Origin of the sequence: Frankia canadensis, from assembly GCF_900197875.1 — a bacterium.
GTDB classification, from domain to species: domain Bacteria; phylum Actinomycetota; class Actinomycetes; order Frankiales; family Frankiaceae; genus Frankia; species Frankia canadensis.
Genome location: NZ_FZMO01000179.1, coordinates 1 through 51,072, shown reverse-complemented (window position 1 = coordinate 51,072; position 51,072 = coordinate 1). Strand labels below are relative to the sequence as shown.

Below are 51,072 nucleotides of genomic sequence, written 5' to 3'. Positions count from 1 at the left end.
GCGTCCCCCTCACCCCCGTCCGTCCCCACCAGCACCGACATCCCGTCATGCGTCCGTACGAACGTCTCCCCGTCTCCGCTCACCGCGTCCGTCACCCGCACCGCGAACGCGGGCACGAACCTGGCCCGCACCTCGTCCAAGGACAGCCACCGGACTTCGGCCGACTCCTCGGTGCTGGTCATGGTCGTGTCCTCGACGAGCTCGCAGAGGAACACCATCGCCACGACTCCGAGCGGGAGGTTGAGGTACACCCCTGTCAACCGGGCCGGCCGCACCAAGGCGCCGGTCTCCTCGAAGACCTCCCGGCACAGCCCGTCTTGTCGTCTCGCCGCGTTCGAGAACGCCGCCAGGAATCTGCCAGTCTCCCGAGTCCCGACGACGGATACAGAGGATCGCATCGTTTCGGAGGGTTACGGCGGCTACGCTCACGGAATGCACGTGGTGAACGTACCGTTTTCTCCACGGCACCTCGGGTGATCGGGGCGCTGGCGGAGCGTCTGGGCGGGCTGCCGGCCGCGACCGATCCAGGGTTCGGGGCGGCCGCCCGCGAGCTGCTCGCCGCGCCGGATGCCACGGACGAGGCGCTCGGCGCGGCCATCGAGGACGGCGACCTGCCCGAGCAGACCCGGTTCAACGCGTTCTACTGCCTGCAGGCCCGCGCCTGGCGGCGCAAGGACCACCGGCTCCACCGCGCGAACACCGATCGCTATCAGGCCCGCTTCGGCGAGCACCCGATGTTCTTCTTCCTCCAGGCGGAGTACTACGCGACGCTCGACGGCGATCCCGCGAACCTGGACGCCGCGCTGACCTACGCGCTCGAGGCGGCGCGGCGGCTGCGTGGCGTGCCGGGCGTGCTCCACCTCGCCGCCGAGATCATCGTCGACCGGCACGAGCGGGAACCCGAACCAGACCAGCCGATGCTGCTCGAGGCGGAGCGGTACGTCCGGCAGGCGATCGCGCTCAGCGACGGCAGGTACGCCCGCTATCACGCCACCCACGCGCGCATCGCGACGTCCCGCGGCGCGTTCGCCACCGCTCGGGCGAGCATCGCCCGGGCGATCGAGGACGAGGACAGCGCCGGCGCGGAGTATCCCCTGCGCATCGGTGACTACCAGCTCATCCGGGCCCGGATCCAGTACGCCCAGGAGGCCGAGCGGCTCGCCGCCCGGCAGGCGGAGGCCACCCGCGAGCTGCGCCAGGTCCGCGGCCAGGTCCTGGAGATCATGGGTCTGCTCGCGGCGGTCATCGCGTTCATCACCACGTCGGCGAACATCGCCGCCGGCCAGCCCGCCCGGCCCGCCGCGGGGCTGCTGACCCTGGCAGGGGGTGTGACGCTGCTGGTGTTCTGGGGCTTCCACGTCCTGCTCGTCCCGGCGGCCGGCGACGGGTCCGCCCGCCGGCGGCTGGTGCCCGCGGTGGTGGGGGCGATACTCGTGGCGGCGGGATGTCTGTGGACGGGGTGGGGGCCGACGGGTGCGGGTGTTGCGGTCCATCAGTCGCTCGGACAAGCCGCGTTCTGAGGACGCGGCCGGAGCCCGCCCCGACGGGCTCTGGGTGATCGACGGCGCGACCCCGCTCGGTGGCGAGGCACTGGTCGGCGACCAGTCCCCCGCCGCCTGGCTCGCGGCCACCGCCAGCGCCCATCTGAGCCGGGCCGCCTGGGCCGGACGGCCGATCCGCGCGGTGCTGCGCGAGCTCGTCGAGCACGTCCGCGACGAGGGACGGCGCCTCGGCCTCGGTTCGGAGGGCGGCGCTGGGGACGGGGACGACGGCTGCGTCGGAAGTCGGGACGGCACCGATGGGGCAGGTGCGGCGGCCGGAGCCGAGGGGAGGCGAAGCGAGTTCCCCACGGCGACGCTGAGCCTGGTCCGGCAGGTCGGTGACAGACTCGAGCTCTGTCTGCTCGGCGACAGTCCCGTCGTGCTGCGCGCCCCCGGCGCCGCAGCGCGGACCTTCACCGACCCACAGTTCGATGGGGTCGAGGAGGCGCTGCTCGCCCGGATCCACGCCGAGCTCGACCGGGGCGTGGACGCCGCCGAGGCCTATGCCCGCGAGCGCGCCGCCAGCCGCGAACGACGGGCGCGGCGCAACACCCCGGCCGGCCTGTGGGTGCTCGCCGACGAGCCGGCCGCCGCCGGGCACGCGTTCGTGATCAGCATCGCGGCGCCGCCGGGCACCGAGATCGCTGTCATGTCGGACGGTTACGCCCGCTGCGTCCATCCCTTCGGGCTTGTCGCAGACGAGGACGCGCTGCTCGACGAGCTCGCCGCCGGCCGCGGCGACGACCTGCTCGACCGCCTCCGCGCCGCCGAGAACGCCGACCCCACCCGCACCCGCGTCCCCCGCTTCAGCCGTAGCGACGACGCCACCCTCCTCTACGCCCGCCTCTGACGGACACATCGGGCCGACGGACGTGAGTCTCGCAGTCCCACCGGACGGCCGAGGAGTAGGCGGGCGCGCCAGGGCCGCCGGTGGACAAAGCTGTCGGTAGGCAGGGACTCCGGGGGCTGTGGACCACGGTCGCGACCTAGAGTGGTGGCATGGCGGTGCATCTGACCCGGATCTACACGCGGACCGGCGACGACGGGACGACGGCGCTCGGCGACATGTCGCGGGTGGCGAAGACGGATCCGCGCCTGGCCGCCTACGCCGACGTCGACGAGGCGAACGCCGCCATCGGTGTCGCGCTCGCCCTCGGCGACCTGGCCGACGAGGTGCGGGAGGTGCTCGGGCAGGTGCAGAACGACCTGTTCGACGTCGGCGCCGACCTGTGCACCCCGGTGGTGGCCGAGCCCGCCTACCCGCCGCTGCGGATCACCGAGGCGTACGTGCAGCGGCTGGAGGAGGCGTGCGACCGGTTCAACGCCGACCTGCCGAAGCTCGCCTCGTTCATCCTGCCCGGCGGCACGCCCGGGGCCGCGTTGCTCCATACGGCGCGCACCGTCGCCCGCCGGGCCGAGCGAGCCACCTGGGCGCTGCTCGACGCCGAGCCCGAGCGGACCGGGCCACTGCCGGCCCAGTACCTCAACCGGCTCTCCGACCTGCTGTTCATCCTCGCCCGGGTGGCCAATCCCGACGGCGACGTCCTGTGGCGCCCGGGCGCACACGCCTGAGGCCGTCCCCGGGCGCTGACAGCGCGAGGCGAGAAACGCGGCAAGGCGAGAACGCCCGGGACGAGCCGCGCGCGGCGCGGATCGAGGGATGGCCGCGTTACGCCCACTACCCGAGGGTCGACAGCACAGTCAACCCAATTGTAGACTGGCGATCATGAGTACCACGGTGCGCGTGAGCGACAGGACGCGGCAGCGGGTCGCGGCCATGGCCGCGACCACCGGCCAGCAGATGCAGACCATCATCGACGAGGCCGTCGAGGCGTACGAGCGCGAGCTGTTCTGGCGCGGCTTCGAGGCCGGCTATGAACGCCTCGCCGACGACGAGGGCGCTTGGGACGAGGTCGAGGCCGAGCGATCGGCGCAGGCACCGGCCCTGAGAGACGGCCTGCTACCCGACGGGATGCCACGGGACGGCCTGCTGCCCGACGGCTCGTCGCGGGGTGGCGTGGAGTGATCTCCCCTCGCCGCGGCGAGGTGTGGATGGTCGACTTCGGCGAACCGGTGGGTCACGAACAGGGGCTGCGTCGGCCGGCGGTGGTCGTGTCCGCGGATCGGCTCAACCGGAGCCGCGCGGGCCTGTCCATCGTCGTACCGGTCACCCGGACCAACCGCGGGCTACCCTCCCACGTCGAGCTCGCTCCCGGCGGCAGCGGGCTGCGCGAGACGAGCTACGCCAAGGTCGAGGACGTCAAGTCGGTGTCCCAGCGGCGCTTCACCCGCCGGCTCGGCGTCGTGGGCCCGGACCATCTGCTGCGGATGACCGAGGCCCTGAAGTTCCTGCTGGAGCTGTAGACCACCGGCGGCACGACCCGCGACACAGAACGACCGGAGATACAGAACGGCCGCGCCCCCGGATGCTCGGGGAACGCGGCCGTCGTCGTTCTCGGCTCGGGGAGCCGGCGCGCCGGGCGTCAGCCCAGGGTCGCCGTCTCCGCGAGGATGCTCACGCCCTGCTTGGTGACGGAGATGAAGCCGCCGTCGACCTCGGCCGTGACCTCGCGGCCGCCGGTCTTGACCCGCACGGTGCCGCCAGGGGCGAGCACCCCGAGCAGCGAGACGTGGCCGGGCAGCACACCGAGATCACCATCGGTGGTCCGGGCGACGACCATGTCGGCCTCGCCGGACCACACCTCCTGCTCGGGCGAGACGATCGCCACGCGCATCGGCATCAGAGGTTCTCCGCGTTCTTCTCCGCGTCCTCGATGCCACCGCACATGAAGAACGCCTGCTCGGGCAGGTGGTCGAAGTCGCCCTGGGTGAGCCGTTTGAACGAGTCGATCGTCTCGTCCAGGGGCACGAACTTGCCGGGGATGTTGGTGAACTGCTCCGCGACGAAGAACGGCTGCGACAGGAACCGCTGGATCCGCCGGGCCCGGTTGACGAGGATCTTGTCCTCTTCGGAGAGCTCGTCGATGCCGAGGATGGCGATGATGTCCTGCAGGTCCTTGTATCGCTGCAGGATCCGCTGCACCTCGCGGGCGGTGTCGTAGTGCTCCTGCCCGATGTGGCGCGGGTCGAGGATCCGGGAGTTCGAGTCGAGCGGGCTGACCGCGGGGTAGATGCCGAGGTCGGAGATCGCCCGGTCGAGCACCGTCTGGGCGTCGAGGTGGGTGAACGTCGTCGCCGGCGCCGGGTCGGTCAGGTCGTCCGCGGGGACGTAGATCGCCTGCAGCGAGGTGATCGAACGACCGCGGGTCGAGGTGATCCGCTCCTGCAGCACGCCCATCTCGTCGGCCAGCGTGGGCTGGTAACCCACGGCGGAGGGCATCCGGCCGAGCAGCGTCGACACCTCGGAACCGGCCTGGGTGAACCGGAAGATGTTGTCGATGAACAGCAGCACGTCCTGCTTCTGGACGTCCCGGAAGTACTCGGCCATGGTCAGCGCGCCCAGCGCCACCCGCAGCCGGGTGCCCGGCGGCTCGTCCATCTGGCCGAAGACGAGCGCCGTGTCCTCGATGACGCCGGCCTCGGTCATCTCCAGGAACAGGTCGTTGCCCTCACGGGTGCGCTCGCCGACGCCGGCGAACACCGACACGCCACCGAACTCCTTGGCGACCCGGCGGATCATCTCCTGGATGATGACGGTCTTGCCGACGCCGGCACCGCCGAACAGGCCGATCTTCCCACCGCGCACGTACGGCGCGAGCAGGTCGATGACCTTGATGCCGGTGGTGAACATCTCGGTCTTGGACTCGAGCTCGGCGAACGGCGGGGCCGTCCGGTGGATCGGCCAGTAGGTCTCGGCATCGATCTTGTCGACGTCCAGGGGTGTGCCGAGCACGTTGAACACGTGCCCCTTGGTGGCGTCGCCGACCGGTACGGAGATCGGCGCGCCGGTGTCGCGCACCGCCGCGCCGCGGACCAGGCCGTCGGTCTGCTGCATCGAGATGGCCCGCACGGTGTTGTCACCGATGTGCTGGGCGACCTCGAGGGTCAGCGTGGCGGTCTGGTCGCCGATCGTACGGTCGACCTGCAGCGCGTGATAGATCTCGGGGAGTTCGTCGGGAGCGAACTCCACGTCGACGACCGGTCCGATGACTCGGGCGACCCGGCCGACTCCCGGGGCCCGGCCCTCCGCCGTGGCCGGCGAGCTGGTGGTGACGGTCATGGCGTCCTCAGTTTCCCATCGTTGCCCGTCGCCGCAGCCTCGGGCTAGCCGTTCTCTGGCACCTCCGGCGCCACCGGTGCGGTGGGGCTCGTCCCCGCCCGCCGTCACCGCCGGCGCCACACTTCTACGTTCTGATCGACGTCGTTCTGGTCGACGTCCGCGGGGTGGTCGGTCGCCGCGCGTCCCCCCGCGCGAGGACGCCTGTACCCCGGCGGGGCCCGTCGGTCCGACGGGCCCCCACCCTCAGTGTCACCTAATGTGTCCGAAAAGGCGACGGCATGGCGGGCGGCCTCGCCGCCCGACCACGCGTCGCCGTCTCGTCACCGCGTGCTCCCGCTGACCTCAGGATGCCGAGGCCAGGGCGTTCGCACCACCGACGATCTCGGAGATCTCCTGGGTGATGGCGTCCTGGCGGGCCCGGTTCGCCTGACGGGTGTAGGTGCGGACGAGTTCCTCGGCGTTGTCCGTCGCCGACTTCATCGCCCGCTGCCTCGCCGCCGACTCCGACGCCGCCGACTCCAGCATCGCCGCGTACAGACGGCTCTCGACATACCGGGGCAGGAGCGCGTCGAGCACCGCCTCCGCGGACGGTTCGAACTCGTACTGGGGCAGCGGGCCGTGCACCGGGGGCTCGTCGGTCTCGGTGAGCACCATCGGCAGCAGCCGCCGGGCGACCGGCGACTGGGTGAGCGCCGAGAGGTACTCGGTGTGCACGACGTGGATCTCGTCCACCCCGCCGTCCGCGGCGTCCGCGACGAACGACGCGATCAGCGCGTCCGCCACCGACTTCGCGTCGGCGTAGGTCGGCTGCTCGGAGAAGCCGGTGTACTCGCCGTCGATCGCCCGGCCGCGGAAGCGGAAGTAGCCCACTCCCTTGCGCCCGACGACGTGCAGCGTGATCTCCTTGCCCTCCGAGCGCAGCAGCTCGACCAGCTCGTTGGTGCGCTTGAGCGCGTTCGAGCTGTAGCCGCCGGCCAGGCCGCGGTCGCTGGTGATCACCACGACCGCCGCCCGAACCGCCTGCGGGTGCTCGGTGGTGAGCGGATGGCTGACCGTGGTCTGCGACGCCACCGCCTCGATGACCCGGGTGATCTCCTCGGCGTAGGGCCGCGACGCGGCGACGCGGGCCCGTGCCTTGGCGATGCGCGAAGCCGCGATCAGCTCCATCGCCTTGGTGATCTTCTTCGTCGACTGTACCGACTTGATCCGCCGCCGGTACTCACGAAGCTGCCCCGCCATGGATCAGCCCTCGTCGCTGGAGCGCGCGGGCCGGTGCACCGGGATGGACTCCTGCCGCACCGCTCCGGCCGCGAGCGGGCTGACGGCCGGCTCGTTGACCAGCGGCTGACCGTCGGAGAGGGTGAACTGCTTCTTGTACTCCCCGATGGCCCGCGTGAGCTCCGCGATCGTGTCGTCGCTGAGCTTGCCGGACGTGACGATCGCGTCGTAGACCGCCGCGAACGACCGGCCGACGTAGTCCAGGAACTCCGCCTCGAAGCGCCGGATGTCGGCGACCGGCACGTCGTCGAGCTTGCCGGTGGTGCCGGCCCAGATCGACACGACCTGCCGCTCGGTGGCGTACGGCTGGTTCTGCGGCTGCTTGAGCAGCTCGACCAGCCGCGCACCGCGGGCCAGCTGGTCGCGCGAGGCCTTGTCCAGGTCGGAGCCGAACGCGGAGAACGCCTCCAGCTCGCGGTACTGGGCCAGGTCCAGACGCAGACGGCCGGCGACCGACTTCATCGCCTTGGTCTGGGCGCTGCCGCCGACGCGCGACACCGAGGTGCCGACGTTGATGGCGGGCCGCACACCCTGGTTGAACAGGTCCGCCTCGAGGAAGATCTGCCCGTCGGTGATCGAGATGACGTTCGTCGGGATGTAGGCCGAGATGTCGCTGGCCTTCGTCTCGATGATCGGCAGTCCGGTCAGCGACCCGCCGCCGAGCTCGTCGGACAGCTTCGCGCAGCGCTCCAGCAGGCGGGAGTGCAGGTAGAACACGTCGCCGGGGTACGCCTCGCGGCCCGGCGGACGGCGCAGCAGCAGCGAGATCGCCCGGTACGCCTCGGCCTGCTTGGACAGGTCGTCGAAGACGATCAGCGAGTGCTGGCCGTTGTACATCCAGTGCTGGGCGATCGCGGAACCGGAGTACGGCGCGATGTACTTGAAGCCGGCCGGCTCGTCCGCGGGGGCGGCGACGATCGTGGTGTAGGCCAGCGCGCCGGCCTCCTCGAGGGTGTTCACCACCTCGCGGATGGTCGTCTTCTTCTGGCCGACGGCCACGTAGACGCACTTGACCTGACGCTTGGGATCACCGGAAGCCCAGTTGTCCCGCTGGTTGATGATCGCGTCGATGGCCACCGTGGTCTTGCCGGTCTGCCGGTCGCCGATGATCAGCTGGCGCTGGCCGCGGCCGATGGCGGTCATGGCGTCGATCGCCTTGATGCCCGTCTGCAGCGGCTCCTTGACCGGCTGGCGCTGGACGACGGTCGGCGCCTGAAGTTCCAGGGCCCGCGTCCCGGCGGCCTGGATCTCGCCGAGGCCGTCGATCGGGCGGCCCAGCGGGTCGACGACCCGGCCGAGGAAGCCGTCACCGACCGGGACCGAGAGGATCTCGCCGGTGCGGCGGACCTCCTGGCCCTCCTCGATGTGTTCGGACTCGCCGAGGATGACGGTGCCGATCTCGCCGACCTCGAGGTTGAGCGCGAGGCCGAGCACGCCGCCGTGGAACTCCAGCAGCTCGTTGGTCATCGTGTGCGGGAGACCCTCGACGCGGGCGATGCCGTCACCGGTGACGACGACCCGGCCGACCTCCTCCCGGCCGGCGGAGGTGGCCTGGAACGAGTCGACGTACTCCCGTAGGGCGTCGCGGATCTCCTCCGGCCGGATGGAGAGTTCAGTCATCGCTTACGTCCTTCGTCGTTCATCGCTGGGCGGGCAGGTCGCCTGGGTGCCGCCGACGCCGCGGCGGTGGTCGGGGGAACTGTCACGATCACGACCGCACCCGACTACCGGAGCATCGTCCGGCGCGCGGCGTTCAGACGGCGCAGCACGCTGCCGTCGACCACCTCGTCGCCGACCTGTACCACGACGCCGCCCAGCAGGGCGGGATCGAGGTCGACCTGGATCTGGATCTGGCGGCCGAAGTACCGGCTGACTGCGGCACCGAGACGGGCGACGACCTCGTCGCCCAACGGCACCGCCGTGCGTACGATCGCCACGACCCGACCCCGTCGGGCGGCGGCGATCCGACTGAAGTCGGCCAGGCGACGCTCGACGTCACCGTGGATCCGGTCGGCGGCGGCCTGCTGGGACAGCCGCAGGGTGACCGGGTGGGCCTTCCCCGACAGCAGCCGGGTCAGCAGCCCGTCCTTCACCGACGCCGGCGCCGCCGGGTCGGTGAGGGCCAGGGCGAGCTCGGGGAACTGGGCGAGGATCCGGCCGAACCGGAACAGCTCGTCCTCGACCTCCTCCAGCGCCCCGTCCCGCTCGGCCGCGACCAGCAGCGCCTCGACGCCCAGTTCGACCAGCGCGAACCGCAGGTCGGACGGCCGCGACCAGCGGGCGCCGACCGCGGTCTGGGTGATCGCCAGGCTCGCCGGATCGATCTGCGTGCCCAGCAGCCGGGCGACCAGCTCGGTGCGTGCCGCGACCGGCGCACCCGGGTCGGTCAGTGCCCGCCGGATGGTCGGCTCGCCGGCGAGCAGCTCGGCGACGGCCCGCAGGTCGTCGGCCACCCGTCCGGCGTCCGCAGCGGCCGTCCCGCCGGGTGCGGTCGCCAGGACCTGGTCGAGGGTCGCCCGCGCGGCGGCGAGCCCATGCCTTGAGGCTCCCTCCACCGTCAGCCTCCCGGACCCACCGGCGCGGGAGCGCTGCCCGCGCCCTCGGCCGAGTTGTCCAGCGCGGCGATGAAGTCCTCGACGAGCCTGGACTGGGTGGCGCTGCTCTCCACCTGGTATCCGACGATCTTCGAGGCCAGGTCGATCGCGAGATCGCCGACCTCACGGCGGATCTGCGCCACGATCTGGGCGCGGTCGGCCGCGAGCTGCGCGTCGGCGCGGTCCTTCAGCTCGGCGACCTCGCGGGCCGCGGTCGCCCGCAGCTCCTCGACGATCTGCCGGCCCTCGGAGTGCGCCTCCTCGCGGATGCGCCCCGCCTCGGCCCGGGCGTCGGCCAGCTGCGCGCGGTACTGCTCGAGCAGGGCCTGGGCCTCGTTCTGTGCCGCCTCGGCGCGGGCGAGCCCGCCCTCGATGCGGTCGGTGCGCTCGGCGTAGACCCGGCTGATCTGCGGCCGGACCTTCCAGAAGAAGAAGGCCACGAGCAGACCGAACGCCACGGTGCCAATGATCAGTTCGCTCAGCGGCGGGATCAGGACGTTCTCGTCGTGTCCGCCGCTCTCGCTCGCGGCGAGAAGAATGCTGGCTGTCGCGCTCATGGTCCCCTCCGCGGTTTACGGGAAGACGAAGGGAACGACGAAGCCGATGAGCGCGAGGGCCTCGGCGAGCGCGAACCCGATCAGCATGTACCGGAAGGCGACCTGCTCCGCCTCGGGCTGACGGGCGATCGCCTGCACGCCGAGACCGAAGATGAGGCCGATACCGATGCCGGGGCCGATGGCCGCGAGGCCGTAGGCCACGGCCCCGAGGCTCCCGGAGACGGAGTCCTTGGCGGCGAGGATGAGGGTGGGGTCGGGCACGGTGCTTTCCTCTTCAGTCGGGCACCGGGCTCGCCGGTGCTCTTGGGGAGTGGCGGGAAACTAGGCGTGGGCCGCGACCGGCACGCCTGTCGGGGCGTGCTCGGCGAGATCCTCGGACGGAGCTACCTCGTGCTCTCCTCCGTGCGCCATCGCTCCGCCGATGTAGGCGGCGGTCAGGATGGTGATGATGTACGCCTGGAGAACATCGATGACGAGCTCGAACGCCGTGAGGATGATCGCCACGAGCAGCGACGCGACACCGAAGACAAACGGCGGCTTGGGCAGCAGGTAGTCCGCGCCCAGCGAGAAGACCAGCAGCAGGAGGTGACCGGCGAACATGTTCGCGAACAACCGGATCGCCAGCGTGAAGGGCCGCACGATCAGCGTCGACAGGATCTCGATCGGGGCCAGCAGCAGCCGGATGGCGAACGGCGCCGTCGGTGCCGGGTCGATCAGCTCCTTGAAGTACGCGCCGGCGCCGTTGGCCCTGATGCCGGCGTAGTTGAACATCACCCAGGTGATCACCGCGAGGACCATCGGCACCGCGATGCGCGAGGTCGCCGGGAACTGGGCCGCCGGGATCACCGCGAGGACGTTGCAGACCAGCACGAAGCTGAAAAGGATCAGCAGGTACGGCGTGTACCGCGCGCCCTTCTCCCCGATGACGCCGCGGGCGATCTGCAGATCCACGAAGTCGTACACCGACTCGCACAGGTTCTGGAGACCGCGGGGTATGATTCTAGCTTGACGGAAGCCCAGCCAGAAGATCACACCGACGAACAGGGCGGCGAAGAGCGTGAGACCAGTGGCCTTGTTGAGGTAGAAGTGGGCCGAGCCGACCTCGACGTCAAACCAGTGCGGGGTCTGGAAGACCTCCTTCGTGGGGCCCTGGAAGCCCTCATCAGCGAGGACTGGCACGACCAACACCTCCATGATCACATAGGTTAGGCACCCACGGCTGAGCGAGCTTGCCGTGCTGGCGGCAGATTGCCCCCACCCTACCGGGTTCGCACGACACGCCCACACCGAAGAACGACCTGTCGCCAACCGGTGGCAGCGCTACGAAGGACGGCCCGACAAGCCCAACCCCTGATGGGTGTCGGCAGGCCGACGTCCTGTTGCCCGCGATACTATCCACACCGGCGCGCCACAGGCACCAACTCGCTTCGAGGTTCATCGTGGTTCATGCGCGCGTTGTCCGCGGGTTTCGCTCCGTTGATGGTGTTTCCACACTGCGTGACCACCTTATGACGTCAAGTTCAGGTCGGCGGCTGCCTTCCCGACCCCGGTCGACCCGGTGCCCGGATGCGCACGGGGTGCGGCCGTCGCGCCGCTCCCCGCCCGCCGCCGCCGCTGTTGCCTGTGCCCACTCTCGCCGATGCCGTCCGCGCCGTCGATGACCTGGGAGGTCATGACGAATCCGAACGACAGGGCGAGGCGGGCGTCATCGCGATTGCCCCGGTGACCGGGACAATCGGGATGAATCGGACCGGCCGCAACCCATCGAACAGCCGGAAGGGCGCGCGAGCCAGGTCCAGCGGGTGGGAACAACCCAGTCCATTCGGAACATCTCCGCCGGGACCATCGGCGCAACCCGCCGGGAACGACCGCGGCGAACACAACCGCCCGCGCCGACGGGCGGGACGAACGACCCTGAATCGACCGGGCTATCGCCGGGTCAGCCGGTAGATCACCAGATACATCGACAGGGCGATGCCGAGCCCCAGACCAATGGGCAGGAACAGCGCCCGAAAGCCGCACAACCGATCCAGGCCGAAACCCACCAACCCCCAGAACGCCATCCCGGCGATGAGGGTTCCGAAGATGTTCCACGCCTCGCCCGGGTGCTGCTCCCCCTGCCGGGTACCGGGCTGGCGCACCGCCGGGCGTCCGCCCTCCCGGCCGACACCTTTGCGCCTGGCCAGCCGCGGCGCGGGCCGGTCGTCCTTCGCCGGGGGCCGGTCGCCGCCGGGGCTCATCGGGCCGGGGGCCGGCGGGCCGGATCCCACGCCCCTGGGCGTTCGGGGTCGTAGAACGGCACCCTGGTGTGGGTCGCGACCCACAGCTCCGCGCCCATCCAGACGAAGACGCCGCCGAAGATCGACCAGGCGAAGGCCGGCAGGTCGAGGGCCGAGCTGTCCTGGATCGCCACCAGCAGCGCGCCCAGCAGCACGATCTTCACCGCGTAGGTGCCGAGCGCCGCCGCCAGCAGGTGGTGCGGCGCCCGCCGGGCGACCGCGCCGACGGCCAGCTTGCTGATGGTGAAGAACGCCACCACGATCACGATCCCCAGCCCGGCGCTGAGCACGCCCTTCCCGCCGCGCAGCCCGACGGCGACCGCCAGCGCGGGAACCGCGAGCGCGACGGTGAGCAGCAGCCCGAGCCGGATCACCCGGGCCGCGGGCACGATCATGCCCGCACCGACTTCTGCGTGCGGACCAGCAGCGCCAGCAGGGCCGCGAGACCCACCCCGACGGTGGCGACGAGAATCGGCAGCGGGGACGCGGAGAATGACGCCGCGACCCCGCCGAAACCGACGAGAGCCGCCCAGAAGTACATGAACAGAACCGCCCTCACGTGCGAGTTGCCGATCTCCAGCATGCGGTGGTGGAGATGCATCTTGTCGGCCGCGAACGGCGACCGTCCCGCCCGCGTCCGCCGCACGACCGCGAGCCCGAGATCCAGGAAGGGAACCGCGAGGACGGCCAGCGGGATCGCCAGCGGGATCAGCGACGGATACGACCGCGAGGGTCCAGCGTAACCTCCGTAGGCCACCTGGCCGGTGACGGAGATCATCGAGGCGGCGGACAGCAGCCCGATGAGCATCGAGCCCGAGTCCCCCATGAACAGGCGCGCCGGATTGAAGTTGTGCGGCAGGAAGCCGATGCACACCCCCGCGGTGACCGCGGCGAGCAGCGCCGCCGGCGACGCCCGGTAGAACCCGTCGATCACCGCGATCTCATAGGCGAAGTAGAACGTCGCGAGCGACGCGATCGCCGCGACCCCGGCCGCGAGCCCGTCCAGGCCGTCGATGAAGTTCATCGCGTTGATCATCACGACCGTGGCGAGAATCGACAGCGGGACGGCTGTCTCCGGCCCGAGGCTCAGCGTGGTCTCGCTGTCCCGGTTGATGGCGAACGACCACTGGACGCCGAGCAACACCATGATCCCGGAAGCGGTGAACTGGCCGGCGAGCTTCGTCAGCGAGTCCAGCTCCCACCGGTCGTCGGCGATACCGAGCAGGCAGATCAGCGTGCCGGCGATGAGCACCGCCCGGGTCTCCGACCAGTCCTGGGAGACGACCGACAGGAACGGCAGCCGGTCCGCCACCTCGAGCCCCGCGTAGAGGCCGGCGAGCATCGCCAGGCCCCCGAGCCGTGGGGTCGGGGTGGCGTGCACGTCCCGGGCGCGCACGCCCGCGACCGCGCCGATGCGCAGCGCGAACGTTCGTGCCAGCGGCGTCGCGAGGAACGTCACCGCCGCCGAGACCACGAAGACGAGCAGGTACTCGCGCACCGTCCGTTATCTCCCACCGCCGAGGAGGATGTGCTGGGACCGAGGATGTGCTGGGACCGAGGACGTACAGGGACCGAGGACGTACAGGGACCGCCGACGCCGCCGAGGCCCGCGGGACCTGGCGGTCCCGCCGGCCGTGGGCGGATGCCTACCGGGGGTAGGCGGGGTGCCGGGCGACGAGCGACGAGACCGCCGTGGCGATCTCCGGCCCGGCGGCGGGATCACGCACCGCCCGGCCGATCAGGGTGGCGATCTCCTTCATCTCGCCCTCGCCCATGCCCTGGGTGGTCACGGCCGGGGTGCCGACCCGGATCCCGGAGGAGATCGCGGGGGGCTGCGGGTCGAAGGGGATCGCGTTCTTGTTCAGGGTGATGCCGGCCGCGTCGCAGCGGGCCTCCGCGTCCCGCCCGCTCACGCCGAGCTCGCGCAGGTCGAGCAGGGCGAGGTGGGTGTCGGTGCCACCGCCGACCGGGCGGATGCCCTCGGCGGCGAGCCCCTCGGCCAGCACCTGCGCGTTGGCGACTACCTGCCGAGCGTACCGGGCGTAGGCCGGGGTGGCGGCTTCGCGCAGCGCGACGGCCTTCGCCGCCACCGCGTGCATGAGCGGGCCGCCCTGGCTGAACGGGAACACCGCCTTGTCGATGCGGGCGGCCAGCTCCTCGCGGCACAGGATCATCCCGCCGCGCGGACCGCGCAGGACCTTGTGGGTGGTGAAGCTGACGACGTCGGCGTAGGGCACCGGGCTCGGGATCGCCCCGCCGGCGACCAGGCCGATGAAGTGCGCGGCGTCCACCACCAGCCAGGAGCCGACCTCGTCGGCGATCGACCGGAAGGCGGCGAAGTCGATCAGCCGCGGGTAGGCCGTCGCCCCACAGATGATCATCTTGGGCCGGTGCTGGCGGGCCAGCTCGCGGACCTGGTCATAGTCGATGAGCTCGGTGTCCTCGCGCACGCCGTAGGCGACGACGTTGAACCACTTCCCGGAGAAGCTCACCCTGCTGCCGTGGGTGAGGTGGCCGCCGTGCGGCAGCGACATCGCGAGGACGGTGTCACCCGGCGTCAGCAGCGCGGCGTAGACGGCGAAGTTCGCCGACGCGCCGGAGTGCGGCTGCAGGTTCGCGTGCTCGGCGCCGAACAGCTCCTTCGCCCGGGCGATGCCGAGCTCCTCGGCCCGGTCCACCACCTGGCAGCCGCCGTAGTACCGCCGGCCGGGATAGCCCTCGGCGTACTTGTTCGACAGTGTGGAGCCGAGTGCGGCGAGCACCGCGGGCGAGGTGAGGTTCTCGCTCGCGATGAGCTGCAGACCGCCCCGCAGCCGGGCGAGCTCGTCGAGCACCACGCCGGCGATCTCCGGGTCGGTGTCGGCCAGCTCGTCGAAGTCGGGGCCCCAGAACGGGGTGCTCATGGCGTTGGTACCTCCTGCGCTCGTGCCACCCGATCCGGACCAATGCTCCTCTCCCGCTCGCCGCCACTCCACTCGACCCCGGGCGTCCGCTCCTACCTCGAAGCGTGATCTCTCGTTGGAAGTGGTGCAGGGGAAAAATACTCTGCGCACCTCCGGACGGGACGAATCGGGCGCGGAACCCTGCCGTCGGCACACGGACGGTTCCTCCCGCGCGTCCCGGCCCGACCGACGGCTTCCGTCCTCATGGCGGCGACCGCGCGCGAGCCGCCGCCGCGGGTCGGCTAGCGACAGCCCCCGTTGCCGCGGAGGGTTACGCAGGTTTCCTCGTCGTGCAGGGGACACGAGCCTTCCAGCCCCTTCCGGTGCGACAAATCGGACGCCGCACTCTCATGGGGACACAGGTGGCCTCTCCGCCCGGCGTCCAACGGCCCGCGGCCTCACCCACCGCGACCCGACGCCCCGAACCCATGATCGTCGCTGGGGTGGGTACCGACCAGAACGCCGAGGACGGGGTCGACTTCCCATAGAGGGGAAGAGTCCGCGAGCGAAGGCGGCACTGTGCCAGAAACCCATGGCGTCGCGTCCGGTTTGTCCACTTGTTTTTGGCGCGGCCGCGGTGAAGGTGACAGAACGCTGCCACAAACTGCCGCGACAGAGGCGGCGACGGCGACAAGAAGCTCTCGACTCGAGACGCGGCCTAACGGCCGGCTGGCTCCTGGACGAGCGGGAGGACCTCGCGCAGCGCCTCCAGGCCGACGGCGCCCGCGCGGACCACGACGGGGACGTCACCGGTGCAGTCGACGATGGTCGAGGGCACCGCGTCGGCGCAGGCCCCGCCGTCGAGGTAGACCTCGGCCGCGCCGCCGAGCTGGGCGATCGCCTCGTCGGCCGTGGTCGCCGGCGGCTGGCCGCTGATGTTCGCGCTGGACACGGCCATCGGCCCGGTGCGCCCGAGCAGCTCGATCGCCACCGGGTGCAGCGGCATCCGCACGGCGACCGTGCCCCGGCCCTCACCCAGATCCCAGCGCAGCGACGGGACGTGCCGGACCACCAGGGTCAGCCCACCTGGCCAGAACGCCTGGATCAGGTCACGGACCTGGGGGGTCGTCCGTTCGATGAGGCCCTCGAGGGTGCGCCAGGAGCCGATCAGCACCGGCACCGGCATGGAGCGGCCCCGGCCCTTGGCGGCCAGCAGCGAGGACACCGCCTCCCGGCCGAAGGCGTCGGCGCCGAGGCCGTAGACGGTGTCGGTGGGCAGCACGACCAGGCCGCCGCGGCTGACCGCGGCGGCCGCCGCGTCCAGCCCGGCGGCCCGCTCGGCCTCGTCGACGCAGTCGAATCGGAGCATCACCCGTCCTTCCTGTCGAGCGGCCCGGCCAGCCGGCCGGTGACGAAACGGTCCCGGCCGGCCAGGTCGGTGTGGTCGGCCACGTCCACCCATCGTCCGTCGGCGCGCAGCAGCGCCGGCGCGGTGCCGCCGTGCCCGTCCGCATGCTCGACGACGAGCAGGCCACCGGGCCGCAGCAGCCGTGCGGCGAGGGCGACGACGGCCCGCACGACGTCGAGGCCGTCCGCACCGCCCCACAGCGCCCGGGCGGGATCGTGCTCGCCGACCTCGGGCTCCACCGCGTTTCGGTCCGCATCCGGAAGATACGGCGGGTTGCTGACCACCAGGTCGACCACCCCGGCGAGTCGGGCCAGCGACGGCGGCGGCTGCCCGGTCACATCCGCCTCGTGCACCTCGACGGATCCCCCGGCATACCCGGCACACGCCTCGCCGGCGCTCCCGCCGGGCGGCCCTGCCGCACTCCCGCCGTGCCGCCCGAGAGCGCTCCCGACGGGCGGCCCGTCGAGGGTCGCCGCCACGTTGCGGCGCAGCCAGCGCAGCGCCGCCGGGTCGACCTCGACGGCGTGTACTCGGGCGCCGGGCACCTCGGTCGCCAGCGCCAGCGCGATCGCCCCGGAGCCGGAGCACAGATCGACACAGGTCGGGCCGTCGGCGCGGGCCGCGGCGCGGCCGCCGGGCCCGGCCGGCGCCCGGCGCAGGGCGTCGATGGCCCAGCCGACGACCGACTCCGTCTCGGGCCGGGGTACGAACACGCCGGGGCCGACCGCCAGATCCAGGTAGCGGAAACCGACGACGCCGGTGAGGTGCTGCAGCGGCTCGCGGGCCGCCCGGCGGCGCACCAGGGCGGCGAAGCGCTCCGCGGCGGGCGCGGGCATCGCGTCGACGAGAAGCAGCCGGGCCCGCCCGACCCCCAGGACGAACGCGGCGAGCTGCTCGGCATCCGCCCGCGGGCTCGCCACGCCGGCGGCCTCCAGCCGGCGCGTCGCGTCGGCCAGCAGCCCGGACAGGCCAGATGGGCCTGGGCCTGGGCCCGTCGGGATGGTCCCCGAACCAGCCGCGGCCGCCAGGCCCCGCCCCGGCGGCCGCGGGGCGCGCCGGGTTCGCGCTCGCGGGTCCGGTCACGAGGACTGGTCGTTGAGGCGGGCTTCCAGGTCGGCGGCGGCGAGGGCGTCGAGGACCTCGTCGAGCTCGCCGTCGAGGACCTGGTCGAGGTTGTGCGCCTTGTAGCCGACCCGGTGGTCGGCGATCCGGTTCTCGGCGAAGTTGTAGGTGCGGACGCGCTCGGAGCGGTCGACTGTGCGCACCTGGCTGGCCCTGGCCTGCGACGCCTCGGACTCGGCCCGCTCCCGCGCGGCGCTGAGCAGCCGGGCCCGCAGGATCCGCAGCGCCGACTCCTTGTTCTGCAGCTGGCTCTTCTCGTTCTGGCAGGACACGACGACGCCGGTCGGCAGGTGCGTGATGCGCACGGCGGAGTCGGTGGTGTTGACGCTCTGCCCGCCCGGGCCCGACGAGCGGAACACGTCGACGCGCAGGTCGTTCGGGTCGATCTCGACGTCGACGTCCTCGGCCTCGGGCAGCACCAGCACGCCGGCGGCCGAGGTGTGGATGCGCCCGGCCGACTCGGTGACCGGCACCCGCTGGACCCGGTGCACACCGCCCTCGAAGCGCAGCCGGCCGTAGACGCCGTCGCCGGACGCGGCACCGCGCGACTTCACCGCCACGCTGACATCGCGGTATCCGCCCAGGTCGGACGGGTTCGCGTCGAGGATCTCGGTCTTCCAGCCGCGCCGCTCCGCGTAGCGCAGGTACATCCGCAGCAGGTCGCCGGCGAACAGGGCCGACTCCTCGCCGCCCGCGCCGGCCTTGACCTCGAGGATCGCGTCGCGGGCGTCGTCCGGGTCGACCGGGACGAGATAGGCGCGCACCCGGTCGTTGAGGCGGGCGAGCTCGGCGTCGAGCTCCGCGGCCTCGTCGCGGAACGACGCGTCCTGCGCCGCGAGCTCGCGGGCGGCGTCGAGGTCGCCGGCCACGCGGTCGAGCTCGTGGGCCAGGTCGACGACCGGGGCGAGCTGCGCGTAGCGGCGGCTGAGGGTGCGGGCCCGGGCCGGATCGTTGTGCACCGCCGGGTCGGCGAGCTGCCCCTCGATCTCGGCGTGCTCCGCGACAAGGCCGGCGAGCGGGGACGTCATGGTGGTTCCTCTTCGCACGTCACGGTCCCGGGACACGGCGGCGGCTCCCGGGAGCCAGGGGAGGCGGGACGGCCGTCGCCGCCTCGGGACGCAAACGGCGCCCGCCCGGAGTCCGGACGGGCGCCGTGGCCGCGTTACTTCGCGCCGCCGACCTTCTCGCCGGGGCGCCGCCGGCCGAACCGGCGCTCGAACTTCTCGACCCGTCCGCCGACGTCGAGGATCTTCTGCTTGCCCGTGTAGAACGGGTGGCACTGCGAGCAGACCTCGGCGTTGATGACCGCGTTGTCCTTGGTGCTGCGGGTGGTGAACGTGCTCCCGCAGGTACAGTTCACGGTCGTCTCGTGGTACGTCGGGTGGATGTCAGCCTTCATGGTCCCTCTTCCGATGTGGCCGCCGGGTCGCCGTCCAGGGGTGGAGGGCGTGAACCGGAGCCGTCCTGTGCTCTCAGTCTGCCAGAACCAGATCCGGGGCCAACCTAATCCTGCGGCGGGGCGGTCTTGGCGATCTGCATGAGGAACTCGTAGTTCGTCCGGGTCGACTTGAGCCGGTCGAGCAGGAGCTCCAGTGCCTGCTGGTTCTCGCGGGTGTGCAGCACCCGGCGCAGCTTGTGCATGATCGCGAGCTCGTCGGGCGCGAGGAGGATCTCCTCCTTGCGGGTGCTCGAGGCGTCCACGTCGACCGCGGGGAAGATGCGCTTGTCGGCGATCTTGCGGTCGAGCTTGAGCTCGGCGTTTCCCGTGCCCTTGAACTCCTCGAAGATGACCGTGTCCATCGTCGACCCGGTCTCGACGAGCGCGGTCGCGATGATGGTCAGCGACCCGCCGTTCTCGATGTTGCGCGCGGCGCCGAGGAACCGCTTCGGCGGGTACAGCGCGGTCGAGTCGACACCACCGGACAGGATGCGCCCGGACGCCGGGGCGGCCAGGTTGTAGGCGCGGCCCAGCCGGGTGATCGAGTCGAGCAGGACGACGACGTCGTGGCCCAGCTCGACCAGGCGCTTGGCCCGCTCGATGGACAGCTCGGCGACGTTGGTGTGGTCGGCCGGCGGGCGGTCGAAGGTCGAGGCGATGACCTCGCCCTTCACCGACCGCTGCATGTCGGTGACCTCCTCGGGCCGCTCGTCGACGAGGACGACCATGAGGTGGACTTCCGGGTTGTTCGTCGTGATCGCGTTGGCGATCGCCTGGAGCACCATCGTCTTGCCAGCCTTCGGCGGGCTGACGATGAGGGCGCGCTGGCCCTTGCCGACCGGCATGACCAGGTCGATGACCCGGGTGGTCAGCAGGTGCGGCTCGGTCTCCAGGCGCAGCCGGTCCTGCGGGTAGAGCGGGGTCAGCTTGGTGAACTCGGGCCGCCCGCGCGCCTCGTCGGGCTCCATCCCGTTGATGGTGTCCAGGCGGACCAGCGCGTTGTACTTGTCCCGGCGCTGCTCGCCCTCCTGCGGGGCGCGCACGACACCGGTGATGGCGTCGCCGCGGCGCAGGCCGTTGCGGCGGACCTGAGCGAGGCTGACGTAGACGTCTGTCGGGCCGGTCAGGTACCCGCTGGTCCGGACGAAGGCGTAGTTGTCGAGGACGTCGAGGATGCCGGCGACGGGCACCAGGACGTCGTCCTCGCGCAGCACCGGCTCGTTCTCCGCCGGCCCGGCCTGGCCACTGCGGCCGCGGCTGCGCCCACGCTCGCGGAACCTGCCCCGGCGGCTGCGCCCGCCGAAATCGTCGTCGCCGCCCTGGTCGGAACGGCCGCCCTGGTCGGAACGGCCGCCCTGGTCGGAACGGCCGCCCTGGTCGGAACGGTCGTTCTGCGAACGGTCGGAGCGGTCGGAGCGGTCCGGCCTGTCGGAGCGGTCTGAACGGTCCGGCCTGTCTGAACGGTCCGGCCTGTCGGAGCGGTCCGACCGCCCTGAGCGATCGCCGGACTGCCGGTCGGAACGGTCCCCACCGGAGCGGCGGTCTCCGTTCTGCCGGTCGTTGCCCTGCCGGTCGTTGCCGGCGCGCTCCCCGCCGTCGCCGCTCGAGCGGCCGCCGTCACCGGAACGGTTCTCGGCGGCGCGGCCGTTCTCCGCGGACCGGTCACGACGGTCCTCGCGGCCGCGCGGGGCGGTCTCGCCCTGCCGACCAGCGGCGGGCGCGGACTGCGCGGGGGCGGCGGTGGCCTGGGCGGAGGCGGCCGCCTGCTGGGTCGTGGCGGCGGTCGCCTGCGCCGGCGGCGTCACCGCGGCGGGCTCCGGGCGGGTCTCGACGATCGTGTCGCCGCCGCCGTCGGGCAGGGTCTGCTGCTCGGCGGCCGGGCTCGCCACCCCGCGGGAGGCGCCGCGACGGGTCCGCGTGCGCGGGGTCCCGCCCGCGGACGCGCCGGACGCCGGCGAGGTGCCGGCGGGGGCCGCCTCGTCGCCGCCCGGGCGGGCGTGCGCGGCGGCGGATACCTCGACGGGCGCGGGAATCGCCCCGGACGCCCCATCGCCGGCCGGCGCCACCGCGCCGCCGGTGGCCTCGTTCTGGAGGTTCTGGATGGCGGCGATGAGCTGTCCCTTGCGCAGTCGCCCCACCCCCTGGATGCCCATGGACTGGGCCATCGCCTGCAGCTCGGGCAGCAGCATCGCGGACAGGCCGGTGCCCTGCCGGCGCCGCCGGGTCGCGGTCGCGGCGGCCGCGTCAGCGGCTGCGCGGGATCCGCGGGTGCTCCGCGCGGAGCCGTTGTCGACCGCGGGCGCGGAGGTGATCGTGTCTGCGGACGAGGTGGCGGCCGCCGGCCCGCTCTCGTGGGGCGATGCAGGCGTCGCAGGCGCCGCAGACTCACGTGCGCTCTGGGGCAGCACGTTGGTGGTGTCGCTCAAGGTTTTCCTTCCCTGAAGGAACTGGCTCGACAGACGAGCCGGGCGTAGCGTGTGGACCTTCTTCGCCTGCACAGATGCCGGGTGAAGGGATGTACAGCACCGGATGGGCGAAAGTCGCGCCCGTCTACGGCGCCAGCGGCCGACTGCCGCGAGCGAACTCGCCGATCCCGCTCAGGTGTGCCGGTGTGGAGCCGAGGCGACGACGACGACGCCGAAACACCGGAGTCCCGAACCACGGCCCATCTGGCGAGGCCAGAGCGGCACTGCGGGAGCGAGCACGCGCCGCGGTGGCAGCGGGTGCAGTCACCAGACTATCCAGCTGGGGACACCTCGGCAACAACCTTGCGACGCCAGGACTTCCCGAAGTGACACGCACGGGCGAACGGCGGCCCCGCCGAGCGCCGCCAGACCCGGATGGTCACCCTTTCGAGTCACCCCGTTACATAACGGCGGCAAACCGGGTGATCCGCGCGCCGACGCGGTCGACCGTCAACGGCGCGACCGAGAAGTCGGCCCCGGCCGCCCCCACCGCCGTCGCCGCCTGCTGCCCGCTCACCGCGAGGGCGAGCACCGACGGTCCGGAGCCCGACAGTGTCGCCGGGATCCCCAGCGCCCGCAGGCCGGCGACCAGTTCGGCCGTGCCGGGCACGGCGGGCAGCCGGTAGGGCTGGTGCAGCCTGTCCTCGGTGGCGCGCAGCAGGAGCTCCGCCCGCCGCGAGGCCCCGGCGGGCTCGGCGGCGGACAGCGCGAGCGCCAGCAGCGCCGCCCGGCCGAGGGTGTGGGCGGCGTCGGGCAGGCCGATCCGCTCCGGCAGCGCGCCGCGCGACTCCCGCGTCGACTGTCGCACGGTCGGCACGAACACCACCGGCCGCAGCCCGTCGAAAGGCTCCACCCGCAGGCAGCGTGCCCCGTCCGGGTCCTGCCAGGCGACGGTGAATCCGCCCTCGAGTGCGGCCGCGACGTTGTCCGGATGCCCTTCGATCTCGCCCGCCAGGCGCAGCATCCAGTCGCTCTCGCCCCGGGAACCGACCGCGGCCTCCACGGCCTCGCCGGCCGCGTCGCCGTCGCGACCGCCGGCGCCGGTGCCCGCGTCGCCGGTGCCCGGCGCGGCACGGGACGCGGACTCGAATCCGGGCCCGAGATCGTCGTGGGTCAGGGCGGCACCGGCGACGACGCCGGCCACGATCGCCGCGGCGGAGGAGCCGAGGCCCCGCCCGTGCGGGATCCGGTTGGCGCAACGCAGGGCGAGGCCCGGCTGCGGGCGCCCAAGCAGGTCGAATGTCGCCCGAATCGCCCGGACGACCAGATGCGTCTCGTCCTGGGCGACCTCGTCGGCGCCGGTCGCGTCCACGCTCAGGCCGGAGGCGGTGACGGTCACCTCGACCTCGTCGTGCAGGGCGAGGGCCAGGCCGAAGGAGTCGAAACCGGGGCCCAGGTTCGCGCTGGTCGCCGGCACCCGTACCCGCACCCGCCGCCCCATCTCGACGGCCAGCCCCATCTCGACGGCCGGTCCCATCTCGACGGCCGGCCCCGCCTCGACGGCTCGGGTCACGAGGTGGTCAGGCCGAGCGCCTCGGCGGCGCCCGCCACGGTGGGACGGATCGTCTCCGGCTTCGCCGCGCCGCTGATCGCCCAGTCGGGGTCCTTCAGGCCGTTGCCGGTGACCGTGCAGACCACCCGAGAACCGGCCTCGATGCGCCCGTCGGCCCGAGCCATCAGCAGGCCGGCGATGCTGGCCGCGCTCGACGGCTCGACGAAGACGCCCTCGCGGTGGGCCAGCAGGCGGTAGGCGGCGAGGATCTGCCGGTCGTTGACGGCGTCGATGAGGCCGCCGGAGGAGTCGCGCGCGTCGACGGCGAGGTCCCAGGAGGCCGGGTTGCCGATCCGGATGGCGGTGGCGATCGTCTGTGGGGCGGTGACCACCTCGCCGCGCACGATCGGCGCGGCGCCGGCGGCCTGGAACCCGCACATCCGCGGCCGGCCGGAGCCGAGGCGGTCGTGCTCCTCGGTGTAGCCGCGCCAGTAGGCGGTGATGTTGCCGGCGTTGCCGACGGGCAGGCAGTGCACGTCGGGTGCCTGCCCGAGTGCCTCGACGATCTCGAAGGACGCCGTCTTCTGGCCCTCCAGGCGGAACGGGTTCACCGAGTTCACCAGGGTGACCGGCGAGGTGTCGGCGAGCTCGCGGGCGACCCGCAGGCAGTCGTCGAACGAGCCGTCGAGCTGCAGCAGCCGCGCGCCGTGCACGAGCGCCTGGGCCAGCTTGCCGAGCGCGATCTTGCCGCTGGGGACGAGCACGGCGCAGGTGATGCCGGCGCGGGCCGCGTAGGCGGCGGCGGAGGCCGACGTGTTGCCGGTGGACGCGCAGATCACCGCCTGCGAGCCGGCGCCGACGGCTCGGCTGATCGCCACCGTCATCCCGCGGTCCTTGAACGACCCGGTCGGGTTGGCGCCCTCGACCTTGAGATGAACCTCACACCCGGTCAGCTCGGAGAGGTGTGCCGCCGGCAGCAGCGGCGTGCCGCCCTCACGAAGCGTGATGACGGGGGTGCTGTCGTCGACCGGAAGCCGGTCGCGGTACTCCTCGATGATGCCCCGCCACGGCCGGTGCGACCGCTGTGCGGACCCGGCCGCCGACCCAGCCGGCGTGGATCCCGTGACCGGTGTGGATCCGGTGACCGACGTGGACTCCGCGATCGACGTGGATGTCGACATCACGGCTCACCTCCCTCGACCCGCAGCACTCCGGACACCGCCCGTACCCCGTCGAGGCCGCGTAGCTCCTCGACCGTGGCGGACAGTGCCGCGTCCCGCGCGGCATGCGTGACCAGAACGAGGCTCGCGTCGTCGCCGCGGCCGTCCTGGCGGACGCTCCTGATGGACACATCGTGACGTGCGAACGCCCCGGCGACCGCCGCGAGCACGCCGGTCTTGTCCGTGACGTCGAGATTCACGTGATACTTCGTCACGGTACGGCCCATCGGGAGCACGGGCAGGGCCGCGTAGGACGACTCACCCGGGCCGCGCCGCCCGGCGATGCGGTTGCGGGCCACGGCGACCACGTCGCCGAGCACCGCGGAGGCGGTCGGCGCGCCGCCGGCCCCCTGGCCGTAGAACATCAGCTGGCCGGCGGCCTCCGCCTCGACGAACACCGCGTTGAACGCCTCGCGCACCCCGGCCAGCGGATGCGTGCGCGGGATCATCGCCGGGTAGACCCGGACGCTGATCCCCTCGGTCTCGTCGGAACGCTCGGCGACGGCCAGCGCCTTCACGACGCAGCCGAGCTCGCGGGCGCTGGCGATGTCGGCGGCGGTGACGTCGCCGATGCCGACCCGGTAGACGTCGTCGATCGTGACCCGGGAGTGGAAGGCCAGCTGGGCCATGATCGCGGCCTTCGCGGCGGCGTCGTAGCCGTCGATGTCGGCGGACGGGTCGGCCTCGGCGTAGCCGAGCACGCCGGCCTCGGCGAGCGCCTCCCCGAACGACGCGCCGGTCTCGTCCATGCGGGTCAGCACGAAGTTGGTGGTGCCGTTGACGATGCCGAGCACCCGGCGGACCCGATCGCCGGCGAGGCTCTCCCGCAGCGGGCGGACCAGCGGGATCGCCCCGGCGACGGCGGCCTCGTAGTACAGGTCGGTGCCGGCCTCGGCGGCGGCGTCGTGCAGGGTGGCGCCGTCCGAGGCGAGCAGCGCCTTGTTCGCGGTGACCACCGGTTTACCGGCCCGCAGCGCGGACAGCAGCCAGTCGCGCGCCGGCTCGATCCCGCCGACGACCTCGATGACGAGGTCGACGTCGTCGCGGGCGACGAGGGCGGCGGCGTCGGTGGTGAACAGGGCCGGGTCGACGTCGAGGTCGCGGACCCGCTCGGGGCGGCGCACCGCGATCCCGACCAGGCGCAGCGGCTCACCGACCCGCGCCGCGTAGTCCTCGGCGTGTGCCCGCAGCAGCCGCACGATCTCGCTGCCGACGACGCCGCAGCCGAGCAGGGCGATGTTCATCGGGTCACCGCCGCCGCGCTCGTCCCGGCCGCCGGGCCAGCCGGATCGGTCGGGTCGGTCGGGTCCGCGTCGAGGCGCAGCAGGTCGTCCTCGGTCTCCCGGCGGACGATCACCCGGGCGGCGCCGTCGCGCACGGCGATCACCGGCGGCCGGGTGACGTGGTTGTAGTTGCTGGCCATCGACCGGTGGTAGGCGCCGCTGGCGGGCACCGCGACGAGGTCCCCGGGGCGGACGTCGTCCGGCAGGGGCACGTCGTGCGCGACGACGTCGCCGGACTCGCAGTGCCGGCCGACGAGCGTGACCACGTGCGCGGTGGGCGAGCCAGGCCGGGAGGCGAGGCGGGCGGTGTACCGGGCGTCGTACAGCGAGGTGCGGATGTTGTCGCTCATCCCGCCGTCGACGCTGACGAAGGTGCGCAGGCCGGGCAGCTCCTTGACGGTGCCGACCTCGTAGAGCGTCACCGTCGTCGAGCCGACGATCGCCCGGCCCGGCTCGACGGCCAGGCGTGGCACGGTGAGCCCCGCCACGGCGCACTCCTTGCCGACGATCGCGGTCAGCCGCTCGGCGACGTCGGCGACGTCGAGCGGGGCGTCCTCGCTGGTGTAGGCGATGCCGAGGCCGCCGCCGAGGTCGAGCTCGGGCAGTTCGAGGCCGTGCTCGTCACGCAGGCGGGCGAGCAGCCCGACCATGCGATGCGCGGCGAGACCGAACCCGGCGGTGTCGAAGATCTGCGAGCCGATGTGCGCGTGCAGGCCGACGAGGTGCAGCGACGGCGCCGCGAGCACCTGGGCCACCGCCTCGGCCGCCGCGCCGCCGGCCAGCGAGAAGCCGAACTTCTGGTCCTCCTGGCCGGTGGAGACGTAGTGGTGGGTGTGCGCCTCCACCCCCGGGGTGACCCGCACCAGCACCCGCTGGCGCACGCCCGCCTCGGCGGCGAGGGCGGCCAGGCGCTCGATCTCGGCGAACGAGTCGACGACGATCCGCCCGACGCCGTAGTCGAGCGCGGCGCGCAGCTCCGCGACGGACTTGTTGTTGCCGTGGAACAGCAGCCGCTCGGCCGGGAAGCCCACCGATCGGGCCACCGCGAGCTCGCCGCCGGTGCAGACGTCGAGGTTCAGGCCCTCCTCGTCGACCCAGCGGGCGACCGTGCGGCACAGGAAGGCCTTGCCGGCGTAGTAGACGTCACAGTCGGCGAAGGCGGCGCGCCAGGCGGCGCAGCGGGCCCGGAAGTCGGCCTCGTCCAGGACGAACGCCGGCGTGCCGAACTCCGCGGCGAGCTCGTCGGCGCGCAACCCGCCGATCCGCAGCACGCCGTCGTCGTCGAGTCGGGCCGTCGCCGGCCACAGGTCGTCCTCCAGCGCCGCCGGCACGGCCCGCGTCACCACGTTCTCGGTCTCGCTCATCTCGCCACTACCTGTCCGCCTGACCCTGCCTGTCCGATCGCCATCGTCTGTCCGAAGGCCGCTGTCTGTCCGAAGGCCACCGTCCGCCCCTGGACCGCCGTCCGCCTGGCGACCCGTGGGTCCGCCGACGGGTACGCGCGCGGCTGCCGGCGCATCGTCGTCACATCCGTTCCGGCGCGCTGACGCCGAGCAGGCCGAGCCCGTTCGCGAGCACCACCCGGGTGGCCGCGACGAGCAGCAGCCGGGCGTCGGTGAGCGGCCCCGCCTGCTCGTCCCCCTGCGGGAGTACCCGGCAGGCGTCGTAGAACCGGTGGTAGACGCCCGCCAGTTCCTCCAGGTAGCGGGCGACCCGGTGCGGACCGCGCAGGGTGGCCGCCGTCTCGACCACGCGCGGGAACTCGCCGAGGGCGCGCAGCAGGTCGACCTCGCGCGGATGGGTGAGCAACGCCACATCCGCCGCCTGCGGCTCCGCGACGGCGAGGCCGAGCGACTCGGCGTTGCGTAGCAGCGAGCTGATCCGCGCGTGCGCGTACTGGACGTAGAACACCGGGTTGTCGCTGGTCTGCCGGGTGACGAGGTCGAGGTCGAGGTCGAGGGGCGAGTCGAGCGACGACCGGACCAGCGAGTAGCGCGCCGCGTCCACGCCGACCGCGTCGACGAGGTCGAGCAGCGTCAGGAACGTGCCAGCCCGCTTCGACATCTTCACCGCCTCGCCACCGCGGGTCAGCGTGACGAGCTGACCGATGATGACGTCCAGGTGCGTCGCCGGATCGTCGCCGAAGCAGGCGGCGATCGCCTTCAGCCGGGCGACGTAGCCGTGGTGGTCCGCGCCGAGCAGGTAGATGAGCTGGTCGAACCCGCGGCCCCGCTTGTCGCGGTAGTAGGCGGCGTCGGCACAGAAGTAGGTCGGCGCGCCGTCGCTCTTCACCAGCGCGCGGTCCTTGTCGTCACCGAAGTCGGTGGTGCGCAGCCACACGGCGCCGTCCGCGTCGAAGACGTGCCCCTGGGCGCGCAGATCGTCGACGGCCGCCGCCAGCGCACCGGCGTCATGCAGCGCCTTCTCGGAAGCCCACGTGTCGAAGTGGACGCCGAATCCCTCCAGGGTCGAGCGGATCTCGGTGAGCATCAGCGACAGCCCCTCGGAGCTGGCGATCGCCAACGCCTCGTTCTCGGGCAGGTCGAGCAGGTCCGGCCGGGCCGCCTGCACGGCGGCGGCGATCTCGGCGACGTACGCGCCGTGGTAGCCCTCCGCCGGGATCTCCCGGCCCGCGGCCGCCGCCAGCACCGACGCGCCGAACCGCGCGACCTGCACACCGGCGTCGTTCACGTAGTACTCGCCGCCCACCGCGAAACCGGCCGCGGTCAGGATCCGGGCCAGCGCGTCCCCGACCGCCGCCCAGCGGGCCGACGCGAGCGTCACCGGCCCGGTCGGGTTCGCGCTGACGAACTCCAGGTTGATCCGCGTGTCCCGCGGCTTGGCGGCGTGGCCGTAGGTCGCCCCCGCGGCCAGCACCCGGCGGGCGATCTCCCCCAGCGCCGAGCCGGCCAGCGTGATGTTCAGGAACCCCGGGCCCGCGATGTCGACCCGCGCGATCTCCGCATGCGCCGCCAGCCGGGCGGCCAGCAGCTCGGCGACGGCCCGCGGCGGTCGGCGGGCGGCCTTGGCGAGCTGCAGCGCGACGGGCGACGCGTAGTCCCCGTGCTCCGGGTTCTTCGGACGCTCGACCGTGACGGTGGTCGGCACAGTCACGTCCAGGTCGCCGTCGGCGACCGCGCGGCCCACGGCCGCCACGATGGCATCGGCGAGATCGGCGGGGGTCATGTCGTGATGCTATCGGCGCGATGGCGTACCCAGTCCGGGCGCCGAGGCGCCACCCTGTGGCCGCGTCGGTGCCGTCCCACCCGACGACCGGGGTGCGGACGGCTTACCTGCGGTTTCGGGCCGGTGAGGCGAGCGAGATCAGGCCGGCTGGCCGGCCGCCAGCTTGTGGACAACGGTGATGAGCTCGTCCGGGTCGAACGGCTTCGTCAGGTAGTAGTCCACACCGATGCGCGAACCACGCTTGACGTCCGCCTCCTGCGCGCGGGCCGTCAGCATGATCAGCCTGATGTCGACGGTCGACGGGTCCTCTCGCAGGGCGGTGGCCACGTCCCAGCCGTCCATCCTCGGCATCATGATGTCGAGGGTGATCACCTGCGGACGCACCTCCCGCACCATCTCGAGCGCGTCGACGCCGTCGACCGCGGTATGGACCTCGAAGCCTTCCAGCTCCAGGTTGACGACCACGAGCTGACGGATCACCGCGTCGTCGTCGACGACGAGGACCCGGGGGGCGGCGGGGTACACATCCGGAAGCTTACGGCGCACCCGGGCGCGCGATCCGCCGTTCCCGCCTGGTAACGTAAGCCGCGTTGCCCCAGAGCCCCCGTAGCTCAGGGGATAGAGCACCGCCCTCCGGAGGCGGGTGCGCAGGTTCGAATCCTGCCGGGGGCACGTACAGCATCCACGCACCTTGCGGGGGCTGCCACCCTGACTCGCCTTGACGTCCAGCAACAGACCCTCGACGATCAGGTCGGCGTCGGCGTGGAGATCCTCGCTGCCAGCGAACGTTTGGGCCGGACTCGGCGGGCTTGCCCGCCAGCGCGGGAAGCAGAGTCTCGCTGGCCAGGTCTCGCATGGCGATCAGGTCGGCGACCTCGTCCGCGGTGGCCAGCGCCGCCAGCTCCCGCGGGCCCGCATCCTCGTCGAGCTGCATCAGCCGTGAGCCGAGCAGCGCGGCCGGATTGCGCAGTGGTTCGACGAGCAGGGCGAGCGCGTAGCAGAGCCGCGCCATCCACCGGTCGGGACGGTCCCGCCACACCTCCGGGTCGACCGCGTGCAGCGTGAGGCTGTCGTCGACCCCGCCCAACGCGTACAGCATCTGCATCCCGGCCCGCGCCCACCCAGCCGGCCCGGCCCTCAGACAGCTCCACACCGCCAGGTCCAGCGACGGCTCCGGGTCGACCAGGAACCGCAGCCACCAGTCAATGGCCGCGCCCTGCGTTCCGCCCGCCACCCCGGCAGGCGGAACCAGCCGGACCGTCCCAGCTCGCGCCCGATACGCGGCCTGGATCGGCTTGTGATGAGGGAACGCCTCCCGCAAGTACCGCGTGACTGGGCTATTCGTATCGCGGAGCTCTCCTACCAACGACGACATCCGCTACCACCTCCACGCCACAGAATGAACGCAGGGTGTGACAGAAACCGTCCAGTCATCACAAGTTGACTTCATCCAGGCACCATCGAGCTACAGGACGACGCCCGACCGCGTCATCTCGCTTCCGCGGGCGGCGGGAGCAGGTCAGGTCGCCATCGCCGAGCACAGCGAAGTCTGGCCTTGCCAACGCGTCAGTGCCACCCCCCGCGAGGTGACACGGCGATCCCCATCTCCGGCCTACTCGCGGGTCACCGGTCTTGATCGCGGACCGCTTCACCTAGCTAGTGTCCTGAGTCGTTAATTTGTTCGCAGTAGGTGGCGAGGATGCCCAGTATACGATCTACATAGGAACTAAAGACTCAGGACACTAGGCCGGATCGCTCGTGCGGCGCCCCGCCCGCATCGCCGATCAGCTCGGGGATTCCCGCGCCTCCGCCGAGCGACGTGCGACCGCGGCCCACTGCTGCAGCCAGCCCTGGAGTCGGGCGCCTTCGGCGTAGTCGCTGTCGAGGAGGTAGAGCCCCGCTGTCGGGCACGTCGCTCCGAGCTCGACAAGTACCGGCTTGAGCAGCAGGTCTGGCGCCAGGGCATGCGCCTCGCCGGCGCCGAGCATCAGCGGTATGACCGTGAGACCGGCCATGCCGGACTGCCCCTCGAACTGGTCGAGGAAGAGTTTGAGCAGCCCGCTGTAGGTTGCCTTGAACGTTGGTGAGGCGATGACGGCCAGGTCGGCGTCCCTGACCTTCTGCCTGGCCTCGGCGACGGCGGGGTCGCCCCAGCCGAGCAGGCCTGCTCCGAGCTCGGCGAGCTCGATGAGCTCGACCGACTCCGAGCCCAGCGCGCGGGCGAGGATCTGGGCGGCGTCGGCGGTCCGCGACGCCGGTCTGGGGTTGCCGACGACGGCAACGGCCTTCATGGGAGTTCCCCTCGGTCGGGCGCGGCGGGGCTCAGTGCTGGAGCTTGTGGTAGGCACCTCGGAAGAACAGCAGTGGGTCCCCCTTGTGCCAGTCCGGATTGCTCATCTCGGTGACCTGCCCGACGACGATCAGGTGGTCGCCGACGTCGTGCTCGGCCCAGGCAACGCAGTCCAGCCACATGACGGTGCCGGTGATCACGGGGTTGCCGAGCTGGCTGGGATGCCATCGGACGCCGGCCCACTTGTCGGAGCCGCTGCGGGCGAACTGGTTGGAGAGGGCCTGCTGGCTGTGGGTGAGGACGTTGACGCAGAAACGTCCGCTGGGCCTGATACGGGGGTAGCTGCTCGACGTCTTCATGACGGAGAAGGAGACCAGCGGGGGATCCACCGAGACGCTGTAGAACGACTGGCAGGTGAAGCCGACCGGTTCGTCGCCCTCGATCCCGGAGATGATCGTGATGCCGGAGGGGAAGTGGCTGAGCGCGTCGCGGAACTCGCGGGGGTCGATCGTCATGGTGGTCATGCCCGCACTCCTTCGAAGGGCTCGCGCAGGCCGCGCTTCTCCAGCTCGGTCAGCACACTGCCGGGTGCGACCAGACGCCTGACACCGTCGGTGAAGTCGGGCCAGGTCAGCAGGATGCCGTCGATGCCGATCTCGCTCATCTCCGCCATCTGGTCGGCGATGTCGGCGGCGGTGCCGATGAGGATGGGGCCGCCGGATCCGGCGGCGAAGCGCTGCCGCATGGCGAGGATTGCCTCCCTCGGGACGTGGCGCCTGTCGGTGGATGCCAGGGACGCCGCCTGCCATGCGTCGAGTAGTTCGTTCTCGGCCATCGGCCCGGTGAAGTACTCGAGGTATTCTTCAGCCTCCTCCCGCGAGTCGCGCTGAACGACGGCGCAGTAGGTCCAGATCTGGACCTCGCGACCCTTGGCGCGGGCGGCGTCCTTGTATTCGGCGACCTTGGCCCTGGCGTCCATGCCGATGACGTTGGGTACGGTGAAGCAGATGTCGGCATAGGTCGTGGAGAAGTCGAGGCCTCGGGGGGACGCGCCGGCGTTGATGATCGGCGGGTGGGGCTTCTGCGCCGGCTGCGGCCGGGAAAGGCCGCCCTTGACGTCGTAGTACTCACCCTTGAAGTCGAACTCGGTGCTCTCGGTCCACAGTTTTGTGAGGATCTGCACCCATTCCTCGAGCTCGCTGTACCGGGCCTCGTGTTCGCGCAGGCCGACGCCGAACATGTCCAGCTCGATGGCGTTCCAACCGCCGACGAGGTTGAGGGCGAAGCGGCCGCCGGAGATCAGGTCGATGGTGGTGCACTGCTTGGCGGCGAGCACCGGGTGCATCACGCAGCCGTGCACGGTGGCGATGTGCGTGGTGTAGGAGGTGACCTGGCTGAGTCCGGCGGCCCAGGTGAAGGGGTCGACGACGTAGCCGACGCCGGCTTCGGGCATGCCGGGGATGTATCCCTTCCAGCGGGCGTAGCCGAGCGATCCTTCCAGGCCAGCCTGGTCGGCGATCTTCGCGACCTCGACGATCCGGTCCCAGTGGGGTCGCCAGACTTCGGGGACGCGGGTAAGGGTTGCTCCGCCGTTGGTACCGAACAGGCCCAGCTTGAGCCGGTTGGGGCTGTCGACGAGGGCGTTCATGTCTGCTTCCTTCTCATTGTCCGGCCGTCCTGAGTTGTCCGGCTGTCACGGTGCGGTGAGGCGTGGGCCGGGTGATGGCGGCAGGGCGACACGCAGCCGGCGTCTGGGCAGCCGGATGTTGGGGTAGGCGACGGTGCCGAGGAGCACGAGGCCCTGAATGAGGCCCTGGACAGCCGCGGAGGCGCCCAGCGCGAGGATGAACTGCGACAGCATGGTCATGAACAGGGCCCCGACGACCGCGGCGACGAGGCTGATCCGGGTGCCGCTGACGGCGGCGCCGGCAACCAGGAGCGCCGAGATCGAGGACATCAGGTAGGTGCCGCCGGCGGCGGAACTGCCCGCGCCGATGTTGCCTGCGATGAGGACACCGGTGATGCCGAACAGGAGACCGGCGAGGCTGTAGGCGCTGACCAGCGCCCGGGTGACCGGCAGCCCGGCGGCGCGGGCGGCATCGGGGTTGGAGCCGGTGGCGACGAACCGGCGCCCGAAGGCCGTCAGCCGGATCAGCACCAGCAGTACCAGGACCACACCGAGGGCGATCCAGAAACTGGTCGCGATTCCCCCGACCCGGCTGGTGGCGAAGGTCTGCAAACTGCCCGGGATCATGATTTGCTGCCCGTCGGAGACCAGGTAGGCAAACCCCAGGAACAGTCCGTTCGATGCCAGGGTGGCCACCAGCGGAGTGAGCGCCAGCCAGGAGACCAGCAGGCCGTTGACGACCCCGGCCAGGACACCGGCGGCAAGCGCGACCACGACGGCCGGGACCGGAGCTGCACCAGAGTCGGTGAGTTTGGCGACGACAAGGCCGCAGAGCACGATGATCCCGGCGAGGGAGAAGTCGAAGCCGCGCTGCATGACAACAATGGCCTGGCCCAGTGTCGCCACGGCGAGCATGCCGAAGTAGGGCATCATGTTCGCCAGCGAGCGTGCCGTCGCGGCGTTCGGTGTGGCGATCAGCATGACCACGTACATCACGGCGGCCGCGACCCAGACCCACTTGTAGGGTGACGCGATCACCCAGCGTGCGATGCCGCGGGGGGTGGGCTTGCTGCTCATGGTCCTTCGCATCCCTTCTCGGCCTGGTCAGCGGGCCGGCCGGCGGCGAGCGAGCGAATAGGCGCAGACCGCGATGATGGTCACGAGGGCGACGAGGATCTGCTGCCAGCCCGGACTCAGCCCCAGATAGGGGGTGGCTGTCTGGACCTGGACGAGCAGGACGGCGGCGCACAGCACGCCGACGAAGCTTCCCCGCCCGCCGGTGAGCGCGATGCCCCCGACCACGGCGGCGGCGATGCTGGTGAGCACATAGCTCTCGCCCGCCGTCGGGTCGCCGGTGCCGATCTGGCCGATCAGCATCACCCCGGCGAGCCCGGCGAGCAGCGCGGAGCCGATGTAGGCGATCAGCGATGCCCGGCGCGCGCTGATGCCGAGGGTGTGGGCGGCCGCGCGGTCGCTGCCGACGGCCTGGAGTGCCTTGCCGCGGAGCGTGCGGGTTCGCCACAGTTCCAGGCCCGCGGCCACCACGGCGGCGGCGATGAGGGTGGCGGGGATCGGTCCGACGGACCAGGAGATCTTGTCGATGACCGAGTTCGAGATCAGCCCTCCGGCCTGTGGCCGAAGGATCAGTGCGATCGCGTCGAGCAGGGTCCACGTCCCGAAACTGGCCAGCATCGGGTTGAGCCTGAGCACCGCGCCCAGCAGCCAGTTGCCCAGTCCCACGACCAGGGTGGCGAGGACGATGAACGCCCAGCCCGCGAGGTCGTAGCCGTAGCCTGCCCCGATCAGGTAGAAGGAGGCGATCACCGGAGCCAGCGACATGAGCGGGCCGATACTCAGATCGAATCCGCCCTGCATCAGCACCAGGCCCTGACCGGTCGCGGCCACCGCGAGGATGGCCCCGAGGCCCAGCACGAGGCTGATGTTGCGGGTGTGCAGATAGGTGTGGTCGCACAGCTGTGCGACCACTGCCAAGATGATGATCAGGGCGAGCAGGACCGGCACCGACGCGCCGTCATGGTCAAGGATCCTTCTGAATCGCCGCGCCGTGGCCGCGCCGTGGTCACGCGTCGAGGATGCGCGTAGCACGGCGTTGGTGATGGTCTCCTCGGAGAGCTCCTCGCCGGCGATCTCGGCGACGATCTGGCCACGGGACATCACCGCCACCCGGTCGCAGACGCCGGCGAGCTCGCCGTTGTCCGACGAGAGCATGAGCACGCCGGCCCCGGCCGCCGCGACGGTGCGCAGCTGCCGGTAGATCTCGGCCTTGGCGCCGACGTCGACACCCTGCGCCGGCTGATCGGCGATCAGCAGCCGGGGCGCGCCGGCCAGTGCGCCGCCCATCACGACCTTCTGCTGGTTGCCACCGGAAAGCGAGGTGATCGGGCTGTCGGGCGAGGCGGCCTTGACGGCATAGCGTCTGAGGATCTCGTTGCTCTTCTGCCTTTCCAGCCGCGGGGAGACGAAGCCGAGGCGGGCAGCGCCCCGGACACCGCGGATCATCACGTTCTCCCGGACCGACAGGTCGGGGAAGATGCCCTCGCGATGGCGGTCCGCGGGGACGTAGGCGATACCCGCCTTCACGGCGGCGACCGGGTTCGAGACCCGCGCGTCGTACCCGCCGAGCTTCACCTGGCCGGTGCATTTCTGCAGGCCGGCGAGGGCTCGAGCGAACTTCGCCTGCCCGTTGCCGTCGATACCGGCCAGGCCGACGACCTCGCCTGGCTCGACGATGAGCGAGGCACCCGAGAACCCCTCGCCGCTCAGGTCGTACGCCTCGAGCACCGCCGGACGGCCCACCAGGGCGCGGTCCCGTGGCTGCTTCGCCGGGTACTGGGCGTCCAGAGACCGTCCGATGATGAGCTCGATGATCTGGGCCTCGTCGAGGTCCGCTGTCTCGCGGGTGCCGCGGTTGACACCGTTGCGCAGGACCGTGACCCGGTCGGAGATCTGCCGGACCTCCCTGACCCGGTGGGAGATGTAGACGACCGCGGTGCCGCGCGCGGCCAGTTCACGGACGACCCGGAACAGCCGGTCGACGTCCTCGGCCCTCAGGTGCTCCGAGGGCTCGTCGAGGAGCAGCACCGCCGGAGCCTGGCAGAGAGCGCGCGCCAGCTCGACGATGAACTGCTGCTCGGCGTTGAGCGCGTCAGCACGCATCCGCGGGTCGATGTCGGGCCGGTCGTCCCACGCGCCGAGGCATGTGCGCGCCCAGGCGGCAGAATCCCTGACTCGCGGCCTCATGCTGGCCGGCACGCCGAGCAGCAGGTTGTCGGCGACCGTCAGATCGGGCAGAAGGGCCGGATGCTGGCGCACGATGGCCAGGCCGGCTGCCCGAGCGGCCACCGCGTCGCCTCGTATCTCATGGCCGTCCACGACGGCCTGGCCCGCGTCGGGCACCAAGGCGCCCGACGCGACGGCCATCAGGGTGGACTTGCCCGCCCCGTTCTCACCGACGAGGCCGTGGATCTGGCCGGCCGGCACTTCGAGCGTGACGTCCGAGAGTGCGTGCACCGCACCAAAGGACTTGCTGACACCGGTGAGCTGGAGGCGATAGCCCCTCGGAGGGGCCTGGGTGGACGAGTCCGAGGTGGCTGGCTCAGCCACGGCACCCTTCGCTGCTTCTAGCATGATCCACGACCTCCAGCGTCACTTCAGAGCAGCAGTGAGCTGGCTGGCGGTCAGTCCGCTGGTCAGGTCGGCGTCAGCCGGCAGACCGGGGTCACAGGTCAGCGCCGCCTTGCCCCCGGCCGTGTCGACGGCCTGCTGCGGCACGATCGCGGTCGGCTCGTCCCAGGCGATGCTGTTGTAGGAGGCCAGACCGTGGCGCAGCGCGGCCGCGATGACCTGGGTGGTGGACTCCCACGTCGCGAATGGGTACTTCGCGGTTCCGGACAGCTTGCTGTAGTCACAGTAAGTGATGTTCGCGCCTGCCGAGCAGCCGACAGCGGGCGGTCTGACCCCGGCGGCGGTGAACGGCGCGACGTACATCGAGCCGCAGCCAGCCGTCGCGATGGCGGTGATGTTGCCGTACTTCTGGATCGCGCCGGTCGTGACCTTCTGAATCGTCTGCGGGTCGTAGTTTCCGACCAGGAACGAGTCGCCGACCAGTTTCAGGCTCGGATAGGCGGCCAGACCGGCCTTGACGCCGTCGTAGAGGTCCTTGGCGGACGTCGAGGTGGCGACGTCACCGATGACTGCGACATTGCCGCTGGGGACGTTCTTACCGAACCAACTCGCGATCCGCTGACCGATGCCGTAGGTGTCGAGGTGGACGCTGAGGGTGTAGTCGGTGCCTGCCTTGCCCCCGATCGAGCCGTAGTAGGGGACCACGGTGACGCCGGCCTTGGTGGCCGCCCGCAGGGCGGGCAGCTCGGAGTCACCGAAGTCCGGCAGGACGATCAGGAGGTTGACGCCCTTCGACACCATCGAGTTGATGTCGGTCGAGACCTGCTGCGGATTGCCGTTGGCCGACGCGTACTCGATGTGCGGGTCGATGTTGGGACACTTGGCGATCTGGACCCTGAGCACCTCCAGCGCGGTCTTGCGCCACGTGTTGTTGAGGCCGTCCTCGACACCGATTTTGATCCGCTTGGTACCGCACACCTTCGAGGTGTCCCAGTCGGCCGGATTCCAGGTCGGTCCACTCGTCGTGCCCGGGTGCGCCGACGCCGAGGCGGACGCCTGCGACGTGCTCGACGGCGGTGCCGACGGGGCACCGCAGGCGGCAACCATGCCGGCGGCCGCGGCCACCACCGCGACCTTGAGGAGAATACGCATCTGACGCTGTTCCTTTGAGGGGCGAAGAAATGATGTGATCACCCACGAACGACGCTGTGCGCAGGCACTTCAGGGAATGCTGTTCTCGGGTCTGCCTTCAGACCAGTGCCGGCGTCCGCCGGAACGACGCGGCGTGATGGTTCTCGGATATGCGCCTGTGTCCCTTCCCGAAGATGTTCTCGCGCAGCGTAGAACCGTCGTACTGTGTGCGGTAGATTCCGCGCCGCTGCAACTCCGGGACGATGTAGTCGCGGAAGTCACGGACGCTGTGGGGGTACATGAGGGACCGCAGCAGGAACCCGTCCAGGTCAAACCTCTGCATGTAGGCCTCGAGCTCGTCGGCGACCTTCGCGGGGCCACCGACGAAGGTGCCCGGGCCGTGCCGCAACACCTTGAACATGTCCATGTAGCCGCCGACGGTGATGTCCGGGTGCGGGATGTAGGCCGTGAAGTCGTCGCGCCGGAAGCCGTCCGACCTCAACGCGTCGAGCAGGTTCTCTCCGCGATCGTGAACCAGCGGGTTGAAGCCGTTGAGGGCATTGATGTGCGCGAGGTATCCCTCCGGCCGCGTCCACCGCTCGTAGACGGTCATCTTCGCCTCGGCCGCGGCATCATCCTCGCCGGTCACGATGGCCGCGATGCCGAGCAGCTTCATGTCCTCCCGGCCGCGGCCGAAAGCGGCCGCCTTCGCCCGCAGATCCGCGGTCAGGGTCCGGTAGATCTTCGGGTCGGCGCCGCTGGCCGCGAAGACGACCTCGGCATGCTTGGCGGCGAAGAGCCGGCCGCGCTCGGACATGCCGGCCTGGAAGATCAGTGGTGTGCGCTGCACGCTGGGGTGCCACAGCGCAGGTCCAGAGCACGCATAGTGCTCACCGATATGGTTGATCTTGTGGACCTTGGTGGGGTCGATGTAGACACCGGTCTCCCGGTCGCCGACCACCGCGTCGTCCTCCCACGAACCCTCCCAGAGCTTGTAGCAGACATCCATGAACTCCTCGGTGGTGTCGTAACGCTGCGCGCTCGAGGACGCCGCCGGGACCCCGTAGTTGTCCTCACCGTTCCTGATGAACCCGGTCACGACGTTCCAGCCGACGCGGCCCTTGGTGAGGTGGTCGAGGGTCGCCATCCGGCGTGCGTGGGAGAAGGGCGGGTCGAAGGTGCTCGCCGCGGTGATGGCCAGCCCCAGCCGGGTGGTGACGGTCGCGACCGAGGCCGCGACCAGGCCGGGGTCGATCACCGGAACGTGCATTCCCTCGCGTAGCGACACGTCGAAGGAGCCGCCGAAGGAGTCGGTGATGCCGAGGCCGTCCGCCATGAACAGCGCGTCCATCCTCGCCTCCTCACAGATTCTGGCGATCTCCGCCCAGAAGGAGGGGTCGTCGAACTGCGCCTTCTTGTTCTCCGGATGCCTCCAGATGCCGTAGTCGTTGTGTGCCAACGTTGGCATGGTCAGCAGAGAGAAATGCATCTGGCGCTTCTCGGAGTTCTCGGTCATTCGGCTTCTCTTTCGATTTCGGTTCGGGGTGGACGAGCTTCCGGACCTGTCCTGAGAGTCCTTCCGCTGCCCGGCCTGATGGGCTTTCCGGCGGCGCGATCCGCCTGACCGAGGCGCTCTTTGACCGTGAATCCGCTCGCGCCGGCGGCGACCAGGTCTGCCATCAGGGAGGTGATCCGCTCGACGGCGGCCCGCACGCTGACCCCGTGGGGCGAGATGTTGCACACCAGGTTGCGCTCGGCGTCGGTGTCTCCTGCCCTCGGACGGAAGGCCAGGTAGGCCGACAGGCTGCGACGGGTTCGCAGCCCTGGCCGCTCCCCGATCAGGAGGATCGCGACCCGGCAGGCGGTGTGGACGCCGATGTCGTTCAGGACGCCGACCCGCGCTCGGCGGACGAAGACAGGTGTGGCGAACGACCAGCCCATCCCGACGGCACCGGCTCGCAGGCCCGCCACCACCGCCGGCCCACTCACGGCCAGCGCTTCGGGCGACAGCCCATCTCCCAGCACCACCTGCAGGTCTGCTCCGCGCGTGGCCGTTCGCCGGATCCTGGTGACCCCGTCCGCGTCGAGTCGGCGGCCGAGGTCGGGTCGCAGCAGGTACTCGCGGTGCGATCGGGCCTGGGTGGCGACGTCGATCAGTCCCCAACGGCCGGCGACCTCGCGCAGCGCGGGGTGGTCGACGTCGACCACGGCGGCGAGGGCGTCCTTCGCCAGGGCGTGATCGACACGCAGGCGGAGGAGGTCCGCGGTCCGGTACGACGTGCCCGCACTGCCGAGGAAGAGCCGGGCGGGAGTGGCCAGCGCGGCGCTCACCCGCGGATCGGACAACGGGTCGCAGGCGTGCTCCGACCGGGAGATCGCGGCGTCGGTCATCGCCCGGCCACCAGATCACCGATGCGGCGGCCGATCGCGGCGGGGACCGCCGCCTCCTGGGCCGAACGCGTGCCGAACGTGCGCCGGTGCCATGCGTCGAACTCGGGGGCCGGCCTGCGGCCGAGGACCTCGCGCGTGGTCGCGACGTCGTGGTAGCTGGTCGACTGGTAGCCGAGCATGACGTCGTCGCCCGCCGGAACACCCATCACGAAGGTGCACCCGGCCAGAGCGAGCAGCAGGAGGGCGCTGTCGTTGCTGTTGTGGTCGGCCGCGACGTGGTTGGTGAAACAGACGTCGGCGCCCATCGGTAGTCCCATCACCTTGCCGACGAAATGGTCCTCCAGCCCCGCGCGAGTGATCTGCTCGGCGTCGGCGAGGTATTCCGGTCCGATGAAACCGACCACGGAGTTGATGAGAAACGGGTCGAAGAGCCGGGCGAACCCCTGGGCGCGGGCCTCGCAGGTGAGCTGGTCGATCCCGTGATGAGCGTCCGAGGACAGCGCCGAGCCCTGCCCGGTCTCGAAGTACATCGCGTGGCGGCCGGCGTACCGGCCCGGGTCGGCTTCATGCTGCGCCCGGACCGCGTCCGCCGCCTCCATCAGCAGCGCCAGGTCCACGCCGAAGGCTCGGTTCGCCGCCGCCGTGCCGGCCACTGACTGGAAGAGCAGGTCGGCCCGCGCACCTCGCTCGATAGCAGCCAACTGGGTCGTGACATGAGCAAGGACGCAGCCCTGGGTCGGTATCGCGAGTTCGTCGATGAAGGCGTCCAGCATCCGCAGGATCGCGACGACCGACTCGACCGACTCGACCGCGGGATTGACGCCGAGAAGGGCATCACCGCAGGCGTGGGAGAGGCCGTCGAAGATCGAGTAGGCGATGCCCGCGGGATCGTCGGTCGGATGGTTGGGCTGCAGCCGCGCGGCCAGCACGCCCGGCTGACCGACGGTGGTGCGGCACGTCGTCTCGACCTGCAGCGCAACCGTGGCGCGCACCAGGTCCAGGTTGCTCATCAGCTTCGCCGTCGCCGCGGCGATCTCCGGCGTGACCAGGCCGCGCAGGCCAGGCCACTCCGAGGCGAAGCCTGGTGACAGCACGCGTTCACGGAACTCGCCCACCGTCAGACCGCCCAGGGTGGTGTCGAACCGCTCGCGGTCCAGCCGGGAGAGGATCGCGGTCGTGACCTCGTCGTCGACCAGTGGCTCGTCGACGATCTCGGAGAGCCGGACGTCGGCGAGCACGAGCTTCGCGGCCATGCGCTCCGCCCCGCTCGCGGCGGCGATCCCGGCCAGCACGTCGCCCGACTTGGGCTCGTTCGCCTTGGCGAGGATCTCGGCCAGCGCGCCAAACGTGAAGTGCTCGCCGCCCACCCGGGCGGAACCCTTCATGGCCGTCCCCGGAAGGGCGCGGCCAGAGAGGTCTTCGGCATCGTGAGTCCTTCGTCGATCGGCTAAATTTTCCGTCAGTGACTGTCCCCTAGGCAGGTGATGTCTTTCTAGCGGTTACTGACTACTTGCCGCAAGCCGTCCCGGGTAAACTCTGGGTAACTGAAATGTCTCCCTCGCTACTCTGCGTGCAGTGCCCGAACATGCGTGAGGGGCGCCCCATCCGGGGCGCCCCTCACGGGTAGGAAGAAGTTCGGCGGTCAGGTCCCCGTCGGCGGCTTGAGCAGCTCGGCCAGCGCATCCCACGCCTCGGCCGGCGAGACCCCGAGGGAGCCGTCGATCGCCGCATGGCGTTCGGCATTCGCCATCCCGACAATGATCGCAACCGCGCCCCACACACGCGGCCGGGGATCCTGATCGATGTCGACGCCGAGCCGGCGCGCGACGATCCGGGCGATGTCGTCCTGCCAGGTCCTCGCGCGGGCGTCGATGCCTGCCCGAAGCCGGGTCGAACCCTGCGCGAGCTTCAGCACCTGGGCTGTCGAACGCCTGAGCTCCTCGCTTCGCTCACCCGCCATGGTGACCTCGACGTCGTAGGCACCTGTGTAGGTGTTGCGAAGCACGTCGAACCACGGGCGGTCCAGGGGCTGGCTCTCCAGCCGACTGATGATGTCGAGGCCATAGCCCTCCATGAGGGTCAGCACGACATCCTCCTTCGTCGGGAAGTGCCGGAAGAAGGTCCGCTCCGAGATACCCGCCTCGGCCGCGATCTCCGCCACCGAGACCTCGTCGAACCCCCGCTCACCGAAGAGCTTGAGCGCTGCCGCACGCAGCTCTGCCTCGATCGCCCGCCGCTGCCGCTCCCGCAAGCCGAACGGCTTCGGCGCCTCTGTCACCGTTGACCTCCCTGTCGCCACAGCCGCTCTGCCGATCACGGCGGAAATCGTCAGCCGGTGCCATGTTGGCAGTCGAGGTGCATGTCCGTCCAGGCGTGCGGCCGATCCGGGCAAGGGCGCCGGCCTCCACGTGTAACCTCCTCCCGCCACTTGTAACTCCGTCGTGGATACATTTGGGTGCGCCGCGTGATGTGAGCCAGCTGATCGCCTTCCTCCGCGCTGCCGGAGGCGACACCACCGAGGTGGAGGTCAAGTCTGCCGCCGGCGGGTTGCCTGCCTGGTTGACCTCGACGTTGAGCGCGCTGGCGAACCAGCCCGGAACACCTCCGGGTCGCCCAGCGGGGCGGCGGCGATGCCCAGCCGTTGTCCCATGCCGAGGGAGAAGGCGCCCACGCGGCGGTGCGCGGCCTCGGTCAGGCCGACGGCTCCGAGGACCTCGTCCACGCGGCGCCGCGGGATCGCGTTGGCGTCGGCGAGCCAGCACAGGCGGTTACAGCGACCCGACCACCGGGTCCTCGTCGGCCGAGCGGCTCGCGGGCAGCGACTCTCCGGTCAGGGCGGACAGGTCGAGCAGCACCGTCCCGTCGGTGATCCGCGTGTCTGCGCAGACCCGCTCTCCTTCGGCGACGATCAGGACGTCACCGGGCACTAGGTCGCGGGCGGCGATCTCGGCGGAGGCTCCGTCGCGGACCACCCGGGCGGTCGCGGGCAGGAAGCTGGCCAGTGCGTCGACCGCGCGTTCGGCCTGCATCTCCTGCACGAACGCGAAACCGGCGTTCAGCAGGATCACGGGACGGGGCCGCCGCCGCCCGGACCACTACGAACCGCGCCGCCCCTCGGCGAGGCAAGGAAGGCAGCGGATCAAGATCCCGAACATTGACTTCCGAATAAATACTGCCGCAGGATCCTGTCGGGTTTTCACGCCAGTCGACAGTCAGGTGCTCTCGGGGCTATGCTGAGCTGGCTAGGACAAAGCCGGCTCGGGATCGGAAACGCCGCGTAACTGCCGCGAGACCGCGAGTGTGTGACTCCCGCTCGAGCGCCGCCAGTGATCGTCCACAGGACGTCGCCTGTGACATCGTCCGAAACATCTTCCCGCCATTGCGCGGCTGATCCTGTTCAAACCTGGATCGACACGGCACGAGCCACCAAAGAATCGCAACCCGCCTGACACCCGCGGTCCACCCCGGCCACTCGCCGCAGACGCCTGATACCAGCACGTTCCGCCGCGCCGCTCCACACCCCTCCGGGGAGGACGCGACGAATGCCCGCCGGCGCGCTGGAAACAGCCGGCAATCCACGGACAGCAGGGAAAAGTATGAGCATCCTCGCCTGGATTCTGCTCGGCCTCATCGCTGGCCTGATCGGGGCCGTCGCCGTCATGCTGGCCGTGCGTCTGGTCACCGACGCGTCGGGCCGGCTGGTTCCGGGACGCCGGCACCTGACCTCGCGCCACTGACGTGACGAAAATCCGCTCCCCCAGGTCCGAGGTGTCGGGACAACGGTCGGTCAGGTTCGCCTCCCGTTTTCATGCCGGACCCTGACACCCGCCCCGACCGACGCCCCCACCAGCGCACTCCCCAGCTGAGTCCCTGGACGGGAGTCGTCCTGACCAGAACCACGGGCGCTTCGCCGGACCACCGGCCGCCCGAACCAGACACCACCCGGCCCGCGTTTCACCGCGACCCACCGGCTGCCACCGGCTGCCACCGGCGCCGCCACGGGGGGTCGGCGCCGGCATCCGCATGGAGGCACCTCATGAGCCCCAACTTCCTCGTGGTCGCCCTGTTCGCCGCGTTCCTCGTCGGCGGCGTCCTCAACGCGATCGCACCGCTGTGGGCAGTCGTCCTCATCGGCGTGGCCCTCGCCGTCGCCGCGTTCGTCGTGATGGACCGCTACCCGGGCGTGCGCAGGAGCCGACGACGCCCAGCGACCGCGACCACACCGCCGGCCAGCGGCCAGCACGACTAACTGTGCCTCCCACGCCCTCGCAGACGGTGCGCGGGGCGGCTGGGTTCATCAACAAGGTATTTGCGACTGGAGCGGCATGAAGGCACTCGTCTTTCACGGACCGAACGCCATGGCATGGGAAGACATTGTCCGTCCCACGCTGGGCGCCGACACCGACGCCATCGTGCGGGTCGATGCGACCACGATCTGCGGCACGGACCTGCACATCCTGCGCGGCGACCTGCCGGCCATGGTCGACGGTCGGATCCTCGGCCACGAAGCGGTCGGCACCGTCGTCGAGACCGGCGCCGCGGTCACGAACGTACGGCCAGGCGATCGGGTCCTGGTCTCGTGCGTCAGCGCCTGCGGCGCGTGCCGCTACTGCCGGGACGGCCGGTACGGGCAGTGCACCGGCGGCGGCGGGTGGATCCTCGGGAACACGATCGACGGCACGCAGGCCGAATACGTCCGGGTCCCGTTCGCCGACAACTCCACCTACCCGATACCAGGCGGCGTCAGCGACGAAGAGATGCTGATGCTCGCCGACATCCTTCCCACCGCCTACGAGGTTGGCGTCCTGAACGGACGGGTCCAGCCGGGCGAGGTCGTCGCGGTCGTCGGTGCCGGACCGATCGGCCTGTCAGCGATCAGCGGCGCGCGACTGTTCAGCCCAAGCCTCGTCATCGCCATCGACAGGACACCCGCCCGGCTCGACGCGGCCAAGCAGTTCGGCGCGGAAATCGTCATCAACAACGCCGAACAGGACCCGATCGCGGCCGTCCGGGAACTGACCGGAGGACTCGGCGCGGACCTCGCCATCGAGGCCGTCGGCGTGCCGGCGACATTCGAGCTCGCGGTCGACCTCGTTCGACCGGGCGGCCGGGTCGCGAACATCGGCGTCCACGGCAAGCCGGCCACGCTGCACCTGGAACGGGTCTGGGACCGGGACCTCACGATCACCACCGGGCTGGTCGACGCTTACTCGACGCCAACCCTGATCCGTCTGCTCGCGAGCCGCCACCTCGACGCCCACCGGTTCGTCACCCACCACTTCGGGTTCGACGAGTTCCTCACGGCCTACGACGTGTTCTCCCGCGCGGGCGAGACCGGCGCGCTCAAGGTCATCCTCACTCACGACGGCTAACGGCTCCTGGCCGCGGCCCGCTGTCCGCGCCGCAACCGTCTGCGGGCACTCGCCCCGCGGACCCGAACCATGAGAAACGAAGGAACGTGAGCGCGATGGTCGACATCGCCCACAACCGCAACGCCCCCGTCGAGACCACCCGTCAACCCGTCGACACCCTGACACGTCCGACCGTCAAGGACACCGACGTTCCCTCAGCCAGCGCGGTACCCCAGGTCCCCGCGAACCGGTCACCGGCACCCGAGCAGCCACCAATCTCCTCGGCCACCCGCGATCGACGCCCGGCCCCCGGCGTCCGCTACCTGCTGGCAGCCATCAGGCTCGCGTTGGGCTGGGTCTTCCTGTGGGCGTTCCTCGACAAGGCGTTCGGCCTCGGCCACGACACGACCTCAGCGAAGGCCTGGAGCCACGGCGGCAGCCCCACCAAGGGATTCCTCGGCTCCGCCACCAAAGGCCCCTTCACCGGCTTCTACCACTCACTGGCCGGCACCACCTTCGCCGACGTGGCGTTCATGATCGCCCTCGCCGCGATCGGCACAGCACTGATCCTCGGCATCGGCATGTGGCTCGCCGCGGCCAGCGGCGCAGTCCTGACCGTCATGATGTGGAGCGCCGTCCTCCCACCGGCCAGCAACCCCTTCCTCGACGAACACCTCATCTACGCCGCCGTCCTGGTCCTCCTCGCCTGCCTCGGCGCCGGCCGAACCCTCGGACTCGGACGCCTCTGGGCGACCACCCCCCTGGTCCGACGCCTGCCCTGGCTCGCATAGAACCCGTCAGCGACGGTCGGGTCCGCCGGCCTCAAGCCGCTCTGCTCGACGACAGCGCCGTCGTCGAGCAGAGCGTCGACGGGCGCTGGGCCGCGTTGCCGACGGACGATCCCGGGTGGCAGCCGGCATTCGCCGGCCGGGCGGGCTTGATCCCGGATGCGGTGGCGGTAGCCGCTGTGGCGGCACCTTTCGACAGCGCAGCGGACCGCAGAGCACATGAAGACCGCGATGTGCCATTGACATTGTGGTCAAGTCAAAAATGCACGGCGCTGGCCACTATTCCGGCGACTGGTTACTCCGTCCGTCGCCGGACAGTCGAACGGGGGCGGCGTACGATAGCGCCGCTGGGAAACAGCTAGCCCGGGTGGGGGCTGCCGCGCGTCAGCGTCGCGGTCTCACGAGCTTCATGCTCAGCGCCGGGCACACCGGTGATCTCTCCTCGAGAGGCACCACATGTCCGCTCATGACGATTCCGCCCCGGCGCCGTCCACGTCCATAGCTGTGCTTGGCAGCCAGTACGGCACGTGCGACGGCCATTCCGCGTTCGCCAGGGAGACCAGCCCTGGTAGCTGGCAGGTCAAGGTGCACCATCCCAGCAACCCGGCCGCGGGCCACGACGGCTGGGTGCTGCTCGGCTCCGGCTGGCCGACCCTGGCCGCCGCGACCGCCGCGACCGGCCTGATCTGAGCCCACGGCCCCGATGTCCCACCATCGCGACGACACGGCAATGACACGCAGGGCGGGCAACCGGGTCGGATCGCGCGCGGCACCGGGGAGTGGCGGCTCATGCGAGCGCGACCCCGCGTAGATGCCGACACCGACGAGCAGCTCGCACACCGGTTGCTGACCGTACCGACGCAACTGCCCGGGGAGCCGACAGCGGTTACCCCCGACGGGGATCGCCCGTTGGGCGGTCTACTGCCCGCGCGGATGTCCGACGTTCCGGGGATGCAGGTCGCCGCGCGCAGCCTCCCCGCGGCCGACGGTCGGGGGGCTCTCGGCGACTTCTACGACATGTTCCCGGTGCGGTTATCCGCCGACACGGACGCCAGACCGCACGCGGACCGAGTCCAGGCGCGGTGTGCACCCACGGGGGAAGGGGAACGCTGGGATGCCGTGATCGGGGACGTCAGCGGCCACGGCTCACAGGCCGCGATGGTCGCGGCACTGGCACGCCACACGATCCGCGCCGTCGCGACGGCCGAGAAGACCCCGTCGCAGATACTCGACCGGCTCAACACCGCGCTGCTGACCCAGGACCCTCGGAACGAGCGCTTCCTCACCGCCACCTATCTCATGCTGTTCCCCCGCCCGGGCGCAGTCCGCGTCCTCCTCACGTCGGCGGGACACATGCCCGCGCTGCTGCGCAGCCCTGCCAGCTCGGTACGTGCCGTCGGACACCACGGCCTGCCCCTGGGCCTGTTCGCCAACGCCGGTCTGAGGAACGTACGGGTGACCCTGCGGCCGGGAGACACGATGCTGCTTTACACCGACGGCGTCACCGAAGCCCGACAAGGCCGCGAACAGTACGGCGAACAACGCCTCCGCGCCCTCCTCACAGCGGCCGGGCAGCTCAGCGCGCCTGACCTCGTCGACGCCGTCGAAGAAGACGTACTCACCTTCACCGGCGGATCCCACACCGACGACATCGCCATCCTCGCCCTCCACGCCCTCCACGCCCTCCACGCCACCGGCCTAGCCGGTCAGATCCCATAGGAATGTCCCGCACCGCCGTCGACACGGGCCTCCGTCTCAGCGTGTCCGCGTCTCGCGGTCCGCCTTACGGAACACCCGATGATGACCCGTGGTTGCCGGCCCGGTGTGACCGTGGTCGTCCGGGCCGCCGCCCATCATGGCGAGCATCGCCCGCCCGCCGGTGCTCAGAAAACGGACGACGAGAGCCGCCGCGAGCAGCAGGAAGAGGATGTTGAGGACGGTCGTGTAGTTCCAGCGAATGCCGTCGGCGCCGACCTTGGCGTGCCGGGGCCGGTCGGGACCAGGCCGAGGGGGGTGAAGACCAGCTCGACGACGTAGCCGGCCGCGATCATGGTCAGGTAGAAGGTGACGGCGATGATCGAGCACCGCCGCCAGCGGCACGTTCCCGATCGAGCAGACGAACGTGATGACGGCGACCAGGGGACCGGTGATCAGCCCCCAGATCTTCGCGGCCAGCAGGCGACCGGTCAGGAACCGATGCTGCCAGAAGCGGTCGGGGATCCACGCCCCGGCACGGCGTCCCTCGGTGTCGCCCTACCAATGGGTCAGGTCCGAAACCTGGCTGGGAGCGGGGGTGTCCCCGTGCAGCACGAGCACGGGGCAGGTTGCGTGTTCGGTGCACGCGGCGCTGACCGAGCCGAGGAGCAGACCGGCGAAGCCTCCGTGCCCGCGTCGTCCAGTGGTGGTGGGCGCCAGGTTGATCACGAACCGGTGGTCGCGGCGCGCGGAGGTGGCCGGTCGGGGACGTCAGATCGAGGCCTTGCGCGGCGTGGCCGCGAGGAGTTCATGCGCGCGAGCGGCGTGTGCGTGCTCCACGAGGACTTCGTACTTGGTGGCCACGATCTGGTTGACCGAGGCGAAGTCGCGGCTGCCGTGCCGGGTCGCCGTGCTGTAGCCGATCTGACTCCAGGCCAGCCCGAACACGGCCCCGAGCAGCGGCGTGGTGAAGAGAAAGCCGAGTTGGTTCCGATCGCCGAACAGGCTGAACGCGATTCCGACGAACAGTCCGATCCAGAGCCCGGACAGCGCGCCGGCAGCCGCGATCTTTCCGCGGGTCAGGCGTCCGGTGACGCGTTCGATCGACCGCAGCTCGGTGCCGACGATCTCCACGTTCTGTACGGGGAAGTCCTGGTCAGCGAGGTAGTCGACCACTTCCTGGGCGCCGGCGTACTGGTCGTACACACCCAGGGACATGGGGTATTCCAAGTCCAGCCGGGCGGCGGTGAACATCTCGCTTCTCGTCATACAGGAGTCCTATTCGGTGGTGGCGCGCGGTGCGAAGGCGATCAGGAGGCGGGTGAGCTGACGGTCATCCACGCACTCCACGCTGGCTCGTCGGGGCCACGGACGACGTGGGCATGACGGGCTCGGTCGGCTCGAGGGGCTTGGCCACGTCGCCGCAGCCTTCCCGCCAGGCCTTGAGGTCGACGATCAGCAGCGAGGGTTGCCGGTCGAGGCCGGTCGTCAGCGCCGCACGGAACGCGGTCCGGGTGGCGCGGTCGATCTCACCGTGCGCACGCACGATTGTCCGGTCGGCCGGGGCGTAGATGTCGGTATGGAAGCGGGAAGCGAACCTGCGCGGGCGCCGCGCCTTCGGTGTGTAGGCCGGGAGGAGAGTCTTCGTCATGGTCACTGGCGCGACGTGGTGCGTCGACGTCCCCGTGGCGCATGTCCGGTCGTCCCGGTGATACCCGCGACGACCCAGCCGGTCCGTTCCCGGTCAGCTTTTCGGCGATCAGGCCAGCGACGAGTCCCAGCACGATCCAGGCGATGATGCTCATGGTGTTCCCTGCTGTCTGATACTCGCCGGCTTGTGGTATACGGGGTGGACGTCGAGGGTTACGACCAGGCCGGCGTCGAGGAACTCGGTGAAGACCGCCGGCTGGGCGCCACGGACAGTGATCCGGCGTCCGTGCCGAGCCGCCCGGGAAGCGGCATCCACCAGCACTGCGAGCGCCGCCGCGCCGAGGGAGGACACGTCGCCGAGCTCGACGACCAGCAGCGGTTGCCCCGCGTGCATCCCGTGGTCGAGAGCGGCCTGGAACGTCGCGGCGACCACGCCGGCCGCGGACAGGAGGTGGACGGTCGTGACCCGGTCACGATGCGAGGTGAAGATCCCCACCGCGGCCCCGGACGGACCGGACCCCCGGCGCTGGACCGTGAGGCCTTGGCTGGCGTTTTCGGCGCCGAGCTGGGCCAGCACGCGAGGCCGTTCGGTGCTGTCCAGGGGTCCCAGGAGAACGTCGAGAAAATCGCGCCGGTATTCCATTAGGTTCGCCCGGTCCCAGCCGGCGACCGATGATCAAGGCGTACCTGGCCGCGCGGCGGCGACCCACCCAAAGGCTCCGTTGGGGGTGACGAGGAAACGCAGGCGGAAACAGCAGTGCAAAGGTGACCGGAGGACTTGGACACTGTCACAGACGACGCCCTGAGGACGATCACTGGCGGTGCTCGAGCGTGAGTCACACACTCGCGGTCCCGCGGCAGCTACGCGGCGTTCCCGATCCCGAGCCGGCTATGTCCTAGCACGCCGAAGCATAGCCCGACGAACACCCGAATGTCGACAAGGCGACAACAGGCGACCATGTCGCCGCGCGCAGGAGCGCATCGCGGTGTCCGCGCGGGCGCGTGCGATGCGCTTCGTGTCCGAACATTCCCATGCTCGGCCCCACCACGGACGGGCCTTCACGATCGAACGCGTGTAAGGGCGCTGTGGTAGCTTGGGAATCGGCCGGATCTCTACGAATATCGACGTCGTGTCGGTGTCGCCTCCCGGCTGCGGCCATCTGGCGGCTCTTATCGCCGGGGTTAGGCGGCCGTCATGATGACGGGCCGAACGTTCACACTTCGCGACCAAGTCGACGCCGCCCACGTCAGCGACGCGATCGCGCACCCACCCATCACCCAACCTGCGGGCTATCGTCCCGATCCGGCCGCTGGCACGGGCGTGGGAGCAGGCATGCGGGTGACGCGGGCATGACGGAGTTCGACGATGAGATCACCGTTCTGGCGCCGGCACTGAGTTTCGAGCAGGCACGGGCCGATGACCTCGACCTGCGGGCGGGCCTGGCCGGTCTCGCTGGTCTTGTCTCCGGTTCCCTCGACCTTCAGGAACTGCTGACTCGGGTGGCGAGCTTCGCCACCCGCGCCATCCCCGGCGCCGACGGCGCCGGGGTGACGTTGCTGCGCGCCGACCGGGATGGCA

At 71.0% G+C, this 51,072-nt stretch carries 50 protein-coding genes, 1 tRNA gene and 2 pseudogenes; 13 read left to right on the top strand and 40 right to left on the bottom strand.

Features of this window, described 5'->3' with window-relative positions:
- A partial coding sequence (locus C1A33_RS38365) for an NUDIX hydrolase (RefSeq protein ID WP_480014436.1) occupies positions 1–275 on the bottom strand: 275 nt, incomplete at its 3' end.
- A 198-nt stretch (positions 276–473) separates the two neighbouring features.
- On the opposite strand from C1A33_RS38365, the gene C1A33_RS15765 reads away from it, so the two are divergent.
- The 5 genes from C1A33_RS15765 (at position 474) to C1A33_RS15745 (ending at position 3,905) form a co-directional block, all read left to right on the top strand.
- A complete protein-coding gene (locus C1A33_RS15765; RefSeq protein ID WP_243407594.1) occupies positions 474–1,520 on the top strand; it encodes a hypothetical protein in 1,047 nt (348 codons plus the stop codon).
- 34 nt (positions 1,521–1,554) lie between these two features.
- Positions 1,555–2,391, top strand: a complete 837-nt coding sequence (locus C1A33_RS15760) for a hypothetical protein (protein WP_243407593.1) — start codon at positions 1,555–1,557, stop codon at positions 2,389–2,391.
- Between the two features lie 149 nt (positions 2,392–2,540).
- Entirely contained in the window at positions 2,541–3,113 is a 573-nt protein-coding gene (locus tag C1A33_RS15755; RefSeq protein WP_101832249.1) for a cob(I)yrinic acid a,c-diamide adenosyltransferase, read from the top strand.
- Between the two features lie 154 nt (positions 3,114–3,267).
- A complete protein-coding gene (locus C1A33_RS15750) occupies positions 3,268–3,567 on the top strand; it encodes a hypothetical protein (RefSeq protein ID WP_243407592.1) in 300 nt (99 codons plus the stop codon).
- The gene (locus C1A33_RS15745) at positions 3,564–3,905 is read left to right on the top strand and encodes a type II toxin-antitoxin system PemK/MazF family toxin (protein WP_101832248.1); all 342 of its coding nucleotides are present in this window, start codon (positions 3,564–3,566) and stop codon (positions 3,903–3,905) included. The genes C1A33_RS15750 and C1A33_RS15745 overlap by 4 nt, the downstream gene beginning before the upstream one ends.
- 119 nt (positions 3,906–4,024) lie before the next feature.
- On the opposite strand, the gene C1A33_RS15740 is transcribed toward C1A33_RS15745, so the two are convergent.
- The 23 genes from C1A33_RS15740 to C1A33_RS15630 all read right to left on the bottom strand — a co-directional run bounded on the left by C1A33_RS15740 (position 4,025) and on the right by C1A33_RS15630 (position 29,450).
- Positions 4,025–4,282 carry a F0F1 ATP synthase subunit epsilon gene (locus tag C1A33_RS15740; RefSeq protein ID WP_101832247.1) on the bottom strand — a complete coding sequence of 86 codons (258 nt, stop codon included), beginning with the start codon at positions 4,280–4,282 and terminating at the stop codon, positions 4,025–4,027.
- On the bottom strand, positions 4,282–5,721 hold the full coding sequence (gene atpD / locus C1A33_RS15735) for a F0F1 ATP synthase subunit beta (protein ID WP_101832246.1): 1,440 nt from the start codon (positions 5,719–5,721) through the stop codon (positions 4,282–4,284). Before atpD ends, C1A33_RS15740 begins: the two co-directional genes overlap by 1 nt.
- A 342-nt stretch (positions 5,722–6,063) precedes the next feature.
- Positions 6,064–6,960 carry a F0F1 ATP synthase subunit gamma gene (locus C1A33_RS15730; protein WP_101832245.1) on the bottom strand — a complete coding sequence of 299 codons (897 nt, stop codon included), beginning with the start codon at positions 6,958–6,960 and terminating at the stop codon, positions 6,064–6,066.
- Positions 6,961–6,963: 3 nt separating this feature from the next.
- Positions 6,964–8,619, bottom strand: coding sequence for a F0F1 ATP synthase subunit alpha (atpA, locus tag C1A33_RS15725; RefSeq protein WP_101832244.1), 1,656 nt, complete (start codon positions 8,617–8,619; stop codon positions 6,964–6,966).
- A 104-nt stretch (positions 8,620–8,723) separates the two neighbouring features.
- Positions 8,724–9,554 carry a F0F1 ATP synthase subunit delta gene (locus tag C1A33_RS15720; RefSeq protein ID WP_101832243.1) on the bottom strand — a complete coding sequence of 277 codons (831 nt, stop codon included), beginning with the start codon at positions 9,552–9,554 and terminating at the stop codon, positions 8,724–8,726.
- A 2-nt stretch (positions 9,555–9,556) separates the two neighbouring features.
- Positions 9,557–10,150 carry a F0F1 ATP synthase subunit B gene (locus tag C1A33_RS15715; protein ID WP_101832242.1) on the bottom strand — a complete coding sequence of 198 codons (594 nt, stop codon included), beginning with the start codon at positions 10,148–10,150 and terminating at the stop codon, positions 9,557–9,559.
- A 15-nt stretch (positions 10,151–10,165) separates the two neighbouring features.
- A complete protein-coding gene (locus C1A33_RS15710; protein WP_101832241.1) occupies positions 10,166–10,411 on the bottom strand; it encodes an ATP synthase subunit c family protein in 246 nt (81 codons plus the stop codon).
- A 60-nt stretch (positions 10,412–10,471) separates the two neighbouring features.
- Positions 10,472–11,344 carry a F0F1 ATP synthase subunit A gene (gene atpB / locus C1A33_RS15705; RefSeq protein WP_101832255.1) on the bottom strand — a complete coding sequence of 291 codons (873 nt, stop codon included), beginning with the start codon at positions 11,342–11,344 and terminating at the stop codon, positions 10,472–10,474.
- A 734-nt stretch (positions 11,345–12,078) separates the two neighbouring features.
- Positions 12,079–12,390, bottom strand: coding sequence for an AtpZ/AtpI family protein (locus C1A33_RS36630; protein WP_243407591.1), 312 nt, complete (start codon positions 12,388–12,390; stop codon positions 12,079–12,081).
- Positions 12,387–12,824 carry a Cg1360 family ATP-synthase-associated protein gene (locus C1A33_RS15695; protein ID WP_101832240.1) on the bottom strand — a complete coding sequence of 146 codons (438 nt, stop codon included), beginning with the start codon at positions 12,822–12,824 and terminating at the stop codon, positions 12,387–12,389. Before C1A33_RS15695 ends, C1A33_RS36630 begins: the two co-directional genes overlap by 4 nt.
- Positions 12,821–13,927: an MraY family glycosyltransferase gene (locus tag C1A33_RS15690; RefSeq protein WP_101832239.1), complete on the bottom strand. Its 1,107-nt coding sequence runs from the start codon at positions 13,925–13,927 to the stop codon at positions 12,821–12,823. The genes C1A33_RS15695 and C1A33_RS15690 overlap by 4 nt, the downstream gene beginning before the upstream one ends.
- Before the next feature lie 148 nt (positions 13,928–14,075).
- Positions 14,076–15,332, bottom strand: coding sequence for a serine hydroxymethyltransferase (locus tag C1A33_RS15685; protein ID WP_101832238.1), 1,257 nt, complete (start codon positions 15,330–15,332; stop codon positions 14,076–14,078).
- A gap of 697 nt (positions 15,333–16,029) precedes the next feature.
- Positions 16,030–16,680, bottom strand: coding sequence for an L-threonylcarbamoyladenylate synthase (locus C1A33_RS15680; protein ID WP_101832237.1), 651 nt, complete (start codon positions 16,678–16,680; stop codon positions 16,030–16,032).
- Positions 16,680–17,747 carry a N5-glutamine methyltransferase family protein gene (locus C1A33_RS15675; RefSeq protein ID WP_423748082.1) on the bottom strand — a complete coding sequence of 356 codons (1,068 nt, stop codon included), beginning with the start codon at positions 17,745–17,747 and terminating at the stop codon, positions 16,680–16,682. Before C1A33_RS15675 ends, C1A33_RS15680 begins: the two co-directional genes overlap by 1 nt.
- 51 nt (positions 17,748–17,798) lie before the next feature.
- The gene (gene prfA / locus C1A33_RS15670; protein WP_101832235.1) at positions 17,799–18,869 is read right to left on the bottom strand and encodes a peptide chain release factor 1; all 1,071 of its coding nucleotides are present in this window, start codon (positions 18,867–18,869) and stop codon (positions 17,799–17,801) included.
- A 134-nt stretch (positions 18,870–19,003) separates the two neighbouring features.
- Positions 19,004–19,240, bottom strand: a complete 237-nt coding sequence (gene rpmE / locus C1A33_RS15665; protein WP_101832234.1) for a 50S ribosomal protein L31 — start codon at positions 19,238–19,240, stop codon at positions 19,004–19,006.
- 104 nt (positions 19,241–19,344) lie between these two features.
- Positions 19,345–21,705: a transcription termination factor Rho gene (gene rho, locus C1A33_RS15660; RefSeq protein ID WP_101832233.1), complete on the bottom strand. Its 2,361-nt coding sequence runs from the start codon at positions 21,703–21,705 to the stop codon at positions 19,345–19,347.
- A gap of 439 nt (positions 21,706–22,144) precedes the next feature.
- Positions 22,145–23,221 carry a homoserine kinase gene (locus tag C1A33_RS15655; RefSeq protein ID WP_243407595.1) on the bottom strand — a complete coding sequence of 359 codons (1,077 nt, stop codon included), beginning with the start codon at positions 23,219–23,221 and terminating at the stop codon, positions 22,145–22,147.
- A 32-nt stretch (positions 23,222–23,253) separates the two neighbouring features.
- Entirely contained in the window at positions 23,254–24,417 is a 1,164-nt protein-coding gene (gene thrC, locus C1A33_RS15650; RefSeq protein WP_101832232.1) for a threonine synthase, read from the bottom strand.
- Entirely contained in the window at positions 24,417–25,700 is a 1,284-nt protein-coding gene (locus C1A33_RS15645) for a homoserine dehydrogenase (RefSeq protein ID WP_101832231.1), read from the bottom strand. Before C1A33_RS15645 ends, thrC begins: the two co-directional genes overlap by 1 nt.
- A complete protein-coding gene (gene lysA / locus C1A33_RS15640; protein ID WP_101832230.1) occupies positions 25,697–27,103 on the bottom strand; it encodes a diaminopimelate decarboxylase in 1,407 nt (468 codons plus the stop codon). The genes C1A33_RS15645 and lysA overlap by 4 nt, the downstream gene beginning before the upstream one ends.
- Positions 27,104–27,263: 160 nt before the next feature.
- A complete protein-coding gene (argS, locus tag C1A33_RS15635) occupies positions 27,264–28,925 on the bottom strand; it encodes an arginine--tRNA ligase (protein WP_101832229.1) in 1,662 nt (553 codons plus the stop codon).
- 138 nt (positions 28,926–29,063) lie between these two features.
- Positions 29,064–29,450: a response regulator gene (locus C1A33_RS15630; protein WP_101832228.1), complete on the bottom strand. Its 387-nt coding sequence runs from the start codon at positions 29,448–29,450 to the stop codon at positions 29,064–29,066.
- Positions 29,451–29,525: 75 nt separating this feature from the next.
- On the opposite strand from C1A33_RS15630, the gene C1A33_RS15625 reads away from it, so the two are divergent.
- Positions 29,526–29,597: transfer RNA gene (locus C1A33_RS15625), tRNA-Arg, on the top strand.
- Positions 29,598–30,709: 1,112 nt separating this feature from the next.
- Here the strand turns inward: C1A33_RS15625 and C1A33_RS15620 are convergent.
- From C1A33_RS15620 to C1A33_RS15565, 11 genes are all read right to left on the bottom strand, one after another.
- Positions 30,710–31,216, bottom strand: coding sequence for an NADPH-dependent FMN reductase (locus C1A33_RS15620; RefSeq protein ID WP_101832227.1), 507 nt, complete (start codon positions 31,214–31,216; stop codon positions 30,710–30,712).
- Positions 31,217–31,247: 31 nt separating this feature from the next.
- Positions 31,248–31,739, bottom strand: a complete 492-nt coding sequence (locus tag C1A33_RS15615; protein ID WP_101832226.1) for a flavin reductase family protein — start codon at positions 31,737–31,739, stop codon at positions 31,248–31,250.
- Positions 31,736–32,863 carry an LLM class flavin-dependent oxidoreductase gene (locus C1A33_RS15610; protein WP_101832225.1) on the bottom strand — a complete coding sequence of 376 codons (1,128 nt, stop codon included), beginning with the start codon at positions 32,861–32,863 and terminating at the stop codon, positions 31,736–31,738. Before C1A33_RS15610 ends, C1A33_RS15615 begins: the two co-directional genes overlap by 4 nt.
- Positions 32,864–32,908: 45 nt before the next feature.
- Positions 32,909–33,919, bottom strand: coding sequence for an ABC transporter permease (locus C1A33_RS15605; protein ID WP_165818413.1), 1,011 nt, complete (start codon positions 33,917–33,919; stop codon positions 32,909–32,911).
- Positions 33,920–33,946: 27 nt separating this feature from the next.
- Positions 33,947–36,466, bottom strand: a complete 2,520-nt coding sequence (locus C1A33_RS15600) for an ATP-binding cassette domain-containing protein (protein ID WP_165818412.1) — start codon at positions 36,464–36,466, stop codon at positions 33,947–33,949.
- A gap of 42 nt (positions 36,467–36,508) precedes the next feature.
- Positions 36,509–37,639 carry a substrate-binding domain-containing protein gene (locus C1A33_RS15595; protein WP_101832222.1) on the bottom strand — a complete coding sequence of 377 codons (1,131 nt, stop codon included), beginning with the start codon at positions 37,637–37,639 and terminating at the stop codon, positions 36,509–36,511.
- Between the two features lie 97 nt (positions 37,640–37,736).
- Entirely contained in the window at positions 37,737–39,134 is a 1,398-nt protein-coding gene (locus C1A33_RS15590) for an NtaA/DmoA family FMN-dependent monooxygenase (RefSeq protein ID WP_101832221.1), read from the bottom strand.
- The gene (locus C1A33_RS15585) at positions 39,131–40,009 is read right to left on the bottom strand and encodes an ethanolamine ammonia-lyase subunit EutC (protein WP_101832220.1); all 879 of its coding nucleotides are present in this window, start codon (positions 40,007–40,009) and stop codon (positions 39,131–39,133) included. Before C1A33_RS15585 ends, C1A33_RS15590 begins: the two co-directional genes overlap by 4 nt.
- Positions 40,006–41,394 carry an ethanolamine ammonia-lyase subunit EutB gene (gene eutB / locus C1A33_RS15580; protein WP_101832219.1) on the bottom strand — a complete coding sequence of 463 codons (1,389 nt, stop codon included), beginning with the start codon at positions 41,392–41,394 and terminating at the stop codon, positions 40,006–40,008. Before eutB ends, C1A33_RS15585 begins: the two co-directional genes overlap by 4 nt.
- A 257-nt stretch (positions 41,395–41,651) precedes the next feature.
- Positions 41,652–42,287, bottom strand: a complete 636-nt coding sequence (locus tag C1A33_RS15575) for a TetR family transcriptional regulator (protein WP_165818411.1) — start codon at positions 42,285–42,287, stop codon at positions 41,652–41,654.
- Positions 42,288–42,777: 490 nt separating this feature from the next.
- Positions 42,778–43,077 carry a P-type ATPase actuator domain-containing protein gene (locus C1A33_RS15565; protein WP_207770326.1) on the bottom strand — a complete coding sequence of 100 codons (300 nt, stop codon included), beginning with the start codon at positions 43,075–43,077 and terminating at the stop codon, positions 42,778–42,780.
- Between the two features lie 474 nt (positions 43,078–43,551).
- On the opposite strand from C1A33_RS15565, the gene C1A33_RS34200 reads away from it, so the two are divergent.
- The 6 genes from C1A33_RS34200 (at position 43,552) to C1A33_RS15540 (ending at position 47,867) form a co-directional block, all read left to right on the top strand.
- Positions 43,552–43,746: a hypothetical protein gene (locus C1A33_RS34200; RefSeq protein ID WP_133150686.1), complete on the top strand. Its 195-nt coding sequence runs from the start codon at positions 43,552–43,554 to the stop codon at positions 43,744–43,746.
- A 299-nt stretch (positions 43,747–44,045) separates the two neighbouring features.
- The gene (locus C1A33_RS15560) at positions 44,046–44,258 is read left to right on the top strand and encodes a hypothetical protein (RefSeq protein WP_101832217.1); all 213 of its coding nucleotides are present in this window, start codon (positions 44,046–44,048) and stop codon (positions 44,256–44,258) included.
- 109 nt (positions 44,259–44,367) lie between these two features.
- Entirely contained in the window at positions 44,368–45,381 is a 1,014-nt protein-coding gene (locus C1A33_RS15555; RefSeq protein ID WP_243407589.1) for a zinc-binding dehydrogenase, read from the top strand.
- Between the two features lie 95 nt (positions 45,382–45,476).
- On the top strand, positions 45,477–46,151 hold the full coding sequence (locus C1A33_RS15550; protein WP_207770328.1) for a DoxX family protein: 675 nt from the start codon (positions 45,477–45,479) through the stop codon (positions 46,149–46,151).
- A 453-nt stretch (positions 46,152–46,604) separates the two neighbouring features.
- Complete coding sequence (locus C1A33_RS15545; protein ID WP_101832215.1) at positions 46,605–46,838, top strand: hypothetical protein; 234 nt, start codon at positions 46,605–46,607, stop codon at positions 46,836–46,838.
- Positions 46,839–47,057: 219 nt separating this feature from the next.
- Positions 47,058–47,867, top strand: coding sequence for a PP2C family protein-serine/threonine phosphatase (locus C1A33_RS15540; protein ID WP_165818410.1), 810 nt, complete (start codon positions 47,058–47,060; stop codon positions 47,865–47,867).
- A gap of 36 nt (positions 47,868–47,903) precedes the next feature.
- On the opposite strand, the gene C1A33_RS15535 is transcribed toward C1A33_RS15540, so the two are convergent.
- From C1A33_RS15535 to C1A33_RS15515, 5 genes and pseudogenes are all read right to left on the bottom strand, one after another.
- Positions 47,904–48,248 carry a hypothetical protein gene (locus tag C1A33_RS15535; RefSeq protein WP_101832213.1) on the bottom strand — a complete coding sequence of 115 codons (345 nt, stop codon included), beginning with the start codon at positions 48,246–48,248 and terminating at the stop codon, positions 47,904–47,906.
- Positions 48,249–48,401: 153 nt separating this feature from the next.
- A pseudogene (locus C1A33_RS15530) lies at positions 48,402–48,545 on the bottom strand (universal stress protein); the annotation flags it as partial.
- 69 nt (positions 48,546–48,614) lie between these two features.
- Positions 48,615–49,097 carry a YflT domain-containing protein gene (locus C1A33_RS15525; RefSeq protein WP_243407588.1) on the bottom strand — a complete coding sequence of 161 codons (483 nt, stop codon included), beginning with the start codon at positions 49,095–49,097 and terminating at the stop codon, positions 48,615–48,617.
- Between the two features lie 79 nt (positions 49,098–49,176).
- Positions 49,177–49,494, bottom strand: coding sequence for an STAS domain-containing protein (locus C1A33_RS15520; protein WP_133150685.1), 318 nt, complete (start codon positions 49,492–49,494; stop codon positions 49,177–49,179).
- A gap of 150 nt (positions 49,495–49,644) precedes the next feature.
- Entirely contained in the window at positions 49,645–50,070 is a 426-nt protein-coding gene (locus C1A33_RS15515) for an STAS domain-containing protein (protein WP_207770325.1), read from the bottom strand.
- A 773-nt stretch (positions 50,071–50,843) separates the two neighbouring features.
- On the opposite strand from C1A33_RS15515, the pseudogene C1A33_RS15510 reads away from it, so the two are divergent.
- A pseudogene (locus C1A33_RS15510) lies at positions 50,844–51,072 on the top strand (hypothetical protein); the annotation flags it as partial.

Excerpts from the sequence above, each read along its gene's own strand:
- C1A33_RS15755 (WP_101832249.1), top strand. The coding sequence starts at position 2,541 with ATGGCGGTGCATCTGACCCGGATCTACACGCGGACCGGCGACGACGGG.
- C1A33_RS15750 (WP_243407592.1), top strand. The coding sequence starts at position 3,268 with ATGAGTACCACGGTGCGCGTGAGCGACAGGACGCGGCAGCGGGTCGCG.
- C1A33_RS15740 (WP_101832247.1), bottom strand. The coding sequence starts at position 4,282 with ATGCCGATGCGCGTGGCGATCGTCTCGCCCGAGCAGGAGGTGTGGTCC.
- atpD (WP_101832246.1), bottom strand. The coding sequence starts at position 5,721 with ATGACCGTCACCACCAGCTCGCCGGCCACGGCGGAGGGCCGGGCCCCG.
- C1A33_RS15730 (WP_101832245.1), bottom strand. The coding sequence starts at position 6,960 with ATGGCGGGGCAGCTTCGTGAGTACCGGCGGCGGATCAAGTCGGTACAG.
- atpA (WP_101832244.1), bottom strand. The coding sequence starts at position 8,619 with ATGACTGAACTCTCCATCCGGCCGGAGGAGATCCGCGACGCCCTACGG.
- C1A33_RS15715 (WP_101832242.1), bottom strand. The coding sequence starts at position 10,150 with ATGAGCGCGACAGCCAGCATTCTTCTCGCCGCGAGCGAGAGCGGCGGA.
- atpB (WP_101832255.1), bottom strand. The coding sequence starts at position 11,344 with ATGGAGGTGTTGGTCGTGCCAGTCCTCGCTGATGAGGGCTTCCAGGGC.
- C1A33_RS36630 (WP_243407591.1), bottom strand. The coding sequence starts at position 12,390 with ATGAGCCCCGGCGGCGACCGGCCCCCGGCGAAGGACGACCGGCCCGCG.
- C1A33_RS15695 (WP_101832240.1), bottom strand. The coding sequence starts at position 12,824 with ATGATCGTGCCCGCGGCCCGGGTGATCCGGCTCGGGCTGCTGCTCACC.
- C1A33_RS15685 (WP_101832238.1), bottom strand. The coding sequence starts at position 15,332 with ATGAGCACCCCGTTCTGGGGCCCCGACTTCGACGAGCTGGCCGACACC.
- C1A33_RS15680 (WP_101832237.1), bottom strand. The coding sequence starts at position 16,680 with ATGCTCCGATTCGACTGCGTCGACGAGGCCGAGCGGGCCGCCGGGCTG.
- prfA (WP_101832235.1), bottom strand. The coding sequence starts at position 18,869 with ATGACGTCCCCGCTCGCCGGCCTTGTCGCGGAGCACGCCGAGATCGAG.
- rpmE (WP_101832234.1), bottom strand. The coding sequence starts at position 19,240 with ATGAAGGCTGACATCCACCCGACGTACCACGAGACGACCGTGAACTGT.
- C1A33_RS15655 (WP_243407595.1), bottom strand. The coding sequence starts at position 23,221 with ATGGGACCGGCCGTCGAGATGGGGCTGGCCGTCGAGATGGGGCGGCGG.
- thrC (WP_101832232.1), bottom strand. The coding sequence starts at position 24,417 with ATGTCGACATCCACGTCGATCGCGGAGTCCACGTCGGTCACCGGATCC.
- C1A33_RS15645 (WP_101832231.1), bottom strand. The coding sequence starts at position 25,700 with ATGAACATCGCCCTGCTCGGCTGCGGCGTCGTCGGCAGCGAGATCGTG.
- lysA (WP_101832230.1), bottom strand. The coding sequence starts at position 27,103 with ATGAGCGAGACCGAGAACGTGGTGACGCGGGCCGTGCCGGCGGCGCTG.
- argS (WP_101832229.1), bottom strand. The coding sequence starts at position 28,925 with ATGACCCCCGCCGATCTCGCCGATGCCATCGTGGCGGCCGTGGGCCGC.
- C1A33_RS15620 (WP_101832227.1), bottom strand. The coding sequence starts at position 31,216 with ATGAAGGCCGTTGCCGTCGTCGGCAACCCCAGACCGGCGTCGCGGACC.
- C1A33_RS15615 (WP_101832226.1), bottom strand. The coding sequence starts at position 31,739 with ATGACCACCATGACGATCGACCCCCGCGAGTTCCGCGACGCGCTCAGC.
- C1A33_RS15610 (WP_101832225.1), bottom strand. The coding sequence starts at position 32,863 with ATGAACGCCCTCGTCGACAGCCCCAACCGGCTCAAGCTGGGCCTGTTC.
- C1A33_RS15605 (WP_165818413.1), bottom strand. The coding sequence starts at position 33,919 with ATGAGCAGCAAGCCCACCCCCCGCGGCATCGCACGCTGGGTGATCGCG.
- C1A33_RS15595 (WP_101832222.1), bottom strand. The coding sequence starts at position 37,639 with ATGCGTATTCTCCTCAAGGTCGCGGTGGTGGCCGCGGCCGCCGGCATG.
- C1A33_RS15590 (WP_101832221.1), bottom strand. The coding sequence starts at position 39,134 with ATGACCGAGAACTCCGAGAAGCGCCAGATGCATTTCTCTCTGCTGACC.
- C1A33_RS15585 (WP_101832220.1), bottom strand. The coding sequence starts at position 40,009 with ATGACCGACGCCGCGATCTCCCGGTCGGAGCACGCCTGCGACCCGTTG.
- eutB (WP_101832219.1), bottom strand. The coding sequence starts at position 41,394 with ATGAAGGGTTCCGCCCGGGTGGGCGGCGAGCACTTCACGTTTGGCGCG.
- C1A33_RS34200 (WP_133150686.1), top strand. The coding sequence starts at position 43,552 with ATGCCCGCCGGCGCGCTGGAAACAGCCGGCAATCCACGGACAGCAGGG.
- C1A33_RS15560 (WP_101832217.1), top strand. The coding sequence starts at position 44,046 with ATGAGCCCCAACTTCCTCGTGGTCGCCCTGTTCGCCGCGTTCCTCGTC.
- C1A33_RS15555 (WP_243407589.1), top strand. The coding sequence starts at position 44,368 with ATGGCATGGGAAGACATTGTCCGTCCCACGCTGGGCGCCGACACCGAC.
- C1A33_RS15550 (WP_207770328.1), top strand. The coding sequence starts at position 45,477 with ATGGTCGACATCGCCCACAACCGCAACGCCCCCGTCGAGACCACCCGT.
- C1A33_RS15545 (WP_101832215.1), top strand. The coding sequence starts at position 46,605 with ATGTCCGCTCATGACGATTCCGCCCCGGCGCCGTCCACGTCCATAGCT.
- C1A33_RS15525 (WP_243407588.1), bottom strand. The coding sequence starts at position 49,097 with ATGTTCACCGCCGCCCGGCTGGACTTGGAATACCCCATGTCCCTGGGT.
- C1A33_RS15520 (WP_133150685.1), bottom strand. The coding sequence starts at position 49,494 with ATGACGAAGACTCTCCTCCCGGCCTACACACCGAAGGCGCGGCGCCCG.